The organism is Verminephrobacter eiseniae EF01-2 (assembly GCF_000015565.1).
In the GTDB taxonomy this organism is placed as follows: domain Bacteria; phylum Pseudomonadota; class Gammaproteobacteria; order Burkholderiales; family Burkholderiaceae_C; genus Acidovorax; species Acidovorax eiseniae.
The window spans coordinates 1,021,744-1,078,995 of record NC_008786.1 but is presented as its reverse complement, the minus strand read 5'-3'; the positions used below and the strand labels follow the sequence as shown (position 1 = coordinate 1,078,995).

General features: G+C 64.6%; 45 protein-coding genes, 3 tRNA genes, 3 rRNA genes and 1 pseudogene (2 of these 52 cut by a window edge). 38 read left to right on the top strand and 14 right to left on the bottom strand.

Going from position 1 to position 57,252, the window contains the following annotated elements:
- A protein-coding gene (gene rocF, locus VEIS_RS04750; protein ID WP_011808756.1) for an arginase crosses the window boundary here: on the bottom strand, positions 1 to 556 show its 5' portion. Its footprint begins 470 nt before the window's first position; the window shows 556 of its 1,026 coding nt (coding positions 1–556); the start codon lies at positions 554 to 556; its stop codon lies off the left edge, out of view.
- 206 nt (positions 557 to 762) lie between these two features.
- On the opposite strand from rocF, the gene holA reads away from it, so the two are divergent.
- The 3 genes from holA (at position 763) to VEIS_RS04735 (ending at position 4,292) form a co-directional block, all read left to right on the top strand.
- Positions 763 to 1,818 carry a DNA polymerase III subunit delta gene (holA, locus tag VEIS_RS04745; protein WP_011808755.1) on the top strand — a complete coding sequence of 352 codons (1,056 nt, stop codon included), beginning with the start codon at positions 763 to 765 and terminating at the stop codon, positions 1,816 to 1,818.
- A gap of 162 nt (positions 1,819 to 1,980) precedes the next feature.
- The gene (locus VEIS_RS04740; RefSeq protein WP_041950541.1) at positions 1,981 to 3,261 is read left to right on the top strand and encodes a glutamate-5-semialdehyde dehydrogenase; all 1,281 of its coding nucleotides are present in this window, start codon (positions 1,981 to 1,983) and stop codon (positions 3,259 to 3,261) included.
- Between the two features lie 218 nt (positions 3,262 to 3,479).
- Positions 3,480 to 4,292 carry a FadR/GntR family transcriptional regulator gene (locus VEIS_RS04735; RefSeq protein ID WP_011808753.1) on the top strand — a complete coding sequence of 271 codons (813 nt, stop codon included), beginning with the start codon at positions 3,480 to 3,482 and terminating at the stop codon, positions 4,290 to 4,292.
- A gap of 244 nt (positions 4,293 to 4,536) precedes the next feature.
- Here the strand turns inward: VEIS_RS04735 and VEIS_RS04730 are convergent, their stop codons facing one another.
- Positions 4,537 to 5,196: a TetR/AcrR family transcriptional regulator gene (locus VEIS_RS04730; protein ID WP_011808751.1), complete on the bottom strand. Its 660-nt coding sequence runs from the start codon at positions 5,194 to 5,196 to the stop codon at positions 4,537 to 4,539.
- Positions 5,197 to 5,434: 238 nt separating this feature from the next.
- Here VEIS_RS04730 and VEIS_RS28265 point away from each other — a divergent pair, with 238 nt between their 5' ends.
- From VEIS_RS28265 to VEIS_RS04715, 4 genes are all read left to right on the top strand, one after another.
- Positions 5,435 to 5,656, top strand: a complete 222-nt coding sequence (locus VEIS_RS28265; protein WP_157048397.1) for a hypothetical protein — start codon at positions 5,435 to 5,437, stop codon at positions 5,654 to 5,656.
- A complete protein-coding gene (locus tag VEIS_RS25490; protein WP_198137956.1) occupies positions 5,653 to 6,429 on the top strand; it encodes an FAD-binding oxidoreductase in 777 nt (258 codons plus the stop codon). The genes VEIS_RS28265 and VEIS_RS25490 overlap by 4 nt, the downstream gene beginning before the upstream one ends.
- Before the next feature lie 72 nt (positions 6,430 to 6,501).
- Positions 6,502 to 7,701, top strand: a complete 1,200-nt coding sequence (locus tag VEIS_RS04720) for an MFS transporter (RefSeq protein WP_011808749.1) — start codon at positions 6,502 to 6,504, stop codon at positions 7,699 to 7,701.
- Positions 7,702 to 7,742: 41 nt separating this feature from the next.
- Positions 7,743 to 8,489 (top strand): SDR family NAD(P)-dependent oxidoreductase, encoded by a 747-nt coding sequence (locus tag VEIS_RS04715; protein ID WP_011808748.1) that lies wholly within the window; start codon positions 7,743 to 7,745, stop codon positions 8,487 to 8,489.
- Positions 8,490 to 9,062: 573 nt separating this feature from the next.
- Here VEIS_RS04715 and mutM read toward each other — a convergent pair.
- Complete coding sequence (mutM, locus tag VEIS_RS04710; protein ID WP_011808746.1) at positions 9,063 to 9,884, bottom strand: bifunctional DNA-formamidopyrimidine glycosylase/DNA-(apurinic or apyrimidinic site) lyase; 822 nt, start codon at positions 9,882 to 9,884, stop codon at positions 9,063 to 9,065.
- Between the two features lie 29 nt (positions 9,885 to 9,913).
- Between mutM and VEIS_RS04705 the strand changes: the two genes are divergently transcribed.
- The 7 genes from VEIS_RS04705 (at position 9,914) to pth (ending at position 15,822) form a co-directional block, all read left to right on the top strand.
- Positions 9,914 to 11,701, top strand: a complete 1,788-nt coding sequence (locus VEIS_RS04705; protein WP_011808745.1) for a tetratricopeptide repeat protein — start codon at positions 9,914 to 9,916, stop codon at positions 11,699 to 11,701.
- Positions 11,701 to 12,225 carry a lipoprotein insertase outer membrane protein LolB gene (locus VEIS_RS04700; protein WP_011808744.1) on the top strand — a complete coding sequence of 175 codons (525 nt, stop codon included), beginning with the start codon at positions 11,701 to 11,703 and terminating at the stop codon, positions 12,223 to 12,225. The genes VEIS_RS04705 and VEIS_RS04700 overlap by 1 nt, the downstream gene beginning before the upstream one ends.
- 28 nt (positions 12,226 to 12,253) lie before the next feature.
- Positions 12,254 to 13,156, top strand: a complete 903-nt coding sequence (gene ispE / locus VEIS_RS04695; RefSeq protein WP_011808743.1) for a 4-(cytidine 5'-diphospho)-2-C-methyl-D-erythritol kinase — start codon at positions 12,254 to 12,256, stop codon at positions 13,154 to 13,156.
- A 30-nt stretch (positions 13,157 to 13,186) separates the two neighbouring features.
- Positions 13,187 to 13,263, top strand: a tRNA-Gln gene (locus VEIS_RS04690).
- A 61-nt stretch (positions 13,264 to 13,324) separates the two neighbouring features.
- Positions 13,325 to 14,299, top strand: coding sequence for a ribose-phosphate pyrophosphokinase (locus VEIS_RS04685; RefSeq protein ID WP_011808742.1), 975 nt, complete (start codon positions 13,325 to 13,327; stop codon positions 14,297 to 14,299).
- Between the two features lie 99 nt (positions 14,300 to 14,398).
- The gene (locus tag VEIS_RS04680) at positions 14,399 to 15,106 is read left to right on the top strand and encodes a 50S ribosomal protein L25/general stress protein Ctc (protein ID WP_011808741.1); all 708 of its coding nucleotides are present in this window, start codon (positions 14,399 to 14,401) and stop codon (positions 15,104 to 15,106) included.
- A 107-nt stretch (positions 15,107 to 15,213) separates the two neighbouring features.
- The gene (pth, locus tag VEIS_RS04675) at positions 15,214 to 15,822 is read left to right on the top strand and encodes an aminoacyl-tRNA hydrolase (RefSeq protein ID WP_041949809.1); all 609 of its coding nucleotides are present in this window, start codon (positions 15,214 to 15,216) and stop codon (positions 15,820 to 15,822) included.
- Positions 15,823 to 16,085: 263 nt separating this feature from the next.
- Here pth and VEIS_RS04670 read toward each other — a convergent pair whose 3' ends face one another.
- From VEIS_RS04670 to VEIS_RS04650, 5 genes are read right to left on the bottom strand one after another with little or no spacing between them, the layout of a single operon-like run.
- Positions 16,086 to 17,099: a LacI family DNA-binding transcriptional regulator gene (locus tag VEIS_RS04670; protein ID WP_011808739.1), complete on the bottom strand. Its 1,014-nt coding sequence runs from the start codon at positions 17,097 to 17,099 to the stop codon at positions 16,086 to 16,088.
- Positions 17,096 to 18,250, bottom strand: a complete 1,155-nt coding sequence (locus tag VEIS_RS04665) for an ABC transporter ATP-binding protein (protein ID WP_011808738.1) — start codon at positions 18,248 to 18,250, stop codon at positions 17,096 to 17,098. The genes VEIS_RS04670 and VEIS_RS04665 overlap by 4 nt, the downstream gene beginning before the upstream one ends.
- Before the next feature lie 5 nt (positions 18,251 to 18,255).
- Complete coding sequence (locus VEIS_RS04660) at positions 18,256 to 19,101, bottom strand: carbohydrate ABC transporter permease (RefSeq protein ID WP_011808737.1); 846 nt, start codon at positions 19,099 to 19,101, stop codon at positions 18,256 to 18,258.
- 1 nt (position 19,102) lies between these two features.
- Positions 19,103 to 20,032: a carbohydrate ABC transporter permease gene (locus VEIS_RS04655; protein ID WP_011808736.1), complete on the bottom strand. Its 930-nt coding sequence runs from the start codon at positions 20,030 to 20,032 to the stop codon at positions 19,103 to 19,105.
- Between the two features lie 3 nt (positions 20,033 to 20,035).
- Complete coding sequence (locus VEIS_RS04650; protein WP_011808735.1) at positions 20,036 to 21,304, bottom strand: extracellular solute-binding protein; 1,269 nt, start codon at positions 21,302 to 21,304, stop codon at positions 20,036 to 20,038.
- Positions 21,305 to 21,537: 233 nt separating this feature from the next.
- Here VEIS_RS04650 and VEIS_RS04645 point away from each other — a divergent pair, with 233 nt between their 5' ends.
- From VEIS_RS04645 to VEIS_RS04595, 11 genes are all read left to right on the top strand, one after another.
- The gene (locus VEIS_RS04645) at positions 21,538 to 23,019 is read left to right on the top strand and encodes a glycoside hydrolase family 5 protein (protein WP_011808734.1); all 1,482 of its coding nucleotides are present in this window, start codon (positions 21,538 to 21,540) and stop codon (positions 23,017 to 23,019) included.
- 51 nt (positions 23,020 to 23,070) lie between these two features.
- On the top strand, positions 23,071 to 25,479 hold the full coding sequence (locus VEIS_RS04640; protein ID WP_011808733.1) for a glycoside hydrolase family 3 N-terminal domain-containing protein: 2,409 nt from the start codon (positions 23,071 to 23,073) through the stop codon (positions 25,477 to 25,479).
- A gap of 41 nt (positions 25,480 to 25,520) precedes the next feature.
- On the top strand, positions 25,521 to 26,276 hold the full coding sequence (locus tag VEIS_RS04635; protein WP_011808732.1) for an SDR family NAD(P)-dependent oxidoreductase: 756 nt from the start codon (positions 25,521 to 25,523) through the stop codon (positions 26,274 to 26,276).
- Between the two features lie 62 nt (positions 26,277 to 26,338).
- The gene (locus VEIS_RS04630) at positions 26,339 to 28,117 is read left to right on the top strand and encodes an IlvD/Edd family dehydratase (RefSeq protein WP_011808731.1); all 1,779 of its coding nucleotides are present in this window, start codon (positions 26,339 to 26,341) and stop codon (positions 28,115 to 28,117) included.
- Positions 28,118 to 28,152: 35 nt separating this feature from the next.
- Positions 28,153 to 29,706, top strand: a complete 1,554-nt coding sequence (locus VEIS_RS04625) for an ABC transporter substrate-binding protein (protein WP_011808730.1) — start codon at positions 28,153 to 28,155, stop codon at positions 29,704 to 29,706.
- Positions 29,707 to 29,722: 16 nt separating this feature from the next.
- Complete coding sequence (locus tag VEIS_RS04620; RefSeq protein ID WP_011808729.1) at positions 29,723 to 30,664, top strand: ABC transporter permease; 942 nt, start codon at positions 29,723 to 29,725, stop codon at positions 30,662 to 30,664.
- The gene (locus VEIS_RS04615) at positions 30,657 to 31,502 is read left to right on the top strand and encodes an ABC transporter permease (protein WP_011808728.1); all 846 of its coding nucleotides are present in this window, start codon (positions 30,657 to 30,659) and stop codon (positions 31,500 to 31,502) included. The genes VEIS_RS04620 and VEIS_RS04615 overlap by 8 nt, the downstream gene beginning before the upstream one ends.
- A complete protein-coding gene (locus tag VEIS_RS04610) occupies positions 31,499 to 32,596 on the top strand; it encodes an ABC transporter ATP-binding protein (RefSeq protein ID WP_011808727.1) in 1,098 nt (365 codons plus the stop codon). Before VEIS_RS04615 ends, VEIS_RS04610 begins: the two co-directional genes overlap by 4 nt.
- Complete coding sequence (locus tag VEIS_RS04605; RefSeq protein ID WP_011808726.1) at positions 32,593 to 33,555, top strand: ABC transporter ATP-binding protein; 963 nt, start codon at positions 32,593 to 32,595, stop codon at positions 33,553 to 33,555. Before VEIS_RS04610 ends, VEIS_RS04605 begins: the two co-directional genes overlap by 4 nt.
- The gene (locus tag VEIS_RS04600; RefSeq protein WP_011808725.1) at positions 33,552 to 35,108 is read left to right on the top strand and encodes a sulfatase-like hydrolase/transferase; all 1,557 of its coding nucleotides are present in this window, start codon (positions 33,552 to 33,554) and stop codon (positions 35,106 to 35,108) included. Before VEIS_RS04605 ends, VEIS_RS04600 begins: the two co-directional genes overlap by 4 nt.
- Before the next feature lie 517 nt (positions 35,109 to 35,625).
- Entirely contained in the window at positions 35,626 to 36,801 is a 1,176-nt protein-coding gene (locus VEIS_RS04595) for an MFS transporter (protein ID WP_041949808.1), read from the top strand.
- Between the two features lie 235 nt (positions 36,802 to 37,036).
- Here VEIS_RS04595 and VEIS_RS28260 read toward each other — a convergent pair whose 3' ends face one another.
- A complete protein-coding gene (locus VEIS_RS28260) occupies positions 37,037 to 37,204 on the bottom strand; it encodes a hypothetical protein (protein ID WP_157048396.1) in 168 nt (55 codons plus the stop codon).
- A 104-nt stretch (positions 37,205 to 37,308) separates the two neighbouring features.
- On the opposite strand from VEIS_RS28260, the gene VEIS_RS04590 reads away from it, so the two are divergent.
- Genes VEIS_RS04590 through VEIS_RS04575 form a run of 4 tightly spaced genes read left to right on the top strand, consistent with a single transcriptional unit; the run spans position 37,309 to position 42,728 of the window.
- Entirely contained in the window at positions 37,309 to 38,472 is a 1,164-nt protein-coding gene (locus VEIS_RS04590; protein ID WP_011808723.1) for an EscU/YscU/HrcU family type III secretion system export apparatus switch protein, read from the top strand.
- The gene (gene flhA, locus VEIS_RS04585; RefSeq protein WP_011808722.1) at positions 38,469 to 40,562 is read left to right on the top strand and encodes a flagellar biosynthesis protein FlhA; all 2,094 of its coding nucleotides are present in this window, start codon (positions 38,469 to 38,471) and stop codon (positions 40,560 to 40,562) included. The genes VEIS_RS04590 and flhA overlap by 4 nt, the downstream gene beginning before the upstream one ends.
- Positions 40,559 to 41,998, top strand: coding sequence for a flagellar biosynthesis protein FlhF (flhF, locus tag VEIS_RS04580; RefSeq protein ID WP_011808721.1), 1,440 nt, complete (start codon positions 40,559 to 40,561; stop codon positions 41,996 to 41,998). The genes flhA and flhF overlap by 4 nt, the downstream gene beginning before the upstream one ends.
- A 4-nt stretch (positions 41,999 to 42,002) precedes the next feature.
- A complete protein-coding gene (locus VEIS_RS04575) occupies positions 42,003 to 42,728 on the top strand; it encodes an RNA polymerase sigma factor FliA (protein WP_011808720.1) in 726 nt (241 codons plus the stop codon).
- 58 nt (positions 42,729 to 42,786) lie between these two features.
- On the opposite strand, the gene VEIS_RS04570 is transcribed toward VEIS_RS04575, so the two are convergent.
- On the bottom strand, positions 42,787 to 44,169 hold the full coding sequence (locus tag VEIS_RS04570; protein ID WP_011808719.1) for a glycerate kinase type-2 family protein: 1,383 nt from the start codon (positions 44,167 to 44,169) through the stop codon (positions 42,787 to 42,789).
- Positions 44,170 to 44,250: 81 nt separating this feature from the next.
- Here VEIS_RS04570 and VEIS_RS04565 point away from each other — a divergent pair, with 81 nt between their 5' ends.
- The 9 genes and pseudogenes from VEIS_RS04565 (at position 44,251) to rrf (ending at position 53,793) form a co-directional block, all read left to right on the top strand.
- Positions 44,251 to 45,438 carry a benzoate/H(+) symporter BenE family transporter gene (locus tag VEIS_RS04565; protein WP_011808718.1) on the top strand — a complete coding sequence of 396 codons (1,188 nt, stop codon included), beginning with the start codon at positions 44,251 to 44,253 and terminating at the stop codon, positions 45,436 to 45,438.
- A gap of 26 nt (positions 45,439 to 45,464) precedes the next feature.
- Positions 45,465 to 46,421, top strand: coding sequence for a glutathione synthase (gene gshB / locus VEIS_RS04560; RefSeq protein WP_011808717.1), 957 nt, complete (start codon positions 45,465 to 45,467; stop codon positions 46,419 to 46,421).
- A gap of 225 nt (positions 46,422 to 46,646) precedes the next feature.
- A complete protein-coding gene (locus VEIS_RS04555; RefSeq protein ID WP_011808716.1) occupies positions 46,647 to 47,561 on the top strand; it encodes an EamA family transporter in 915 nt (304 codons plus the stop codon).
- Positions 47,562 to 47,778: 217 nt separating this feature from the next.
- Positions 47,779 to 48,167: pseudogene (locus VEIS_RS29565) on the top strand (ATP-grasp domain-containing protein); the annotation flags it as partial.
- A 419-nt stretch (positions 48,168 to 48,586) separates the two neighbouring features.
- Positions 48,587 to 50,120 (top strand): 16S ribosomal RNA (locus VEIS_RS04545).
- 86 nt (positions 50,121 to 50,206) lie between these two features.
- Positions 50,207 to 50,283, top strand: a tRNA-Ile gene (locus tag VEIS_RS04540).
- A 36-nt stretch (positions 50,284 to 50,319) separates the two neighbouring features.
- Positions 50,320 to 50,395: transfer RNA gene (locus tag VEIS_RS04535), tRNA-Ala, on the top strand.
- A 281-nt stretch (positions 50,396 to 50,676) separates the two neighbouring features.
- Positions 50,677 to 53,563, top strand: a 23S ribosomal RNA gene (locus VEIS_RS04530).
- A 117-nt stretch (positions 53,564 to 53,680) separates the two neighbouring features.
- Positions 53,681 to 53,793: ribosomal RNA gene (rrf, locus tag VEIS_RS04525) — 5S ribosomal RNA — on the top strand.
- Together the 16S, 23S and 5S rRNA genes with 2 tRNA genes alongside form the textbook arrangement of a ribosomal RNA operon.
- Before the next feature lie 102 nt (positions 53,794 to 53,895).
- Here rrf and VEIS_RS04520 read toward each other — a convergent pair.
- The 4 genes in view from VEIS_RS04520 to VEIS_RS04505 are tightly spaced (at most 57 nt apart) and all read right to left on the bottom strand, a layout consistent with a single transcriptional unit that may run on beyond the window.
- On the bottom strand, positions 53,896 to 54,582 hold the full coding sequence (locus VEIS_RS04520) for an ABC-type transport auxiliary lipoprotein family protein (protein WP_011808715.1): 687 nt from the start codon (positions 54,580 to 54,582) through the stop codon (positions 53,896 to 53,898).
- Positions 54,583 to 54,597: 15 nt separating this feature from the next.
- Positions 54,598 to 55,563: an MlaD family protein gene (locus tag VEIS_RS04515; protein ID WP_011808714.1), complete on the bottom strand. Its 966-nt coding sequence runs from the start codon at positions 55,561 to 55,563 to the stop codon at positions 54,598 to 54,600.
- Positions 55,563 to 56,393 (bottom strand): ABC transporter ATP-binding protein, encoded by an 831-nt coding sequence (locus VEIS_RS04510; RefSeq protein WP_049773815.1) that lies wholly within the window; start codon positions 56,391 to 56,393, stop codon positions 55,563 to 55,565. Before VEIS_RS04510 ends, VEIS_RS04515 begins: the two co-directional genes overlap by 1 nt.
- 57 nt (positions 56,394 to 56,450) lie before the next feature.
- Positions 56,451 to 57,252, bottom strand: partial view of an MlaE family ABC transporter permease gene (locus tag VEIS_RS04505; RefSeq protein WP_011808712.1) — the 3' portion only. Its footprint extends 323 nt past the window's final position; the window shows 802 of its 1,125 coding nt (coding positions 324–1,125); its start codon lies beyond the right edge, outside the window; it ends in the stop codon at positions 56,451 to 56,453.

The following is a 57,252-nucleotide window of genomic DNA, read 5'->3' as shown; positions in this document are numbered from 1 at the left end:
CGCCGGGCATGCCGCCGGCCAACTGCGTCAGCGGCCCAGGCCCCAAGCCGCACAGGCAGGCCATCGGCATGCCATGCAGATTGCCGCTGGGCGTCAGGGCGCTGGTGTTGAAGTCGGCATGGGCGTCGAGCCACAGCACACGCAGCGGCTGGCCCCGCGCGGCGCAATGGCGCGCCACGGCGCTGATGCTGCCCAGCCCCAGGCAATGGTCACCGCCGAGCAAGATCGGCAGATGACCCAGACGCAACTCGGCCGATACCGCATCGAACACGCGCTGATTCCACTGCACCACCTCGGGCAGATGGCGATAGCCCTGCACCGGCGCTTGCCAAGGATTGGCCGGGCCGCTCAGATTGCCCCGGTCGAACGATTGCAGGCCATGCCCTTGCAGCGCCGCCTGCAGCCCGGCCACGCGCAGAGCCTCCGGCCCCATGGATGCGCCGCGCACCCCGGCCCCGATATCGGTGGGGGCGCCGATCAGCGCTATCGGGCGATGGGCGGGGCGGGGGATGGGGCCGGCCGTGGCGGGGTGGGGAGATGGTGCGTTGGCGTGCATGGCGTGGTGACGATCAGTCAGGCGGTGGTCAGTCGGTGCCCGGGCCAAATTGTGCGCGGGCCGGGCTGCCCTGCAAAGCGGGAAATCGGCGCAAACCACATGGCAAACATGGCAAGCCGCCCCCAACCACCCCAACCATCCCGCGGACCGGCTCCGGGCGCCCGGCGCGATCGGCCCGTGCAGCGCAAGGCGATAAACTGCGCCGCATGCAAATCGCGCTGGCCCAACTGTCCGAGCATCTTCAACGGGGTCTGGCGCCGCTGTATGCGCTGCATGGCGACGAACCGCTGCTGCAACAAGAGGCGGTGGACGCCATCCGCGCTGCGGCCCGGGCACGGGGCTATACCGAGCGCAGCGCATTCACTGTGGCCGGCGCCCATTTCGACTGGAGCGCAGTGCTGGCCGCCGGTGGCTCATCGAGCCTGTTTGCCGAGCGGCAGATCGTCGAAATCCGCATCCCCACGGGCAAGCCCGGCAAGGACGGCAGCGCGGCCTTGCAGCGGCTGGCCGCATCGGCCCAAGGCAACGACAACACCCTGACACTGGTGCTGCTGCCGCGCCTGGACAAAGCCATGCGCGCCGGGGACTGGTTTGCCGCGCTCCAGGCCCATGGCAGCACCATACAGATCGACCCCGTGGAACGCAGCGCGCTGCCGCAATGGCTGGCCCAGCGCCTGGCCGCCCAGGGCCAGCGCGTGCTGGCGGGCGAGGAGGGCCAGCGCACGCTGCGGTTCTTTGCCGATCGTGTCGAAGGCAACCTGCTGGCCGCCCACCAAGAGATCCAGAAACTGGCCCTGCTGCACCCGGCCGGCGAATTGACGCAGGCCCAGGTCGAAGCCGCCGTGCTCGATGTCGCGCGCTACGACGTGTTCAAACTGTCCGAATCGGTGCTGGCCGGGCAGACCGCCCGCGTGCAGCGCATGCTCGATGGCCTGCAAGCCGCAGGCGAGAACGAAGTGCTGGTGCACTGGGCGCTGGCCGAAGACATCCGTGCGCTCAAGCGCGTGAAAGACGCGATGAACGCCGGCCGCCCGCTGCCGCTGGCGCTGCGCGAAAACCGCATCTGGGGTCCCCGGGAGCGCCTGTTCGAGCGCATCCTGCCCCAGGCCAGCGATGCGGCACTGGCCCGGCTATTGCAATCGGCGCACATCGTGGACGGCATCGTCAAGGGCCTGCGCTGGCCTGACTGGCCCGCCGATAGTTGGCAGGCATTGCAGCGACTGGCGCTGCAACTGAGCCGGCTGACATCGACCGCGCACTGACGGGCTTTGGGCCGCGCTGGTGATGCCCAATGGGGTCAATGGGGTTAATGGGGTCAATGGGGTCAATGGGGTCAATAGGCCACGGAGGCTTGATTTCACTTCGCCACGAGCTAGAAAAACAATAGCACAATGAATCTGCGGCACAATCGCCCGATGAGTCCGATGAACCTGGCTGAACTGACCGAATACACGCGCCATCTCGGCACCCGGGCCAAAACCGCATCTGCGCTGATGGCCAAAGCGCCAGCGGCCAGTAAGAGCCAGGCGCTCAAGGCGCTGGCGCGGCGGCTGCGCGACAACACCCCGGCGCTGCAAATCGACAACGCCCGCGACTTGGAGCGCGCCCGTGCTGCCGGTCTGGCCGCGCCCATGGTCGAGCGCCTGCAACTGAGTCCGCAGACCTTGGAAACCTGCGCCCAGGGCTGCGAGCAATTGGCGGCCATGCCCGACATCATCGGTGCGATCCAGGGCTTGCAGCAGCAACCCAGCGGCATCCGCGTAGGCCGGATGCGGGTGCCGATCGGCGTGTTCTGCATGGTCTACGAAAGCCGCCCGAACGTGACCATCGAAGCCGCCAGCCTGTCGATCAAGAGCGGCAACGCCTGCATCCTGCGCGGCGGCTCTGAAGCCATGGCCTCGAACCAGGCGCTGACAGCACTGGTGCAGCAGGCGCTGGCCGAGGCCGGCCTGCCGCAAGACGCGGTGCAACTGGTGCAGACCACCGACCGCGCCGCCGTGGGCCAGCTCATCGCCATGCCCGAATGCGTCGACCTGATCATCCCGCGCGGCGGCAAGGGCCTGATCGAGCGCATCAGCCGCGAAGCCCGGGTGCCGGTCATCAAGCACCTGGACGGCAACTGCCACATCTATGTCGACGCCCCCTGCGACATCGCCATGGCCGTGCAAGTCGCCGACAACGCCAAAACCCACAAGTACAGCCCCTGCAACGCCAGCGAAAGCCTGCTCGTGGCCAGGCCGGTGGCCGCCGAATTCCTGCCGAAAATCGGCGCCATATATGCCACCAAGGGCGTGGAAATGCGCGCCTGCCCCGAGGCGCTGGCGATTTTGGGCGCAGTGACGGGCGCCAAGCTGCTGCCCGCCACCGAGCAAGACTGGTCCGAGGAATACCTGGCCCCCATCATCAGCGTGAAAGTGCTCGACGGCGTGGACGCCGCCATTGCCCATATCAACCGCTATTCGAGCCACCACACCGACGCCATCCTGACCATGCACCACGCGCATGCCCAACGCTTCCTGCGCGAGGTGGATTCGGCCAGCGTGCTGGTCAATGCCAGCACCCGCTTTGCCGATGGTTTCGAGTACGGACTGGGCGCAGAAATCGGCATCAGCACCGACAAACTGCATGCGCGCGGCCCGGTGGGCATCGAAGGGCTGACCTCGCTCAAGTATGTGGTGCTGGGCGAAGGCGAAATTCGCCACTGAGGGCGGCGGATGCCCGGCTTTCACGGCCGGCGGACAGCTCCGAGCCCCAATGGGCATGGGGTACACTCGCCAAGTGCATGACTCACCTCATTCCATTTCCCAATCGTTCATGAAAGCAAAGGCGGAGCGCAGACAGTACCAATGTACGGCAAGCGACGCCGGCAAAGTGCACGGATGATTTGTAAATGGAATCACTCCCATCGGGTTTCGAATTGCCAATGAAATCGAATCACCCCGGCAGGCAGGATGATGAAAACACCGGGGCCAGCCCGGAGAAAATCGACGGAACCGAAGAGCCTCGACTGCGCTGGCATTTTCACCCGATCGCCAATGCCCGCGCTCACGAAGATGTCGTTGAGCAGATCATTTTCTCGATCTTGTCGGGTGCTTATTCTGCCGATGACCGCCTGCCCAGCGTCGAGCAGTTGGCACAAGCGATGAATGTCAGCAAGCCGGTCATTGGCGAGGCGCTCAAGGTCCTGATCAAGGCCAAAATCGTCCGGGTGCAGCGGGGTCGCTCCGGGGGACTGTTCGTGCTGACGAATAATGTGCCGGACGGTGTGCTGGCGCTGACCGCGCAATTGCGCCATGTGAGTCTGAGCGAAATCATCGAAGCGCGCCATCCGGTCGAACTGCAACTGGCGCTTTTGGCCGCCGAGCGGGCGACGCAAGCCGATTTTGCCGCCCTGCGCTCATGCATCGACCAACTGCGCGGGCATCGCCATAGCGATCTGTCGATCCGCATCCGTTACGACCACATGTTCCACTACACGCTGGGACGCATTGCGCGCAGTAGCGCGCTGGCGCTGTTTCAGCACCAGATTCTGGAGCAGATTTTTCTGCGCATGCCGGATTATTTTCTATACGAAGAAAACCCGGATACCGTCATCACCCTGCACGAGGGTACATTGGCCGCGATCCGCAGCCGCAGTCCCGAGAAAATCAGGGCAGCCATCGCCGAGCATATGAGCGCCTTGGAAAATGTGGTGACTTCATCCGGGGGCCGGCCCCGATCGTTGAATAAGCCCTGATACCGAATGGCCTGGGCCGCAACGATCACCGGGCAGCAGCCAGCGCAGCCGCCAAAAGCACATCGGCACCAGCGGCGATATCCTGATTGACTGATCTTCGGCAAATTCCAGTTCGTTATGGCTCAGACCGGCTCGGCCGTCGGCGGTGCGCAAGCCGTCATGGCCGCGCTCTCGAAGGCAAACGAGAACGTCGGTGCGGTTGACTGCGAAGTCAACTGCGCCGTAGGCGGAGCCAGCAGCCAAATCATGGCCTGGCGAGACCAGGTGCGGCGGCGATCTGCGCCGATGTCCCGGTTTGCTGGCTGGCCGGCCGACCCTGAGGCAATGCCGCCAGCGCGGGGGCGATCAATCGCTTGAGCGATGCCCGAGACGCCCCGTCGCGGGCTTGGAACGAGATGCTCTGCGTGATCCCCAGAAAGTACTGGGCGAGCACACCGACATCGGTTTCGCTTGGCAACTCGCCTTCATCGACACCTCTCTGTATGCGCGCGCGAATCATCGCCAAGGTGTCGGTGCGGGTCTTCTTGAGGTACGTCCAGACTTCCTCGTTCCCTGGCAGATGGTTCACGGCACCCAGGACGAGCAGGCACCCTCCCGATGGATTGGAGGTGGCCGTGCCAACGGTCGCTTCCAGCATGGAGCGCAGGCCATCACGGACGGACGCTGCACCGTTGAGCGCCTTGGCCGACTTCGAACCCACGACCCTGATGTACAGCTCCACGGCCTCGTAGAAAGCCTCTTTCTTGCTGCCGAAAGCGGCGTAAAAGCTCGGAGGACTGATACCCATGGCCATGGTCAGGTCGACCAACTGCGCCCCTTCGAACCCCTTGCGCCAGAACACATCCATTGCGCGCTCCAGCGCAGCCTGGCGGTCAAAACTCAGAGGGCGACCTCTTTGTGCCATACGGACTCATCGTGCAGAGTGGCTTTTTCCATAGTCAATCTAACATAAATCTGATTGACAGTATTCCTCATCGTTGTTAGGATTTCTGTAGTTGAAATTCTAGAAATACCGGAAACGCCCTGCCAAGGGTCGATGCGTCGCCCTGATCTCGTCGCCATGCGACGGGATGGATCGGCCGCCTTGGTTCCTCTGCTACCGCAGCTGTCAGTCAAACGAATGATCATTGGAAGGATGAGCCATGCAATTCATCGAGCGGCGCGGCAGGCGCCCGTTTTTTTCTCTGCGAGCAATTCGTGGTGCGGTCCAGATAGACATGGATTCACAAGGCCAGATCGCAGATGCGAGCCATGCCTATCTTTCCGGTACCACATCAAAGCGACCGGAGCCGAGCCAGGTAGTCAGTCAACCTGTCGGCATGGGTTCGCTTCAATCGCTGGGTACAGACAGAAGATGTCCATGACGAATCAGCGAGAAGAACCGGCTGGCCTCTCCGCCTCGATGCTGTCTCTGGACGAAGTTCGCCAAGTGGTTGGCGACAGCAACATCACCCGGGCAGATGTCGATGCCGGACAGCAAGGCGAGAACGTCCGGAGAAACGTCAGCCTGTTCAGGCCGAGGGATGTGCGTGCCGTCATTCGCCCAGGATCGGTTCAGGAAATCCAGGCGATCGTCCGGATCTTCCATGGCAACAATCCACCTGCGGGCCTGCATGCCATCAGCACCGGAAGAAATTGGGGGCTCGGTTCGGCAGAACCGGCGACAGACGACGTAGTCACTGTGGACCTCGGTCGCATGAACTCGGTTCGGCGAGTGGACTGCGATGCTGGATACGCAGTGATCGAGCCAGGCGTAACCCAACTGTGTCTGGCCGAGGCGCTCGACGGAACCAACCGAATGCTCAATGTGACTGCGTCATCCGGTCATACGAGTGTGATTGGAAACGCGCTTGAACGAGGCGTCGGTCTTCGACGCCAGCGAACCGAGGACCTTCTCGGTTTGGAAATCGTCCTTCCGGACGGAGAACTCGCCCGCGTAGGGTGGTGGCCTGAACAGACCAAGCGCACTGCCGCAAATCCGTATGGGCTAGGCCCCTCACTGCTGCATCTGTTTACCCAATCCAATCTGGGGATAGTGGCTGCCGCTGTCGTCTCGCTTCTTCCTCGCCCCGAGTCTCAGCGAGTTCTGAGACTGAAGTTTCCATGCGCACGGCGATGTCGACGAGCTGTTTTTTGAACACCACATTGCTCCTGCAACCGAAATCGTCTGCCAGGGGTCTTGCCCGGCCAATCCAGAGGAGCAACTGATATGAGCGATACCAAAACAATCGATCGACATCTGGTGGACCATGCCCCCACCTTGCCTCTGGCGATATATATCCTCGGGTTCGGCATCTTCGCGATGGTGACGAGCGAGTTTCAGGTCAGCGGCATGCTCACCGTCATGGCGGCGGATCTCGGTGTGCCGATTCCGCACATCGGCTATCTGGTATCCATGTATGCCTGTGCCATGGCTTTCGGCGGCCCGCTGCTGGCTGTGGCACTGCTCAGGAAGCCACCGAAAACGGCCTTGCTGACCCTCTATGTGATCTTCATCTGTGGCGAAGCGCTGGGGGCGCTGTCCCAGTCCTATTCGATGTTGGCTGCGGCCAGAATGGTGACAGGGGCTGTATCCGGCGCATTCTTTGGAACGGCGCTCGCCATCTGTGTGCAACTGGTCCAGGAACGTCAACGCGGCTGGGCGATGTCCATCGTGTTGGCGGGCATCATGATTGGCACCGTGCTGGGGCTGCCGATGGCCAACTTGATAGGGGCGCATCTTGGGTGGAGAGAGAGCTTTTGGGCAACAGCCGGCCTCACGGCAATGGCGGCACTCCTGAGCGTGGCTGCCATTCCTTCTTTGTCCGCCCAGATATCGGTCAGTTTGCGCGGAGAACTCTCGGCGCTGAAAAACCCGCGACTCTGGCTCGCATTCTCGACCAGCCTGCTGATCATCGGGGCGACGTTCGCGGCTTTTACCTACTTCATCCCCATACTGAAGGAAGTTTCGGGGTATGGCGATAATGCTGTCGCGGGGCTTCTCTGTGCCTATGGGGTTGCCACCGTGGTGGGCAATCTGGTGGTCGGAAAACTTGCAGATCGCCACACCCTGTCCATCCTCGCCATTGGCCTCTGTCTGCTGGCCGTTTTTCTGGCGATGTTCGGCATTTTTGCAGGCAGCAAGCCGTTCGCAGCCATTTCGCTCGTCGGCATCGGTCTGGTGGGGGTGACCATGAATCCTGCCATGGTGACGCGGGTCATGAGAGCCGCAAACGGGCGACCTCTCGTCAACACCGTGCACACCTCCGTGATCACGCTGGGCATCATGACCGGCGCATTTTTGGGCGGACTCTTTATCAGCGCCGGATATGGATTGCGTGCTCCATTGTGGGTTGGATTCGTGATGGCGCTTGCCGGTCTGCTATCGCTCGTTCCTGAACTGCGGTTGCGAAAACCCGCGCCAGATTGAAGGGTCGTGGCGCCTTTGATCGATCTGATTTTGGAGGATGTATGAGCAACTTGTCCGGAAAAACGGCGTTGGTGACTGGTGCAAGCAGAGGCATCGGCGCCGCTATTGCGCGTCGACTCGCTGCTGATGGGGCCAACGTGGCCATCACGTACAAGGAAGGCGCGCAAGCCGCAAAGGCGGTCGTGGTGGACATCGAAAGACTTGGAAGAAAAGCGGCCGCGTTCAAAGCCGATGCCGCCGACCCTGTCGCCATCCAGCGCGCCATCGATAGCGTGGTCGGCAGTTTCGGCTGCATCGACATTCTGGTGAACAACGCTGGCTTCATGGATGTCAGCGGCACACCACTCGAAAAGACTTCTCTGGAAATTACTGATCAGACGATCTTCGTGAACGTGCGCGCTCCATTTCTGTTCGCCAAAGGAGTGGCGCCGCATCTCTCGGACGGTGGCCGCATCATCAACATCGGGAGTTGCCTGGAAAAACGAGTGCCCGCCGCCGGCCTGACGCTTTATGCAATGACCAAAGCCGCCATGACGGGACTCACCAAAGGACTGGCGCGAGACCTGGCGGGTCGGGGAATAACAGTCAACCAGATTGCTCCCGGGCCTATCGACACAGACATGAATCCAGCCGATGGACCTAACGCAGACTTCATCCGCTCCCTTACTTCGATCGGGAGGTTTGGCAAGACAGTGGAGATCGCAAGCATCGTTGCTTTTCTGGCTTCCTCGGAAACCGCGTTCATCACGGGCGCAGACATCGCTGTGGATGGCGGCACCAACATCTGACCCTGCCTGTTTACACTGAAAGCAATTTCCAGAAGTTGTGGTGCACGTCGGTAATGCCTTTATTTCAGGGAGGTTTTGCCATGAAGACCCACTGGCCTCGCAGCACACCAGCGCCGCCAGGGCGTCGGCCCCCGGTGCCGGTGCGCAGGGTCGGGCCAGCAGTATCTGGCTTGACGGGAATCGTCACGCCCATGCTGCTGTTCCGGGAATGCCTGGTGGGCCTGGCGACGCAAGCGTGGAACCGGCTGGCTCCCAGTCGCAGCAGCGGGAAGGCATGACCTGTCTATCCATGCGGTTTTGATGTCATTCAAAGTCGGGACCGATGCCGATTTTCACGCGGCAGTGGATGCATTGGCTGCCCGGATCGGTTCGGCATGAACCGCCATCGTTGCCGTCTTGTGTATCTTGTGTAAGACGCACCCGGACCAGCACGACACGGCCTGCATTTACTGCGCACCGAATGCTTCAGCTCGCTGGGCGTTTCGACTTCCAACAGATGGCCGCCACACCTTGCTCGATGGAAAAACAATGTCGCTCCATCGCGCACATTCAGTCCGTTTCAAGCAATGCCGGTCAGGCCCGCTGGCACAGCGGGCAAAAGTAACTGCTCCTTTGTCCTTGGCGCAGCAGCCGTATGGCGCTGCCGCAATGGTGGCAGGGAGCGCCGTCGCGGCCATACACATGGATATGGGCGCTGCTCTGGAAATGACCCGCCATTCCATCGGCATTGGAAAAATTGCGCAGCGTGCTGCCGCCCATTTGCACGGCCCGCGTCAGCACAGTGCGTATCGCCTCGTGCAATCGGCGCACCCGCTCGGCGCCCACGCGCGAAGCCACTGCCGTGGGGCGGATGCCCGCCAGAAAAAGAACTTCCGAGGCGTAGATGTTGCCCACGCCTACCACCAGACGCCCGGCCAGCAGCAGTGGCTTGATCGGCATCCGGCTCTTTTTCAGTCCGGACTGAAAAGTGGCCAATGAAAAAGAGTCCGACAAGGGCTCCATTCCCAAAGCCCCGAGCAGTTTCAGCGCCACCGGGGCCTGCTCGTCGGGCGCATAAACGACTGCACCAAACCGGCGTGGGTCGTGCAGCCGCAGGGTTCCGCGGTCGGTCACCAGGTCGAAGTGATCGTGTACCCCTGCGGGCGGCAGCCCATGGCTGAAACGCAAGCTCCCCGACATGCCCAGATGCAACAACAAAAGCCCGCCGCTGGTGTCCGCCAACAGGTACTTGCCGCGTCTGCGCAGGCCCAGCACCTGCTGGCCCACCAGGGACATGGGATCACAGCCCAGGGGCCAGCGCAACGGTTTGCCCAGAGCGACGGCCTGGATGCGCGCACCGGCGATCGCATCGGCAAAGCTGCGGCGCGTCACTTCCACTTCGGGCAATTCAGGCATATACAAAATCAGGCAAGGGATTCACAGGCATGGATTATCATGGCCCAATGGCGCTACCTCAGAGCATTCGATTGGCCGCATTGGCTTGCGCGATGACGGTCGTTGCCTGCCCGGCGTTGGCGCAACCGACCGACGACGAAAGCCGTCCCGCGACCGAGGCGCCGCCGGTGGCATCCAGCCCGGCCCTGGACGCCAAGCTGTTCTACGAGATCTTCCTGGGTGAATTGACCACCCGCATGGGTGACCCGGGCGCAGGCTATGCGCTGATGCTGGAGGCCGCGCGCCGAAGCGCTGACGGCCAGCTCTACCAGCGGGCTGCGGACATTGCGTTGCAGTCCCGCTCTGGCGAGCATGCGCTGGCTGCGGCCAGGGCCTGGAAGCAGGCTTTGCCGCAGTCGCGCGAGGCCAATCGCTACATGTTGCAAATTTTGGTCGCACTGAACCGGATCAGGGAGACGCCCGAGCTGCTGCGCCAGGAGTTGGCGCAATCGTCGGCCCGCGACAAACTGGCCACGCTGTCTGCCCTGCCCCGGATGTACGAGCGTGCCAGCGACAAGGCCTTGGTCGCCAAGGTGGCAGAGCAAGCGCTGGCGGATGAACTCGGCAACCCCGCCACAGGTTCCGTGGCCTGGGTGTCGCTGGGACGCTTGCGTCTGGCGGCCGGCGACAAAAGCGGGGCGCTGGATGCGGCGCACAAGGCGCAAGCACTGGATAACGCCAGCGAAGGCGCCGTGCAATTGGCGCTGGAGTTGATGCAAGAGAACATTGCGCAAGCCGAGCCGATCGTGCTCCGGGCGCTGGCCAAGCAGGCCGTCCCCAGGTTGCCTGAATGGCGTATGGCCTATGCCCGTGTCCTTGCAGGCTTGCAGCGCAATCAGGATGCCAGAGGTCTGCTCGAAGCGGTCACACAAGAAAAACCGGCGCTCGCACCGGCGTGGCTGCTGATGGCCTCGTTGCAGTTTCAGGACAACCGTCTGCCGGAGGCTGAAACCTCGTTGCAGCGTTTTCTGGAACTGTCTGCGACGGACACCGACGAGCAAGTGCGGCAAAAAAGCCGCACCCAGGCCTATTTGCTGTACGCGCAAATCGCAGAGAAAAAAAATGACTTTGCGGCTGCACAGACCTGGCTCGGACGCATAGACGACCCGCAGGGGGTTTTCGGCGCCCAAATTCGCCGCGCCTCGCTGTTGGCACGCCAGGGCCAGCTCGCGCAAGCGCGGGCGCTGTTGCGCAGCCTGCCGGGCAGTTCGGCCGATGACCAGCGCATGAAGCTGCTGGCCGAAGTGCAGTTGTTGCGCGAGCAGCGCCTGTACCGGCAGGCGTACCAAGTGCAGGGCGAACTGGTGGCATTGTTCCCGCAGGAGGCAGAGTTGGTCTACGACCAGGCTCTGCTGGCCGAAAAGGCGGGCCAGCCCGATCTGATGGAGCAATTGCTCAGGCAGGTGATTGCGCGCCAACCGCAATACCACCATGCCTATAACGCCCTGGGTTATTCGCTGGCCGATCGTGGCACGCGGCTTGTCGAGGCCAAACAGTTGATTTTGAAGGCGCTGGAACTGGCGGCGGGCGATCCTTTCATCATGGACAGCCTCGGTTGGGTGGAGTTTCGCCTGGGCAACAAGGCCGATGCCAAGCGGTATCTGGAAGCCGCTTACAAGACACGGCCCGATGTCGAGATCGCAGCCCATCTGGGCGAGGTGCTGTGGAGCCTGGGCGACAAGGACGCTGCGTCCAGGGTCTGGAAAGAAGGGCAGCGCAGCAACCCTGACAACGACACCCTGAAGGAAACACTGCAGCGCCTCGGAGTCGCGCCCTGATGCGTAGCGCCATCGCACTGATGCGCAGTGCCATTGTTGTCCTGCCCCTGCTGCTGTGGCTCGTGGGTTGCGCCCCGCCGGCACCCGGCGCCAGGGCGCAAGAAGATGCGTGGAGCGGGCGCATCGCGTTGCAGGTTCAGGCCCAAGCACAGGCACAAGGTGAAGGGCAAGGGCAAGCGGCGCAAGCGTTTTCTGCAATGTTCGAGTTGCATGGCAATGCCGACAGCGGCGGCTTGGTGCTGCTCAACCCGTTGGGCCAGCGCCTTGCACAACTGGACTGGAAGGACGGCCATGCACAGTTGCACAGCGGACAGGAAACACGTAGCTCGGACTCCCTCGATGCGCTGCTGCAAGACCTGACCGGTGCCGGCACCATCCCGGTGGCTGCACTTTTCAGTTGGCTCAAGGGCATTCAGGCCACGGCCACAGGCTGGCAGGCAGACCTTTCGGGCATCGCTGACGGACGCATCAGCGCGCGCCGCGATGACCCTGCCGCCACTTTACGCATCGCGCTGACCCGCTGACCTGGCGCCCCTGCCCTGCGTTCCTGCGATGCAAGCCCTGTATGACCTGCCGGCCCCGGCAAAGCTGAACCTCTTTTTGCACATCATCGGACGGCGCGCCGACGGGTATCACCTGATCGAGTCGGTCTTCATGCTGATCGACTGGTGCGATACCCTGCATTTCGAGTGTCGTGCCGACGGAGCAATTTCGCGCCAAGACCTGGGCGCCCCGCTGCCCGCTGCCGACCTGAGCATACGGGCCGCCCATGCGCTGCGGGCGGCCACCGGCTGCAGGCAAGGCGCGCATATCGGGCTGCTCAAACGCCTTCCCGCGCAAGCGGGCATCGGCGGTGGCTCGTCGGATGCCGCGACCACCTTGCTGGCACTGAACCGGCTATGGGGTCTGGGCCTGTCGCTGTCGGCGCTGGAAAAGATCGGCGTGACGCTCGGTGCAGATGTTCCGTTTTTTGTACGCGGGCGCAACGCCCGGGTGGCGGGCATCGGCGAGATCATCACGCCGCTGGCGCATGGACAACTGCCGCCGGCATGTTTTGCGGTCGTCAAGCCCGCTGCCGGTCTGGAGACGAAGGCCATTTTTTCCTCGCCCCTTCTGAAGCGCGCTTCGGGCAGTGCTACAATCTCCGGCTTTGCTGCAGCCGATTTCGGCCGGGATGGCGACTGCTACCAGGATGCCGATTTCTGCCGAAATGACCTGCAGCCCGTTGCCCAGGCATTGTGCCCCGAGGTCACCCAAGCCATCGAATGGCTCAGAGCGCGCGGGTTGCAAGGCCGGATGACAGGCTCGGGCAGTGCGGTGTTTGCACAGATACCACAGGCGCCCGACTTGGGTCACGTTGGTGACTTGGGGGCAGCCCCCGAAGGCTGGCAGGTCAGGGTCTGTGAGAATCTGATGCTCCATCCTCTTGCAGGGTGGGCAGCAGACGAGGATTGAGGTGGGCTGCTTTCCGCAGTCGACCTGTGCAGGGGAGTCGCCAAGCTGGTTAAGGCACCGGATTTTGATTCCGGCATGCGAAGGTTCGAATCCTTCTTCCCCTGCCAAGTGGCGCACCATTTTTTTCCGCAGACGGGACGGGCTTTTTTTCAGACTGCTGGGACGCTCATGCAAGCCAATCACCCCGACTTCATGGTTTTTACCGGCAATGCCAATCCCGGCATGGCAGTCGAAATAGCCCAACACTTGGGCACCTGCCTCGGTGCAGCCGATGTGGGGCGTTTCTCCGACGGTGAAGTGACCGTTGAAATCAAGCAGAACGTGCGCGCGCGGGATGTTTTCGTCGTGCAATCCACCTGCGCGCCGACCAACGAAAACCTGATGGAACTGCTGATCATGGTCGACGCGCTCAAGCGCGCATCGGCCGAGCGCATCAGCGCCGTGATCCCCTACTTCGGCTACGCCCGCCAGGACCGCCGGCCGCGCTCGACGCGGGTGCCGATCAGCGCCAAGGTGGTGGCCAACATGCTGCAGGCCGTGGGCGTCGCCCGCGTGCTGACCATGGACCTGCATGCCGACCAGATCCAGGGTTTTTTCGACATCCCGGTGGACAACATCTACGCCTCGCCGGTTTTGCTCGGTGATCTGCGCCAGAAGAATTACGAAGACCTGATCGTGGTCTCCCCCGACGTGGGCGGCGTGGTGCGCGCCCGGGCCTTGGCCAAGCAGCTCAACTGCGATCTGGCGATCATCGACAAGCGCCGCCCCAAGGCCAATGTGTCCGAAGTCATGCATGTGATCGGCGAGACCGAAGGCCGCAACTGCGTGGTCATGGACGACATGATCGACACCGCCGGCACGCTGGTGAAGGCCGCCGAGGTGCTCAAGGAGCGCGGAGCCAGAAAGGTCTACGCCTATTGCACGCATCCGATTTTTTCCGGCCCTGCCATCGAGCGCATCGCCCAGGGCACGGCCCTCGATGAAGTGGTGGTGACCAATACCATCCCCTTGAGCGACAACGCCCGGGGATGCACCAAGATTCGCCAACTCTCCGTGGCCCCGCTGATCGCAGAGACGATACAGCGCATTGCCAAGGGAAATTCGGTGATGAGTTTGTTTTCGGACCAGGACAGTTTGTTCTGACCGGTTCGGAAGCATTGCGTGGGCCTGCCGCCGCAATGGCGGGTCTTTTCAAATCAGGGGGCAGGCTGGTCGCGGCCACCCCTCTTTCAGGAGCCAATCATGAACTTCGTCGCTTTTGAGCGCGCCAAGCAGGGTACGGGTGCGAGCCGCCGTCTGCGCAATTCGGGCAAGACGCCCGGCATCGTGTATGGTGGTTCGGCCGAGCCCCAAATGATCGAGCTCGACCACAACGCGCTGTGGCATGCCCTCAAGAAGGAGGCTTTCCACTCCAGCGTGCTCGACATGGAGGTGGCCGGCAAGACCGACAAGGTCTTGCTGCGCGACGTGCAATACCACCCCTTCAAGCAGTGCGTGCTGCACATCGACTTCCAGCGCGTCGACGACAAGACCAGGCTGCACATGAAGGTGCCGCTGCACTACAGCGGCTCGGAAGAGTCCAACGCCGTCAAGGTCGACAAGTGCATGGTCAACCTGATCGTCAACGAACTGGACGTGACCTGCATGCCTTCGGACCTGCCGGAGTTCATCGCCGTCGATCTGTCGAAGTTGGAAAAGGGCACCTCCCTGCACCTGAAGGACATCAAACTGCCCCGGGGCGTAACGCCCGTGATCCGCGGTGGTCAGCACAACCCGGCCCTGGTGTCGGTGGTGCCGCCAGTGGTGGTGCTCGAGGCCCCTGTTGCCGACGCCGCTCCAGCGCCCGTAGCCGAGGCCAAGGGCAAAGGCAAGGCGGCCAAGCCCGCAGCCACGGCCAAACCTGCCGCCGCCGCCGCCAAACCCGCAGCAAAACCCAAGGCGAAAAAGTAATCCAGTGCACGCGGCGCCCTGCCCACCGCTCCTTCGGGCCACATGGCGACCGCCCCTGCGGGCCGTTGCCATGTCCCGGGCCCCAAGCCCACACGACCATTGCGCAGATGATCAAGCTGTTTGCCGGCCTGGGCAACCCGGGGCCAGACTACGCGGCCACCCGCCACAATGCCGGTTTCTGGTGGATCGATGCGCTGGCGCGTGAACTCAAGACCACGCTGCTGCCAGAGCGCAGCCACCAGGCCCTGCTGGCCCGCACGACGGTGCATGGCCAAAGCGTTTGGCTGTTGCAGCCGCAGACTTTCATGAACCACTCGGGCCAGTCGGTGGCTTCGCTGGCGCGCTTTTTCAAGCTCCAGCCCGAGGAAATCCTGGTGGTGCACGACGAACTCGACATTGCCCCCGGCCAGGTCAAGCTCAAGCGCGGCGGCGGCCATGCCGGGCACAACGGCCTGCGCGACATCCACGGGCAGTTGGGCAGCCCCGACTACTGGCGCCTGCGCATAGGCATAGGCCACCCCGGGGTCAGGAGCGAGGTCATCAACTGGGTGCTGAAAAAACCCTCACCCGAGCAGCGCGCGCTGATCGAGGACAGCATCGCCCATTCGCTCAGGGCCTGGCCGGCGCTGCTGGTCGGCGAGATGGACAAGGCCAGCTTGCTGATCCACACCACCCGACCCCCACGCCCGAAGCCGGCCCGCCCGGTGCCGGACTGACGGCGCCGCCGCCGCAAACCCGCCCAGGTGTCGTGACCCGGGCATGTCATGCTTTCCGGGCGCTGAAAGGGTCTGCACGGCAACGCGATGCGGGGCGCCGGGCTGTCAGGCCGGCTGCGCGGGGGGGGGGGGGGGGGTGACTTTTGCACTACTTTTTGGAGTGTCGGCAAAATGCAGCCCCCAGAAAAAGCCCTCTCCGCCCCATGCAAACGACAAGCACCGCACCCACCACAGGGCCTGATCCGCCGCCACGGCCGCGGCCATCAGCGCTGCGGCGGCGCCGTGGATTGCCGCACTATCAGTTCCGTCGGCAGGGTGACCCGCGCGCTGTCCGGGGCCAGTCCGGCAATCTGCGACAGCAAGGTGCTGACTGCCGCACGTCCTATCCCTTCCATCGGCTGGCGCACGGTGGTCAGTGCCGGGTGTACGTGCAATGCCGCAGGCACATCGTCGAAGCCGACGACCGACATGTCTTGCGCAATCTTCAGCCCCTGCTCTTGCAGCACGGCCATCACGCCGAACGCGCTCAGGTCATTGGCGGCAAAGATGGCCGTGGGCCGCTTCTTGAGCGCGAGCAGCGCCAGCGCTGCGGCGCGCCCCCCTTCGAGGCTGTAGCGCCCGGGCACGACCAGCGCCGGGTCGCGCACCAGCCCATGCACGGCGACCGCTTCGTGATAGGCCCGCAACCGTTCCCCGGCCGAGCCGAGTTGTTCCGATCCGGCGATGAACGCAATGCGCTTGTGCCCCAGCTCGGCCAGGTGTTTCATCGCTGACCGGGCGCCCCCGTAGTCGTCTGCCGTTACGCACGGCAGTTGTGCGTGATCGAGCGGGCTGTCGACCATGGCCACCGGAAATCGCCCGCGCGCCAGCGCCTCGACGAAGCCGGGTTGATAGGGCGGCAGCGCCACCACGCCGTCGGTGAACTGTTGCAGCAGTTGCAGCACGTTGCTCGATGGCTGCTTTTCACGTTCGGGATGCGAGTAGATCAACACCTCGTTGCCGGCGGCCGCTGCGGCGCGCACGACACTGTTGACCACACCGATGATGAAGGGGATGTCCAACTGCAAGGCGATCACCCCGATCACGCCGCTTTGTCCCGAGGACAGCTTTTGTGCCACCCGGTTGGTGACATAGCCTTTTTCGGACGCCACCTTCAGGATGGCCGCCCGGGTGCGCTGCGCTATGCCGGGCTGGTTGTTCAGCGCGCGCGAGGCGGTCATCGTCGAGACGCCGGCCGCTGCGGCAAGGTCGGCCAGGGTGGGTGTGGTTCGGCTCACGGGGTACTCGCAAAAATCGGTGCCGGTTGTGCAAGCGCGCAGCCGGCGGCGTCGAACAGGTGGCAATGGGTCGAGACGATGCTGAAAGTCCCATTGTCGCCGGGCCGGACATGGCTGTGGCCGATGACCTTGGCAATCAGGCTCTCGCCGTTGCCGGCACCGTCCAGATGGACATAGCTGTGTTCGCCGAAATGCTCCACCAGCCGAACCCGCCTGGTGATCGTCGCAGCGTCGCCCATGCGGCCGGTCAGCAGGTGTTCGGGCCGGATGCCGAGCGTTACGCGGCTTGCCACTGCGGGCATTGCGCTGCGCTCACTGAGTTCGATGCGTTCGCCATCGACCCCTGCGTCGAGTTGCAGCACGACGCAACCGTCCCGGCAGGCGAGCACGGTCGCCGGCAGCAAGTTCATCTTGGGCGCGCCGATGAAGCCCGCGACAAACAGGTCGCGCGGACGGTGGTAGAGCTCCATCGGCGAGCCGATCTGGGCGACGCTGCCGTTGTCGAGCATGTCCTGCCCGGAGCGCAGCAGCACGATCTTGTCGGCCAGTGCCATGGCCTCGGTTTGGTCGTGCGTCACATAGATGGCGCTGGCATGGCCGAACTCGCGGTGCAGCCGGGCGATTTCGGCGCGCATGTGCACCCGCAATGCGGCGTCGAGGTTGGACAGCGGCTCGTCGAACAGGAACACATCCGGTTTGCGCACGATCGCGCGGCCGATGGCGACCCGTTGTCGTTGGCCGCCAGACAAGGCCCTGGGCAGGCGATCGAGCAGATGGCCGATTTGCAGGATCTGCGCGGCGTCCTGCACGCGGCGTTCGATCTCCCGCTTGTCGAGCCGGGCCTGGCGCAGGCCGAACGCCATGTTCTCGTACAGCGTCATGTGCGGATACAGCGCGTAGTTCTGAAACACCATCGCCACCTGGCGCTGTGCTGGTGGCACATCGTTCATGCGGATGCCACCGATGTGCAAATCGCCTGCGGTGATCGATTCCAGGCCCGCAACCATGCGCAGCAGCGTCGATTTGCCGCAGCCCGAGGGGCCCAGGAAGACGCAAAATTCGCCTGCGCCGATCTCCAGGTCCACGCCGCGTATGGCCTGAACCCCGCCGTCATAGGTTTTGTGCACTGCTTCAAGGGTCACTTGGGTCATGTCGATCAGCCTTTCAGGGAGCCGGCCATCATTGCCTTGACGATGCGCTCCTGGCCGAAGGCATAGACCACGATCAGCGGCAGCGAGGTGAGCGTGACCACGGCCAGCATCGCCGGGAGGTTGGACGAGAATTCGCCCTGGTAATCCCACAGTGCCAGCGGCAAGGTGCGATTGCCCGGCGATGAGGTCAGCACATTGGCGAAGATGAATTCGTTCCACAGGTGCATGCCGTTGTAGATCGCCACCGTCGCAATGCCGGGCCCGGACAGCGGCAGGAAGATGCGCAAAAAGATGGTCCATGGGCCGCAGCCATCGAGTTGCGCGGCCTCTTGCAGTTCACGCGGAATCTGGCGCATGAATTCGGTCAGGATGAACACCGACACCGGCAAACTCGTGGCCACGTAGGGACCGATCAGCGCAAACGGCGTGTCGTACAGACCCAGGTCGCGCGTCAGCAGATAGATCGGCACCAGCGTGATGTGCAGCGGCACGATCATCGCGGCGACGATCAGCCCGAACAATGCCTTGTCGAAGCGGAACTTCAGCCGCACCAGCGCATAGGCCGCCAGCGCGGCGATGAGCACGATCAGCACCACCGAGGTGCCGACGACGAAGGCACTGTTGCGCAAATAGGTGAAGAACCCGCCTTGCAGGACGCTGGCGTAGTGGCTCCAGTCCAGGTGGCTCGGCAAGGCCCACACCGGCTTGTCGAAGCTGTCCTGCTGTGACTTCAGGCTGGTGAAGACAACGAAGGCCAGGGGCAGCAGCGTGAGCGCGAGCCAGCCGAGCGCGAGGGTCCAGACGATCCCCCTGGTCCAGGGTTTGGAGCGGGTCGTGCCGGCGCCGCGCATGTCACACCCGGGTCTCGAAACGCTTGGTCAAGCGCATGCCGAATGCGGCAATCAGGGCCACGACCAGAAACATGGCCGAGGCCACCGTGCTGCCGTAGCCCAGTTGGAACGACGAGAACACCGTTCGGTACATATAGGTCGCCATCAGTTCGGAAGCGCCTTCGGGGCCTCCGCCGGTCATCACATAAATCAGGTCGAAGTAGCGCAGCGAGCCGATCACCGCGAGCATGGCGGCCGTGCGCACCGTGCCCTGCAGGTGCGGCAATTTGATCTTCCAGAAGATGGTTGCGTCGCTCGCGCCGTCGAGCCGGGCGGCCTCGCGCAGTTCAGGCGGGAACGAGGCCAGGGCGGCCAGGAACAAGATCATGTAGAAGGGGATGTTTTGCCAACAGACGACGGCCGTCACCGTGAGCAGCGCGAAACGGCGGTCGCCGAGCCAGTCCTGCGCCAGCGCCGTGGCGCCGATGGCGTTCAGCGCGGTGTTGATCGGCCCGAAGTGCGGGTCGAAGATGTTCTTGAAGATCACGCCCAGCGCGACACTGGAGAACAGCAACGGCAAGAAGTACAGGATCTTCAGCGTGCGCGAGCCACGGCCGGCCTTGTCGAGCAGCAACGCCAGCGCCAGCGCGATCGGCAGTTGCACCAGCACCGACATCAGTGCCAGCAGCAGGTTGTTGCCCAGTGCGCGCCAGAACTGCGCGTCGCGCAGCAGCGCCGACCAATTGTCCAGACCGACATCGACACGGCCCTTGCCCAGCCCGTTCCATTCGACCAGCGACAAGCGCAAGCTCTCGATCAGCGGGTAGAGCAGGAACACGGCCAAAAGCGCCAGCGCTGGCGCCAAAAACAGCGCTGGCGCCAGCCATTCGGGCGCATGGCGCCGCCGGCCGGTCCATGGCGCAGCCGCCGTCGGCGTAGCCTGCCGGTTCATGGCCTACTTGAGGATTTGCGCGGCCAGCGCTTGCATCTTTTGCGCTGCTTCTTCGGGCGTGATCGACAGCCCGAACAGGGCCTGCACCGTGTCCTTGTGCAGTTCGGCCAACTGCGGCGGCAGTTCCTGGTCGTACCACAGTTGCACGGCCGGCGCGTCGGCCACCAGTTGCATCACCCGCTGCATCGGGGCATCGGCGATCGTCAGTTCCTTGACCGGCACCAGGCGCTTGTCTGCCAGGCGCGCCTTGACCGAGGCCTCGTCGAGCATCGTCGTGATCAACTGGTAGGCCGCCTCGGGCGTCTTGCAGGCCGTCGATATGCTGTAGAAGTTTTGCCCCACGGAGCCGACGACATTGCCCGCCTGCCCCTTGCCGCCCGGCACGCCGGGGAACGGGAAGAAGTCCACCTTTTTGGCGAATTCCGGGTTTTCGTTCTTGATGTTCGATGATTCCCAGGTTCCCATCAGTTCCATGGCGGCCTTGCCCGAGTACAGCAATCTGCGCGCTGCGCCAATGTCGTAGTCCAGGCCGTTGAAGCCCTGCGCGAAGGCGCCGGCCTTGACCAGTTCTTGCAGATATTTGCCGGCCTCGACGAAGGCCGGGTCGGCAAAGCTGCCACCCGGCGCGCGGGCAATGGCTTTGCGGAACACCTCCGGTCCGCCAATGCGGTCGACGAGGTACATGTAGTACATCGAACCGGGCCACTTGGCCTTGTTGGCCAGGGCAAACGGGGCCACGTCGTTGGCCTTGAGCGTCTCGACGAGCTTCATCAGTTCGGGCCAGGTCTTGGGCGGCGCGAGCCCGAACTTGGCGAAGATCTCGGTGTTGTAGTAAATCACGGCTGCGGTGGTGTTCTCCCCCGGCAGGCCGTAGGTTTTGCCCTGCCAGGTGATGGCGTCGAAGGCGCTGGGCAGGAAGCGCTCACGAAACGCGGGATCTTTGGCCAGGTAAGGACCGAGGTCGACGACTTGACCGGCCTTGATGTACTCGCGCAGCACCCCGCCGCCCCAACTCGTGAACACGCATGGCGGCTCATTGGCCCCCATCGCGATCTTCAGCTTGGTCTTGTAGGCGTCGTTGGGGATTTGCGTGCGCTGCACCTTGAAGCCGGGGTTGGCCTTCTCGAAGCGCGCCTGCGCCTCCTGTATCAGCTTGGAGCCCCCGGGCTGGGTCTGAATGTCCCATTCGGTAATCACCTTGGGCTCTTGGGCGAGCGCTGCCGTCGCCAGCCCGAAGGCCAGCGCTGCGCTGCAAAGTGGTGCGGGATTCATCGGCAGTCTCCTGGATGCGTTGTTCTTTTATCGTTATCGATAACGTCTCTTTTACCAATAGGTGTAAACCCGATTCGATACAGAGCGTGTCCGCGACCCGGAGGCCCATCTCCGACCCCGGCGCATCGACCCTGTTTGCGTGACCTGGGGTAAGTACTGTATGGTTGTTGGAACGTTATCGATAACGTTCGTGTATCGGAGACATTCCGGAGACATTCCCGAAAGGCCGCCCCATGGATTTCTTACGCACCGAAGGCAAGAACATCGTCGACGCACGAGGCAGCGTGGTTCGCCTGGCGGGCACCTGCGCCGGCGGCTGGATGAACCTGGAGGACTTCATCAACGGCCATTCGGGCGCAGAACATACCTTGCGCCATCAGATGGCCGAAGTCCTGGGCGCCGCCCGGGCCGAGTTCTTCTTCGAGCGCCTGCTCGAGCATTTCTTCAACGAAAGCGATATCGCGTACATCCGAAGCCTGGGTGCGACAGTGGTCCGGTTGCCGCTGAACTACCGCCACTTCGAGGACGACGACAAGCCTTACGCCTACAAGGAAGCGGGGTTCGAGCGCCTGGGCCGGGTGCTCGACTGGTGCGACAAGCATGGCCTGTACGCCATCCTTGATTTGCACGCGGTGCAAGGCTGGCAAAACGTCCATTGGCATTCCGACAACGCATCGGGCATCAGCCTGTTCTGGCATGACGCCCATTACCAGGACCGCTTCGTCGCGCTGTGGTGCGAAATCGCCCGGCGCTACCGGCACCGGGCCGTGGTCGCCGGCTACAACCTGATCAACGAACCCTGCGTCGGCAACCAACGCGGCGACCTGCCCTGGAACATCCACGGCAACTACCGGCCCGAGTGGCCGTTGCTCAATGCCGTGTACCGGCGCACCGTGCAAGCCATCCGCCAGATCGACGCCAGGCACATCATCTTTCTCGAAGGCGATTGCTATTCCCGGCAGTTCGCAGGGCTGGACGCTCCGTTTGCCGAGAACCTGGTCTACAGCAGCCACAACTACACGGCGGCCGGCTTCGGGCCGGGCAAGTACCCGGGTGTCATCGATCTGCCCGGCCCCAGGACTGCCGGGCCTGAAACCTGGGACCTGGCGCGGCAGGAGCAGGCTTTCCTGGAGCACGAAGGCACGGTGTTCACCGACCGGCACCAGGTGCCGCTGTGGATCGGCGAGTTCGGTTCGGTCTACAACGGTGCGGCGCACGAGGTGCCAGACCGCCTGCGCGCGATGGACGAGCAGTTGGGCCTGTTCGAGCGCCACCGCGCCCACTGGACCACCTGGACTTACAAGGATGTCGGCGTGATGGGCTTGGTGACGCTGGACCCGGCATCGGAGTACATGCAGCGCGTTGGCCACTTCATCGGCAAGAAACTGCTGCTCGGAACCGACCACTGGATGCAATGGATGCCGCCGACGCCGATCGGGCAGGCCGTCGGGCAACTGGCCGAGCAGGTCTGCGGGGTGATCGATGACGACGGCATCGACCGCCGCTACGGCCGGGCCTGTTTCAGCCAGTCGGCACTGTGCTTTTTTACCGGCGCAATGCTGCAAAGAAGCTATGTGAGCCTGTTTCAGGCGCTGACGGAAAACGACATCGACCGGACTCTTGCGTCCTTTTCGTTGCCGCAATGCCGCGTGAATCAGCCGCTGGAGGGCTTGATCCGCAAGTACGCGCCGTCCGCACGACGCGCAGATCGATGAACCCCGCCCCCCTTTTCAACCCGTCAACCCGCGAACCCGCCCATCACCACCATGGAAACAGCATTTTCACCAGCCCCCTACAAGGACCCTGCGCAGCCCATCGAGGCCCGTGTGCGCGACCTGCTCGAGCGCATGAGCCTGGACGAGAAGATCGCGCAGATGCACGCCTTCTGGCTGATCCTCTCGGAGGACGGACAGCACCATGTGCGCCCGAGCGTGGGGTTCATCGACGGCACCGATCAGCCATCGTTTCAGCGGCGCCTGGCCAACGGGGTCGGGCAGGTCACGCGGCCGCTGGGCACGCACAGCGTCGAGGCCGGCAGCGGACTGCGCGCGCTGAACAAGTTGCAACGCTTTTTGCGCAATGAGACGCGGCTGGGCATCCCGGCGCTGTCGCACGAAGAATGCCTGGTGGGCTTGATGACCCGGGATGCCACGGCTTTTCCTTCGACGCTGGCGCTCAGCGCCAGTTGGAACCCCGAACTCATCGAGTCCGTCGCGCAGCAGATAGGCCAGGAATGCCGGCAGCTTGGCTGCCATCAGGGCCTGGCGCCGGTGCTCGATGTGTCGCGCGACGTGCGCTGGGGCCGCACCGAGGAGACCTTTGGCGAAGACCCGTATCTGGTCGGCGTGCTGGCCACGCGCTATGTGCGGGGATTGCAAGGCCCGCAGCGCGACCTGCTGGCAACGCTCAAGCACTATGCCGGCCACTCGTTCAGCGAAGGGGCGCGCAACCACGCGCCGGTGCATCTGGGCTGGCGCGAGCTCAATGACGTTTTTTTGCTGCCGTTCGAGATGGCGGTCAAGCAGGCGAATGCCGGCTCGGTGATGCCGGCCTACCACGACATCGATGGCGAGCCTTGCCATGCGTCCAGGCATCTGCTGACCGAAGTGCTGCGCCATCGATGGGGCTTTGACGGGCTGGTGGTGGCCGACTATGTCGGCGTCAGCTTGCTGTACCGGCACCACCGGGTGGCGGCGGACGCGGCCGATGCTGCGGCGCTGTCCTTCAATGCCGGGCTGGATGTCGAGCTGCCGGCGGACGACTGCGCCATGCAACTGCGGCTCGCGCTCGAGCGCGGGGCCATCACGCTGGCCAAGATCGACGAGATCGTCGCCCGTGTGCTGAAGGAAAAATTCCGCCTCGGCCTGTTCGAGCAGACCTTCGAGGATCGCGCCGAACCGCCGAGGCTGCGCAGCCCCGAATGCGTGGCGACCGCGCTCGAAGCGGCGCGCCAGTCGCTCGTGGTGCTGGACAACCGCAGCGGCATCTTGCCGCTGGCGCCGGCGGCGCGCCAGCGCATCGCGGTGATCGGCCCGACGGCGGCCGACCCCATGGGCCAGCTCAGCGGCTACAGCTACCACGCCCATTCCATTGCCCCTGACGAAGTGCAAGACACCAGCCATATCGTCACCCCGCTGCAAGGCATTCAGGCACTGTTCGGCGCGAGCCTGGTCCGCTACGAGCAAGGTTGCCAAATTTTGGAGCAACGCAGCGCGGGAACACCGGTGTTCCCCGGGGATGTGGACGACGCCGGCAAGCTGCCGCGCCAGGCTTCGCCGGTATCGCGCCGCACCGACCGCATCCCTGCCGCCGCGCAGGCCGCGCGCAGCGCCGACCTGGCCATCGTCTGCGTTGGCGATCTGGCCGGCCTGTTTCAAAGAGGAACCATTGCCGAGGGCTCCGACACCGACAGCCTGAGCCTGCCCGGGGTGCAGCAGCAGTTGCTCGAAGCCGTCGTTGCCACCGGCACCCCCACCATCGTGGTGCTGTCCGGAGGGCGCCCGTACAACCTCGGTGGTCTGGAAGACAAGCTGGCGGCGTTCGTCATGGCTTTTGCCGGCGGCCAGGAAGGCGGCCGCGCGCTGGCCGAAGTCTTGGCAGGAAGGGTAGAACCCTCGGGCCGGTTGACGCTGTCCACGCCGGTCAACGTGGGCGCGATGCCCTACTACTACAACCACAAGCTCAAAAGCGGTGGCACGCCGATCGCGCTGCATTTCGGCAGCCCTTATCCGTTCGGGCATGGGCTGAGCTATACCCGCTTCGAATACCGGCGCTTGGCCGTCGCCACGCCCGAGGTGCCGATCGAAGACGGCCAGGTGGAGCTCAGCTTCGAGCTGGCCAACGTCGGCGAGCGCAGCGGCATCGAGGTGGTGCAGTTGTACGTGCGGGACTGCCAGGCCAGCCTGGTGCGCCCGGTGCGCGAGCTCAAAGCCTTCCGGCGCGTGGCGCTGGAGCCCGGGCACAGCGCGCGCGTCACTTTCCGCGTGCCGGTCGACATGCTCGGCTTCACCGGCATGACCGGCCAGCGTATCGTCGAACCCGGCCTGTTCGATCTGGCGCTCGGCGCATCGAGCGCCGATATCCGCCTGCGCGCGCAGGTGCAAGTGTGTGGCCCATTGCGCACCTTGGGCCGCGACTGGCGCATGGAAAGTCACAGCGAGGTCCAGCCCCTCTAAACTGTCTCTGGTAGCCACCGGCATCTTCATGGAGTGCACCAATGAGTTCAGCGATTTATCCCAGTTTGGCCGGCAAACGTGTGCTGGTGACCGGCGGCGGTTCCGGCATCGGCAGCGCGATCGTCGAAGACTTCGTGCGCCAGCAAGCCCGCGTCTGGTTCATCGACATCATCGAGGACGAATCGCGCACGCTGGCGCAGCGCCTTGGCGCCGGCCAAGCGCAGTTCCGGCACTGCGACCTGACCGACATCCAGGCCCTGTCCGCCTGCATCCGGGATATCGCGGCGCAGGCCGGGGGTCTGGACATACTGGTCAACAACGCGGCCAACGACGAGCGGCACCGGATCGAGGACATCACGCCGGCCTACTGGGACCAGCGCATCGCCGTGAACCTGCGCCACCTGCTGTTTTGCAGCCAGGCGGCGCTGCCGGCGCTCAAGGCCGCAGGCGGCGGCGCCATCATCAACCTGGGATCGATCTCCTGGCATCTGGCGCTGCCCGAGTTGGTGCTGTATGAAACCGCCAAGGCCGGCATCGAAGGCATGACGCGCGCGCTGGCGCGCGACCTGGGCCGGCACGACATCCGGGTGAACTGCGTCGTGCCCGGGGCGGTGCGCACGCCACGGCAGATGCGGCTGTGGCACAAGCCCGAAGAAGAAGCGCGCATGCTGGAGCAGCAATGCCTCAAGCAGCGCGTAGACCCCGAACATGTGGCCGCGATGGTGTCATTCCTGGCCTCGGACGACGCCCGCATGTGCACGGCGCACAACTACTTTGTCGATGCGGGGTGGCGCTGACGACCGCCCGGCGCATTGCCATCCCGTCCCGCGAAGTCGTCCCACGAAGCCGAAAGCCCATCATGACTGAAAAACGCCCCCCCCAACCCTTTCGCTCCAGCGCCTGGTTCGCCGACACCGACCGCCTGGACATGACGGCGGTCTACCTGGAACGCTTCATGAACTATGGCCTGACGCCGGCCGAGTTGCGCTCTGGCCGTCCCATCGTCGGCATCGCCCAGTCCGGCAGCGACCTGGCGCCGTGCAACCGCATCCACCTGGCGCTCGCGCAGCGCGTCAGGGAGGGCATTCGCGACGCCGGCGGCATCGCGATCGAGTTCCCGGTGCATCCGATCTTCGAGAACTGCCGGCGACCCACGGCCGCGATCGACCGCAATCTGGCGTACCTGGGGCTGGTCGAAATCCTGCACGGCTACCCCATCGATGCCGTGGTGCTGACCACCGGCTGCGACAAAACCACGCCGGCCGCCGTCATGGCCGCTTGCACGGTCGATCTGCCGGCCATCGTCCTGTCCGGCGGGCCGATGCTCGACGGCTGGATGAATGGCGAGCGCGTAGGCTCCGGGATGGTGATCTGGCGCGGCCGGCGCCAGTTGGCCGCCGGCACGATCGATGCCGAGCAGTACCTCGATGCCGCCCTCGCCTCGGCGCCCTCGGCCGGACATTGCAACACCATGGGCACGGCCTCGACGATGAACGCGCTCGCCGAAGTGCTCGGGCTTTCGCTGCCGGGCTGCGCGGCGATACCGGCGCCGTACCGCGAACGCGGGCAGATGGCCTATGACACCGGGCGGCGCATCGTGGAGATGGCCTACGAGGACCTGCGCCCATCGAAGATTCTGGGCCGGCCCTCTTTCCTGAATGCGATTGCCGCCGTGTCCGCGCTCGGCGGCTCGTCGAACGCGCAGCCGCACCTGCACGCGATGGCGCGCCACGCCGGCTTCGAATTGGGCGCGCAAGATTGGCAGCAGGCCCTGGACATCCCGCTGCTGCTGAACATGCAGCCCGCCGGCAAGTACCTCGGCGAGAGCTTTCACCGCGCCGGCGGAGTGCCGGCCGTGCTCGGCGAGTTGCTGCGCGCCGGCCGCATCGACGGCACTTGCGCCACCGTCACCGGCCAGACCTTGGCGCAGAACATCGCAGGCCGCAGCAGCCGCGACCGCGACGTGATTGCCGCCTACGACCAGCCGCTGATGGAGCGCGCGGGCTTTCTGGTGCTGAGCGGGAACCTGTTCGACTTCGCGATCATGAAGACCTGCGTCATCTCCGATGAATTCAGGGCGCGCTACCTGAGCCAGCCGGGTCAGGAAGGGATCTTCGAATGCCGCGCAGTGGTCTTCGACGGGCCTGACGACTACCATGCGCGCATCAACGATCCGGCGCTGGAGATCGACGAGCATTGCATCCTGGTGATGCGCGGTGCCGGGCCCCTGGGCTTTCCGGGGTCGGCCGAAGTGGTGAACATGCAGCCGCCGGACGCTTTGCTGCGGCGCGGCATCACCACACTGGCGACCCTGGGCGATGGCCGCCAGTCGGGAACCTCCGACAGCCCGTCGATCCTCAATGCCTCGCCGGAGGCCGCTGCCGGCGGCGGGCTGGCCTGGCTGCGCACCGGCGACCGCGTGCGCATCGACATGTCCCGTGGCCGCTGCGACATGCTGGTGCCCGAGGCCGAGATAGCGCAGCGCAAGCAGGCCGGAGTGCCGCCGGTGCCGCCGAGCCAGACGCCATGGCAGGAGCTTTATCGCGCCACGGTGGGCCAACTGGCCAGCGGTGCCTGCATGGAGCCTGCGCTGAAGTACCGGGGCGTGGCCGCCGCGCAGCCCCGGCACAACCACTGAAAACCACTGCAACCCGGACGCAGGAGACAAACCCCATGCGCACGCAACGACTCCTGGGCGCGGGTTTTTGCGCGCTGACCTTGGCGCAGTCCCTGGCCGCCCCTGCGCCTGCCGCCCCTGCGCCTGCCGCCCCTGCCCCGACGCCACAGGCCGGCGGCACGTTGAACGTCGGCCTGTACGCCCAGCCGGCCACGCTCGATCCGGCCGGCCGCAGCGGCGATGCCGGCTCGCAGGCCGTCCTCTACGCGGTGTACGACCCGCTGATCGACATCCAGCGCGACGGCAGCTACCACAGCGCGCTCGCCACCAGCGTCGAGCGCTCGCCGGACAGCCGCCGCTGGACGGTCACGCTGCGCCAGGGGGTGCGCTTTCATGACGGCACGCCCTTCAATGCCCAGGCCGTGGCTGCGCACTTCAAACGCCTGGCCGATCCCGACACGCGCTGCACCTGCCTGCCGACGGTGCAGGCGATCACGGCCATCGAGACGCCGGCCTCCGACACCGTGGTGTTCCGGTTGGCCAGTGGCTGGGCCTCGTTTCCGGCGCAGGTTCTGGGGGCCAGCTTTGCCTTCATCCCCTCGCCGACGGCGGTCGCCGCCGCGGGCGCCGACTACGGCATCCGGCCGGTGGGCACCGGTCCGTTCAAACTGGTGCAATTCACGCGCGGCGACCGCATCGTCGTCGAGCGCAATGCGGCCTACTGGCGCGCGGGCCTGCCCCATCTGGAGCGCATCGTCTTCAGACCGCTGCCCGACGAGCAAACCCGCTTGCAAAGCCTGCGCGCTGGCGACATCGATCTGATGCAGACCATCAATCCCCTGCAGGCCGAGCAGGCGCGCGCCGCCGGCTTGCAGGCGCGCATCAACATCGGGCTGGGCTCGCAGATGGTGGTGCTGGACCATTCCCGCGCACCGTTCAGCGACCCGCGCGTGCGGCGCGCGTTGGCCTTGGCCGTGAACCGCGAGGCTTTCGTCAAACTGATGACCAACGGCATTTGCCGGCCCGGCCAAGGCCCGCTGGGCGAAGGCTCCCCGTATGACGGCCAAGCCCCCTGGCCGGGATACGACCCGAAGACGGCCCGTGAACTGCTGGCGGCCTACGGCAAGCCGGTGGCGTTCGAGCTGCTGACGCTGGCCAGCCCGGAGGGCCGCAAGCAGGCCGAAATCCTGCAACGGATGTGGCGCGCAGTCGGCGTGCAGGCGCGGCTTGCGCCGCTGGATCTGCCGCAGCTCATCGACCGCGTGCTGGTCAAGAAAAACTTCGAGGCCGCGACCTGGGTGGCGCAGGAGTACCCCGATCCCGATGGCTTGTTCGAGGGCTTCCATTCGCGCGGCCGCTTCAATTACATGAGGTACGCCAACCCGCAGCTCGACGCGCTGCTCGAACTGGCCCGGGTCAATGCCGACCCGAAAGTGCGCCTGGAAAGCTACCAGCAGGCCAACCGGATTTTGGCCGAGGACGCGCCGGTCATCTTTTTGATGCGCAAGATCGGCGCCATCATCCACAAGCCTTCGGTGCGCAACGTGCCGCCTGCGCAATGGGCCGGCGTGCAGATCTTCCGCGCCACCGAAATCTGGCTGCAAAAATAAGCACCAGGCGCTGGCGATGAACGCCTGGGTCCGCCACCTGCTGCGGCTGCCGCCCGTGCTGTTGGGCACGACCGTGCTGACCTTCGTGCTCATCAACCTGCTGCCGGGCGATCCGGTGCCGGCCATGCTCGGCGAGCAGGCCGCGCCGGCCCAGATCGCGGCGCTGCGCGAGCAGTTGGGGCTGGAGCGGCCCGTGCTGCTGCGCTACTTCGATTGGCTCGGGTCGGCGCTGACCGGCGACCTGGCGCGCTCGCTGATGACCCGGGAGTCGGTGGCCGAGGCCGTGCTGCAACGCTTGCCGGTCTCGCTGGAACTGATGCTGCTGGCGCAGGCCACAGCGCTGCTGGTCGGCCTGCCGCTCGGGGTGCTGGCCGCCTGGCGCCGCGACGGCGCGCTCGATCGCCTGATCAGCGCCGGCGCCTACGGCCTGCTGTCGACGCCGGTATTCATCCTGGCCATGGTGCTGATCTATGTCGTCGCGGTGCGGCTCGGCTGGCTGCCGGCCACCGGCTACACCGCGATCGGCACCGACCTGGGCGCCAACCTGCGCAGCATGGTGCTGCCGGCCCTGGTGCTGGCCGCCGCGCCGACGGCGATTTACGCCCGTCTGGTGCGCAGCGACATGATCGCCACGCTGCAGGAAGACTTCATCCTGCTGGCCAAGGCCCAGGGTCACAGCGTGGCCCATATCCTGTTGCGCCAGGCACTGCGGCCATCGCTGCTGCCGATGATCACCGTGTTCGGCATCAACACCGGCGTGCTGATGGGCGGCGCGGTGATCATCGAGCACCTGTTCGCGCTGCCCGGCATGGGCAGCCTGATGGTCGAGGCCATCCTCAGCCGCGACTACCCGCTGCTGCAAGGCGTGGTGCTGTGCATTGCCGTCGCCTTTTGCCTCGTCAACCTGCTGGTCGACATGGCCTACCTGCTGCTCGACCCGAGGATGCGCCATGGCTAGGCCGGCGCTCCGGCCAGGCGCCGCCGCGCGCGCTGCCTGGCTGCTGCTGGCCCTCGCATGGCTCGGCGGGCTTGTCGCTGCGGCGCTGCTGGCCCCCTGGCTCGGGCTGCCGGATCCGGCCGGCGCTGCCGACTTCGCCGAACTGTCCGTGCCGCCCTCGCCGGCGCACTGGCTCGGCACCGACGATGTCGGACGCGACCTGTTGTCGCGCGTCATCTGGGGCACGCGCATCTCGCTGACCGTGGGGCTGGGCGCCACGCTGATCGGGCTGCTGGCCGGCGGCGCGCTGGGCCTGACGGCGGGCTATCTGCGCGGCCGCTACGAGCAGGCCGTGCTCTGGCTGCTCGACGTGATCCTTTCCTTCCCGCCGCTGGTGGCGGCATTGACGATCAGCGCCGTGCTCGGCCCGAGCCTGGCCAACGTCACCCTGGCCATTGCCTTCATCAAGGTCCCGGCCTTTGCCCGCGTGACCCGCGCCGCCACGCTGCTGCATGCGCAGCGCGAGTTCGTGCTGGCGGCCCACTCGCTGGGCGCATCGCACGGCGATGTGCTGCTGCGCGAGTTGCTGCCGAACGTGCTGCTCGCGATCCTTGGCTACGCGCTGACGAACGTGGCGGTGGCCATCGCCACCGAAGGCGCTCTGGCGTTCCTGGGCTTGAGCGTGCCGCCGCCCGCAGCCAGTTGGGGCGCGTTGATCGCGCAAGGGCGGCCCGTGCTCGCCGAGGCGCCGCATGTGGCGCTGATCCCGGCGCTGGTGATGTTCGTCACCGTCCTCACGCTCAACCTCATCGGCGACGCCTGGCACAGACGCTTCGATACCCGGGGAGCGGTGCTGTGAGCGCCGCCCGGCCGCCCGAAGGCGCTCACACCGCAGCCGCAGGCGAAGGTATCCCATCGAACGCCGCCCGGCCGCCCGAAGGCGCTCCAGCGAGCGCGCTGCTCGAAGTGCGCGACCTGGCGCTCTGGCTGCGCAGCGGCGACATGCCGGCGCCGCTGCTCGATGGCATCAGCTTTGACATCGCCGCCGGCCAGATGCTGGGCCTGGTCGGCGAGTCCGGCTGCGGCAAAACAGTGCTGTCGCGCACGCTGCTCGGGCTGCACCGGCCGGGCAGCGTGGCGCGGGTCGCAGGATCGATCCGCTTTGCCGGGCGCGAACTGGGCACTCTGGCCGAACGCGACTGGCGGGCGCTGCGCGGCGTCGGCATCGCGATGGTGTTTCAAGACCCGATGACCGCGCTCAACCCGGTGCTGACGGTAGGCACGCAGATCGGGTATGCGCTGACCTGCCGGCTGGGCCTGTCGCGCGCCCAGGCGCGGCGCCGCACGCTCGAACTGCTCGAGCAGGTCGGCATGCCGGACCCGGCGCGGCGCGCGCACCAGTACCCGGTGCAGTTGTCCGGCGGCCTGCGCCAGCGCGTGGTCATCGCGCTGGCGCTCAGTGGCAACCCGCAACTGCTGATCGCCGACGAGCCGACCACGGCGCTCGACGTCACCGTGCAGGCGCAGGTGCTCGATCTGCTCGACGGCCTGCGCCGCGAACGCCGCATGGCGGTGCTGCTGATCAGCCACAACCTGGCCGTGGTGGCCGCCCATGCCGACCGCGTCGCGGTGATGTATGCCGGCCGCATCGCCGAAATCGGGCCCAGCGCAGCCCTGTTCGCCGCGCCGCGCATGCGCTACAGCGCTGCGCTGCTGCGCGCATTGCCGCGTTTGCACGACGATCGCCAAGCCCGGCTGCAAAGCATCGACGGCAGGCCGCCGGACTGGCGCGCGCTCCCGGCCGGCTGCCGCTTTGCGCCGCGCTGCCCCCAGGCCGACGCCCGCTGCGCCGCCGAACCGCCGCCGCTGTCCGGCGATTTGCAAACCCCGCACCGCTTCGCCTGCTGGCATCCCGCGCCAGCCGGGCCGGCGCTGCCGCAGGCTGCGCGATGAAGGCCGCCGCATTGCTGCAAGCCAAGGACGTGCAGGTCGACTTCACCGTGCGCGGGCGGCGCCTGCAGGCCGTCGCCGGCGTCACGCTGTGCCTGGCCCCTGCAGAAGCACTGGGCCTGGTCGGCGAGTCCGGCTGCGGCAAATCCACCTTTGGCCGCGCGCTGGTGCGCCTGGTGCAGCCCACGGCCGGCACCGTCTGTTTCGACGGCATCGATGTCACGCGGCTGGACATGGCGCGCCTGCGCATATTGCGGCGCCGTATGCCGATCGTGTTCCAGGACCCGATCTCTTCGCTCAACCCGCGGCGCAGCATAGGCCAGACCATCGCCGAGCCGATGCGCTACGCCGGCCTGCGCGACCCCGCTGCGCAGGCGCGCCAAACGCAGGCGTTGCTCGAGCGCGTCGGGCTCGATCCCGCGTTGGCGGCGCGCCAGCCACACCAACTGTCAGGCGGCCAGTGCCAGCGGGTGTCGATCGCGCGGGCGCTGGCCGCCGGGCCGCAATTGCTGATCTGCGACGAAGCCGTGTCGGCGCTCGATGTCTCGGTGCAGGCACAGATCGTCAACCTGCTGCAAGACCTGCGGCGCGCCCGCGCTCTGGCGCTGCTGTTCATCTCGCACGACCTGGCCGTCGTGCGCCGCATCGCCGACCGGGTGGCGGTGATGTACCTGGGCCGGCTGTGCGAGGTGGCCGATGTGGAGCGCTTTTTCGCCGCGCCCGCCCACCCCTACAGCCAGGCGCTGCTGTCTGCGGTGCCAGACATGGACGGCAAGCGCCAACCTGCGCGCATCACGCTGCACGGCGAACTGCCGTCGCCGCTGGCGCCCCCGAGCGGCTGCCGTTTTCGTACCCGCTGCCCGCGTGCGCAAGCACGCTGCGCGGCCGAGGCGCCGCTGCTGCGCGAGATCGCGCCCGGCAGCAGCGTTGCGTGCCACTTTCCGGACGAGCCTGCACCATGAACCAGCACCCGGCTGCATCGCTGACCCGGCCGCGCAACGCCGTGGTCATTTTGCTCGACAGCCTGAACCGCCACCTGCTGGGCGCCTATGGCGCCACCGAGTTCGAGACCCCGCAGATCGACCGCTTTTGCGCCAGCGCCCTGCGCTTTGACCGGCACTATGCCGGCTCGCTGCCGTGCATGCCGGCGCGCCACGATATCTTGTGCGGTGCGCTGGACTTTCTCTGGCGTCCCTGGGGATCGATCGAAGTCTGGGAGGACGCGATCACCTACTGGCTGCGCAACGCCGGCGTCGTCACCCAACTGATCTCGGACCACCCGCACCTGTTCGAGAGCGGCGGCGAAAACTACCACGCCGACTTTCAGGGCTGGGACTATCTGCGCGGCCACGAAAGCGACCCGTGGAAAACGGCGCAAAGCGAGTGCGCCATCGGCGCCCCGCTGCACCAGGTGCTGCCCGGCCCCTTCCCGCACGAGTACGACACCAATCGCACCTGGTTCAAGCGCGAAGAAGACTTTCCCGGCCCGCAGACCATGGCCAGCGCCGCGCGCTGGATCGACGAGAACGCCGGACGGCATCAGCGTTTCTTCCTGATGATCGACGAGTTCGATCCGCACGAACCCTTCGACACGCCACAGCCCTGGGCCTGCCGGTACCGGCAGGCCCAGGGGGCCGATGAGCACCAGCCGCTGCTGGTATGGCCGCCCTACGCGGTGGATGCGATCGAGCGCGGCGTGCTCACGGCCGCCCAGGCGCAGGAACTGCGCAACAACTACGGCGCCAAGCTGTCGATGATCGACCATTGGCTGGGCCGGGTGCTCGACGCGATCGAGCGCAATCGGCTGGCCGCCGACACCGCCGTGATCCTGTGCACCGACCACGGCCACTACCTCGGCGAGCGCGACATCTTCGGCAAACCGGGCGTGCCGCTGTACCAGCCGATGGCCCATATCCCGCTGATGATCCGCTGGCCCGGCATGGCGCCGGGCCGCCGCGACATGCTGACAACGAGCGTGGACATCCACGCCACCATTGCCGACATCTTCGGCGTGTCGGCCGCGCACCGCACGCATGGGCGCTCGCTGCTGCCCGCCATCGCCGACCCGGGCCAGCAGGTGCGCGAGCATTTGCTGGCCGGCGTCTGGGGCCGCGAGGTGCATTACATCGACCGCAGCCACAAATACGTTCGCGCCCCGGCGCAGGCCAACGCGCCGCTATCGATGTGGTCCAACCGCTGGTCGACGATGCCGCAGCACCATGTGCCGGGCCGGCGTCTGCTGCCGCCCGACCGCCGCGCGCGCATCGACTTCATGCCCGGCAGCCAGGTGCCGGTGCTGCGCCAGCCCTTCGTCGAGGGCGACCTGCTGCCGCTATGGGCGCGGAACCTGCGGTTCAGCGGCAACCACCTGTGGAACCTCGACGCCGACCCCCGCGAGCAGACCGATCTGGCCGGCAGCGCGCTGGAGGCCGAGTACGCGCACAAATTGCACGCCGCGCTGCGGGCCATCGAGGCGCCGGATGACCAGGCCATCCGGCTCGGGCTTGGGGTTTGATACGGCCCCAAGCAGCACCGGCACCGGCGGGCAGGCACGAGCCATTGCCGTGCTGGCGCACCGCAGCAGATGGCTGCCCGGAATTCCCGGGGCTTTTCTCGCGCCATCTCGCGCCATCTCGCGGCACCCGGTTCCGACAGTGCCCAGACAGCGCCCATCGTCGCGTAGTCCTGGCCCTGGTCGGTGTGCGCCTGACCTTTGGCCCACACAACAGCGCATCGAGCAGTCGAATCCGCCGAGCCAGTATCTGCCGAGCCAGTCCATGGGTGGCGGCAGCGGCGGCCTTGGGCTGGTCCGTGCGAACACCTATTCCGCGCAAGCAAGCGCCCGGTGCCGATGGATGACTGCATGACTGCGCGCACACCGCGTTGGACGAGGCTCGGCCCGGCGGCATTTTCAGCGGCGATGCACAATGCCGGAGCCAGGCCGTCGAACCTCGATGCGGCCCCGCCCCCGGGCCGCACCGGCTGGCACGGCGCCCGACCCTCCATTGCCAGCCCCCAAGCACTGTCCCGTCATGAACAAAAACCTGTGGCTGCTGGCTTTGTGCCAAGGCTTTTACCTGACCAACAGCATCGTCTTCATTGCCGTCAACGGCTTGGTGGGGCTGGCGCTGGCGCCCTTTGGCTGGATGGCCACGCTGCCGGTGATGGGCTATGTGGTTGGCGGCGCATTGTCGACCGCGCTGGTGGCGCGCAGCCAGAGGCAATGGGGGCGCAAGCGGGCATTCCAGATCGGGCTGGCCGTGGCGGCGGCATCGGCAGCGCTGTGCGCCTGGGCCGCTTTCAGCGCCAACTTCTGGCTGCTGTGCACGGCCACCGTGGTGGCGGGTTATTACGTCGCCAACAGCTCGCTGTACCGCTTTGCCGCCGCCGAACTGGCCGCCACCGCCTACCGCGAAAAAGCCGTGTCGCTGGTGTTGGCCGGCGGTCTGCTGGGTGCGGTGATCGGCCCCAACCTGGCCAACGCCACACGCACGCTGTTTCCGGTGCCGTTTGCCGGCTGCTACATCGCATTGATAGGCGTGGCGCTGTTGTCGATGCTGTGCATGAACGCGATCCGCTTCGAGGCCCCGCCCGTGGTGCTCGATGCCGCCGGGCAGCCCGCCCGGGGCCGGCCACTGGCCGAACTGATGCGCCAGCCCGCCTTTGTCGTCGCCATCCTGGGGGCGGCACTGGGTTATGGCGTGATGAACCTGCTGATGACGGCGACCCCGCTGGCCATGAAGATTTGCAGCTTTGATTTCAACGCCACCGCGCAGGTGCTGCAATGGCATGTGATCGGCATGTTTGCGCCCGGCTTTGTCACCGGCCACCTGATCAAGCGCTTTGGCGTGCTGTCCATCATGGGCGCGGGCGTGCTGCTCAATGCCGGCTGCGTGGCCATTGCGCTGGCGGGGGTGGCGCTGCAGCACTTCGGCATTGCGCTGTTCCTGCTTGGAATGGGCTGGAACTTCCTGTTCACCGGCGCCACCACCTTGGCGATGACGGCCTACCGCCCCGAAGAAAAAGACCGTGCCCAGGCGATCGTCAATTTCTGCGTGTTTGCCACGCTGGCGCTGAGCTCGTTTTCCTCCGGTGTGCTGGTCACCACGCAGGGCTGGACCTTGCTCAACGCCGGATCGCTGGCGCCGATCGCAGTCACCGGAATGGCACTGGCCTGGCTGGCGGCCAAGCGGCGGGCGATTGCGTGACACCGGCGATTCGGGCGCCATCGGAGCAGGTGTGGAATTGAGCGTCCCCGAGCCTGTGCGCCGTGAATATGTATGCACGCTGGTTTCATGGGTCGCGGGCGGCTTTCTGGCGCGAACCGGGGGACGGTGGGCCTGGGGGTAAAAACCAACGGGCCGGACATGCAACGCATGGATCGACTTTGCGGCGGGCGTCAGGTTTTGTCGTGAGCTGCTGGCGCAGGGGGCTAGTGTCGCGTCACGGATCAGATGTCGTAGGCTGCGCGCAGCCATCGGAGCGCAGCGCAAGGCGCATTGCGCCGCCAATACCGAGCGTATTGGCAAGCGATGCAACGCCGCGATGCGCTTCGATGGCCAGCGCAGACCGACAGATGATCGGTGACGCGACACTAGTGTATGACGCCATGGCCTCGGCGGCATGGAAAAGAAGGGCCTGCGCCCTCCTTATCCTCCTTTGGATTGGCGCGCCGCTCACCACAATGGCCAGACATACAGCGTCATGCCGCCGCCATGCCATCCAGCCAGGAAAAAAGCCTGCCCGCGTCCGGGCGCAAGCTGCAAAAAGCACGCGCAGACGGCCAGGGTGCGCGCTCGCGCGAGCTCTTGCATCTGGCCATTTTGGGTGCGGGGAGCGCCGGCATGTGGCTGCTGGCGCCGCAGTGGCTCGATCGCATGCAGTTGGCGCTGAGCCGGCAGTTGGCGTTTGACGCTGCCGCCATCGCGGCGCCCGGCACCATGCTCGACCGGCTGCGGGATATGGTGCTGCCGGGCCTGGTGGCGGGCACCGGGTTTGCCGTTCTCACCGGCGTTGCGGCGCTGGTCGGCGCACTGGGCGCCGGCGGCTGGATCCTGAGCACCCGGCCGATACAGCCCCGGTTCAGTCGGCTCGATCCGGTCGCCGGTCTGACCCATCTTTTCTCCCGTCAGCAGATGGCCAATGTGCTCAAGATGGTGTTGATGACGGGGGTGCTGGGCGTGGTGGCCTGGCAATTTCTCGCCGGCAGCATGGCCACGGTGGCGATGCTGGTGCTGCAACCCTCGCCGCGCGCGCTGGGCCTGCTGGTCGACTGGCTGGGCGCGGGCCTGGGTTGGCTGCTGTTGGTGCTGTTGCTGGCGGCGCTGGTCGATGTGCCGATGCAGGCCTGGTTCTTCAAGGCGCGTCTGAGGATGTCGCACCAGGAAGTCCGGCAGGAGCACCAGGAGTCGGACGGCAATCCCCACACCAAGGGCCGCATCCGCCAGCGCCAGCGCGACCTGGCCGAGCGGGCCAGCGTCGGCGCCGTGCCCCGGGCCGACTTTGTGGTGATGAACCCGGCCCACTATGCGGTGGCGCTCAGGTATGACGAAAAGACCATGGGCGCGCCGCAGGTCATCGCGCGCGGCACCGATCTGCTGGCCTTCAGGATCCGCGATCTGGCCCGCGAGCATGGCGTCCCGGTGTTGCAGTCGCCCCGGCTGGCGCGTGCGCTCTACGCCCATGCCGCGCTCGATCAGGCGATTCCGGCCCCGCTGTACGCGGCCGTGGCCCAGGTGCTGGCCCATGTCTATCGCCTCAAGGCCGCCTTGCGGGGCGAGGGCCTGATGCCCGGGCATCTGGCCGAGCCGGATGTTCCGCCGGAGCTCGATCCGCTGAACCCGCCCCGGCACACTCCCGCGCCAGGGGTTGCCGTATGAGCCGCATCACCGAATCGCTGCTGCGATGGCAGCACTGGGCGCGCGCCAACACCGGCGCCCTGGCCGGCTTGACGGCGCCGCTGCTGGTGGTCGCGATCCTGGCGCTGATGGTGCTGCCCATTCCGGCCTGGATGCTCGATGCGTTTTTCACGCTGAACATCGCCGTGGCGCTGATGGTGATGATGGTGGCGGCGTATATGCTGCGCCCGCTGGATTTCGCGGCTTTTCCGTCGGTGCTGCTGCTGACTACGCTGATGCGTTTGTCGCTGAATGTGGCCTCGACCCGCGTGGTGCTGCTCGAAGGCCATACCGGCCCGGGGGCTGCGGGGGCGGTGATCGAGGCTTTCGGGCATTTTTTGATTGGCGGCCACTTTACCGTGGGGCTGATCGTGTTCGCCATCCTGGTGGTGATCAATTTCGTGGTCGTGACCAAGGGGGCCGAGCGAATCGCCGAAGTCTCGGCCCGGTTCACGCTGGACGCGATGCCCGGCAAGCAGATGGCCGTCGACGCCGATCTCAATACCGGCCTGATCGATGACAAGGAGGCCAAGCGCCGGCGCGCCGAAGTGGCCGAGGAGGCGAACTTTTTCGGCGCGATGGATGGCGCCTCCAAGTTCGTGCGCGGCGATGCCGTGGCCGGCATATTGATCTTGCTGATCAATATCGTCGGGGGCTTCGCCATTGGCGTGCTGGAGCATGGCCTGTCGGCCCGGCAGGCCGCCGACAGCTACATTTTGCTGGCCATCGGCGATGCGCTGGTGGCGCAGATTCCCGGTCTGTTGATTTCGATGGCCGCTGCGATGGTGATCGCGCGCGTCGGCAAGGACCATGACATGGGCCGCCAGATCGTCCAGCAGTTGTTCATGTCGCCGCGCGTGCTGGGGGTGAGCGCAGGCGTTTTGCTGCTGCTCGGTGTGATCCCCGGCATGCCGCACATGGTCTTTCTGATCCTGGGCGGGCTGCTGGGCTACGGCGCCTGGCTGATGCACCAGCGCCAGAAGGTGCCGCCGGACTATGCGGCGCCGCCTCCGGCCAGCGATGGCGAGGCCAGTTGGGACGACCTGCAGCCGGTGGACCTGCTGGGCCTGGAACTGGGCTACCGCCTGATCAGCCTGGTCGACAAGAGCCGCCAGGGCGACCTGCTCACGCGCATCAAGGGCGTGCGCCGCAAGTTTGCGCAGGAAGTGGGTTTCCTGCCGCCGGCCGTGCATGTGCGCGACAACCTGGAGCTCAAGCCCGGCGGCTACCGCATCACGCTGCGCGACGTGATCGTGGGCGAAGGCGAGGCTTTCCCCGGCCTGTTCCTGGCGATCAACCCCGGCGGCATCAGCACCCCGCTGATCGGCACGCCCACCACCGACCCGGCCTTTGGCCTGCCCGCGCATTGGATCGATGCGCAGCACAGGGAAGCCGCGCAAATGGCCGGTTTTACCGTGGTGGACTGCGCCACCGTGATGGCCACCCATTTGTCGCACTTGATGCAGGTGCAGGCGGCCCGGCTGCTCAGCCGCACGGAGACCCAGCAGTTGGTCGAGCATGTGGCCAAGCTGGCACCGCGGCTCATCGAGGAAGTGGTGCCGAAAATGGTCCCGATCGCCGCGTTCCAGAAAGTGCTTGCGCTGCTGCTGCAAGAGGCGGTGCATATCCGTGACATCCGCACCATCGTCGAGACCCTGGCCGAACATGCCGGCAGCGTCTCCGACCCGGTCGAGTTGGCCCGGCGCGTGCGCATTGCGCTCGCGCCGGCCATCGTGCAGCAGATCTACGGCCCGGCCCGCGAGCTCGATGTCATCGCCATCGAACCCGGCCTGGAGCGTCTGTTGGTCCAGGCCCTGGGCAATGCCAACGGCACCGGCCCGGCGCTGGACCCCGGCGTGGCCGATCTGCTCACGCACAAGGCGGCCGAGGTGGCCCTGCAGCAAGAGGAAAAGGGCCTGCCCGCCTGCCTGCTGGTGCCCGACCAGATCCGCAGCGCCATCGCCCGCCTGCTGCGCCGTGCCGCGCCCCGGTTGCAGGTGCTCGCGCACAGTGAGATTCCGGAGACCCACAGCATCCGCATCGGGCCTATCCTGCAAGGGGCAGCCGCATGAACATCCAACGCTTTCACGCATCCACCTCCCGGGAGGCCCTGGCGAAAGCGCGCATGGCCTTCGGCGACGGCACCCTGATCTTGTCCAACCGTCCCACGGCCCAGGGCGTCGAAGTGCTGGCCACGGCCGAAAGCCTGCTGTCGGCGCTCGATGCCACTGCGGCCAGCCCCCCACCCCCTCCACCGGCCCCACCCGCCCCACCCGCCCCACCCCGCCCAGGTCGCCCGGAGCGCAATCCGGTGGCGCAAGACACCGAACAACTGGCGATGAGCACCCTGTCGTTTCAGGATTACGTGCGCGAGCGCATGTTGCGCCGCCGCCATGAGGCCGCACTGCAGAGTCCCGCGCCAGCGCCCCCGGCAACGCCGACCCCGTCAGGACAGCGCCGCGAACCGGCGCCTACGCCGATACCGGCGGCGTCCGGGCCCATGCCCGCGCCGGCGTTCGAACCGATGCCGGCGTCCGCCGTGGCACACCCCAACCCGCCCGGCGTGGCGCAGCAACTGCATGCGATGCAGGCGCTGATCGAAGACCGCCTGGACACGCTGGCCTGGCTGGGGCAGGCGCGCCAGCACCCGATACAGTCGCAGCTGATGCTCAAGCTGATCCGCGCCGCCTACTCGCCCACGCTGGCCCGCGCACTGCTCGAACGCATGCCGCCCGACCTGTCGGCCGCCGCCTCGGTGCGCTGGCTGCTGCAGGCGCTGGCACACAACCTGCGCACCGATCTGGCCGCACCCCCGCTGTACGAGCAAGGCGGCATCTACGCGCTGCTCGGAGCCACCGGCGTGGGCAAGACCACCACCATCGCCAAACTGGCCGCGCTGTGCGCCCGCAGCCACGGCGCCGACAGCGTGGGCCTGATCACGATGGACGGCTACCGCCCGGGCGCGCATGAGCAGTTGCGCAGCCATGGCCGCATGCTGGGCATCGTCGCCCATCTGGCCCATGACCGCGCCGCGCTGCACGACCTGCTGGGCCTGTTTTGCGGCAAGAAGCTGGTGCTGATCGACACCCCCGGTCTGCCCCCCCGCGACCCCCGCAAACGCGAACTGACCGATCTGCGCGATCTGCCCCAGGTCAACCGCTTGCTGGTGCTCAACGCCGGCTGCCACGGGGATACGCTCGACGAGATGCTCGGCGCCTACGAGAGCGGCGCTGGCGCTGGCCCGCCGCAGGCGCTGCAAGCCATCCTGTCCAAACTGGACGAAGCGGCCAAGCCAGGCCCGGCGATCGATGCGCTGATCCGCCACCGGGTGCTGCTGCGCGGCCTGACCCAGGGCCAGCGCGTTCCCGAAGACTGGCAGCGCGCCGATGCGCAGCAACTGGTCAGCGCATCGATGCGGGCCCCGGCCCCATCGGCCTTCGACCCCAAGGCCAGCGAGTTGAACTTCTTCTTCTCGCCAACGCCTGCGCATGGTGTCTGGCACCACTGATCCGATGTACACCGCCAAAGGCCAGCTCGACCGCGATGCGCTGCTGCGCCAGCATGTCCCGCTGGTGCGCAAGATCGCGCACCACATGATCGCCAAACTGCCCGCCAATGTGGAGCTCGATGACCTGATACAGGTCGGCATGATGGGCCTGGCCGACGCCCTGTCGCGCTACCAGGTGGCCCAGGGCGTGCAATTCGAGACCTTTGCCAGCCAGCGCATCCGCGGCGCCATGCTCGACCAATTGCGCGAGGGCGACTGGATGTCGCGCAGTGCGCGCAAGAGCCAAAAAGAGATCGAGCAGGCCGTGCACAGGCTGGAGCAAAGACTGGGCCGCAGCCCGCTGGAGTCGGAGATCGCCAGCGAGATGGGCCTGCACCTGGCCAGCTACCAGAGCCTGCTGGGCAAGGTTCGCGGCACCCAACTGGTGTACCTGGAGGACATGGGACAGGGCCGTGACGAGCGCGAAGCGGAAGACGGATTTCTGGAGCGCCACATCGTCGACAGCGCCGCCGACCCGGTCGAACTGCTGCGCGACCAGCGCCTCAAGACCTCGCTGGTGGCCGCCATCCAAAGCCTGCCAGAGCGCGAGCAGCACATCATGGGCATGTACTACGAGCACGACATGAACCTCAAGGAAATCGCCGCCGTGCTCGGCATCACCGAATCGCGGGTGTGCCAACTGCACAGCCAGTCGATAGTCCGGCTGCGGGCCAAGATGCGCGCGCATTAGACGCTGTACGCAAACCGCCCCGAGCCGCCCCGAGCGCTTGATACCCATGCGTTTGTGGCTACAAAATAAGTAGCGCACGGAAGTCATTCACATTGGTGTACGTGGGGCCGGTCAGCAGCAGGTCGTCGAGCTTGGCAAAAAACCCCCAGGCGTCGTTGCGCGCCAGATGCTCGGCGCAGCGCAGACCCTGGGCCTCGGCCCTGGCCAGGGTGTTGGGGTCGACAAAAACCCCGGCGTTGTCTTCACTGCCATCGATACCGTCGGTATCGGCCGCCAAGGCCCACACGCCGCCCTGGCCTTGCAGCGCCTGCGCCAAGCCCAGGCAAAACTCCCCGGCCCTGCCGCCCCGCCCCGCCGGCACGCCGGGCGCGCGCGGGCGCACCGTGACGGAGGTCTCGCCCCCCGACAAAATCACGCAGGGCCTGGCAAACGGCTGCCCGCGCCGCGCCACCGAGCGCGCCAAGGCCGCATGCACCCGGCCCACCTCGCGCGCCTCGCCCTCGATCTCGTCGGACAACAGATGGGCCGCCAGCCCTGCCGCGCGCGCCGCTTCGGCCGCCGCCGCCAGCGCTTGCCAGGGCGTGGCGATCAAGTGCACGGCATGGCCCGCAAAACGGGGGTCGCCGGGCTTGGGCGTTTCCAGCATCCCGGCCTGCAATGCAGCCCCGATGCCGGCGGGCAGATCGATGCCGTAGCGCACCAGAAGCGCCAGCGTCTCGGCACAACTGCTGGCATCGGGCACGGTCGGGCCGCTGGCGATGACCGAGACATCGTCGCCCGGCACATCGCTGATGCCCAGCGTCACCACCCGCGCGGGCAGACAGGCCGCCGCCAGCCGTCCGCCCTTGATGCGCGACAAATGCTTGCGCACACAGTTCATCGCGCCAATAGGGGCCCCGCTGTCCAGCAGCGCGCGGTTGATGCGCTGCTTGTCCGCCAGCGTCAAACCGTCGCAGGGCAAGCTCAGCAATGCCGAGCCCCCGCCGGAGATCAGGCACAGCACCAAGTCATCTGCGGTCAGTCCCCGGGTCAGATCGAGAATGCGCTGCGCCGCCGCCAAGCCCGCCGCATCGGGCACCGGGTGCGCGGCCTGGACCACGTCGATGCGCTGCGGCAGGCCCGCAGGCCGGGGCGGGACATGCCCATAGCGCGTGATCACCAGACCGGACAAGGGCGCATCGGCAGGCCACAGCGCCTCCAGCGCCTGCGCCATCGCGCCGCCGGCCTTGCCCGCCCCCAGCACCAGGGTGCGCCCCTTGGGCGGCGGCGGCAGCCATGCGCGCATGCCATGCAAGGGTTGCGCGCTGCGCACGGCGGCATCGAACAGGGCGCGCAGGAAGGCGCGCGGTCGGCAGCGGAAATCCGGCAACGCGGTGGCGGACGACGCGCCGGACGATGTGGCGTCCGGCGCTGCGGCCGGGGCAGACAGGCTGGGGTGCATGGCGTCATTGTGCTGCAATGCCCGCCCGGGGCTGGCGCCCTGCGCAGAGCGCTCCAGCAGGCACGATGCCAGAATCGGGCCATGCAGTTTTTCAAAGACCTGAGCCTCTCGACCGCCGTCGCCGGGTTCGTTGCGGTGTTGGTGGGCTTTACCAGTTCGGTGGCCATCGTGTTCCAGGCCGCGCAGGCGTTTGGTGCCACGCCGGCCCAGATCAGTTCCTGGGTGTGGGCGCTGGGCCTGGGCTCGGGACTGTGCTCGCTGGTGCCTTCGCTGATACTGCGCCAGCCCGTCATGGTGGCCTGGTCGACACCGGGCGCCGCCGTGCTGGCAACGGCCGGGCTGGCGGGGGGCTTCGACATGGCGCAAGCCGTTGGCGCCTTCATGGCGAGCGCGGTGCTCATTACGCTGGCGGGCATCACCGGCTGGTTCGAGCGCGTGATGAACCGCATCCCGATGGAAATCGCCACCGCGCTGCTGGCCGGCGTGCTGGCCCGGTTCGGCCTGCAAGCGTTTGTCGCCGCCCAGACGGCGCTGCCGCTGGTGCTCCTGATGCTGCTGGTGTATCTGCTCAGCCGCCGGCTGGCTGCGCGCTATGCCGTGGTCATCACGCTGGCCGTGGCCGTGGTGTATGCGGCCTCCCAAGGCCGGATGGCCTGGTCGGCCGTGACGCTGGAACTGGCGCAGCCGATCTTCACCGCACCCCGGTTCAGTGTCGCCGCCATCGTCAGCCTGGCGATCCCGCTGTTTGTCGTCACCATGGCCTCGCAGAACCTGCCCGGCGTGGCGGTGATCCGTGCCACCGGCTACGACCTGCCCGTATCCCGGCTCATCACGCTCACCGGGTTGGCCACCTTGGCGCTGGCGCCCTTCGGGGCCTTTGCGCTGAACTTCAGTGCCATCACGGCAGCCATGTGCATGGGCGCCGAAGCGCATCGGGACCGCAGCCGGCGCTACACGGCCGCCGTATCGTGCGGCGCGCTCTATGTGATGATCGGGCTCTTTGGTGCGGTGATCACCGGACTGCTGACCGCGTTTCCCAAAGAACTGGTGGTGGCCATCGCCGGCTTGGCGCTGCTGGGAACCATAGCCAACGGCCTGGCAACCGCATTGCGCGATGAGACCCACCGCGAAGCGGCACTCATCACCTTTCTGGTGACACTCAGCGGGGTGGTCATCGTCGGCGTGGGGTCTGCATTCTGGGGCGTGGTCTGCGGCAGCATTGCGCTGTTTGTGCAACAGTACAGGCGTTCGCAGGCCGAAGACACTTGAGTCGCACACCCTTCTGATCTGACACCATGGAACTGCTCTTCATTGCCGACCCTCTGCACAGCTTCAAGATCTACAAGGACACCACGTTCGCGATGATGCGCGAAGCGCAGCGGCGTGGCCACACCCTGACAGTGAGCGAACCGCAGCACATCATGTGGCAACGCGGCAGCAAAGTAAGCGCCCGGGTGCAGGACATCCGCCTGACCGGCGACCCAACCCACTGGTACGACGCCCCGGCGCAGCATAGCGCCTGGCTGGCAGACTTTGATGCGGTGCTCATGCGCAAAGACCCGCCCTTCGACAGCGAGTACTTCTACGCCACCCACCTGCTGGAACAGGCCGAACGTGAAGGAGCCAGGGTATTCAACAAACCCCGGGCCTTGCGCGACCACCCGGAAAAGCTGGCGATCATGGAATTTCCCCAGTTCATAGGCCCCACGCTGGTGACGCGCGATGCGGGGGACATCCAGCGTTTTCATGCACAGCACCAAGACATCATTCTCAAGCCACTCGATGGCATGGGCGGCATGGGCATCTTCCGCGTAGGGCCGGATGGCCTGAACCTGGGCAGCATTACCGAAACCTTGAATCGCCACGGCGCCCGGAGCGTGATGGTGCAAAAGTTCTTGCCAGAAATCGTCGAAGGGGACAAACGCGTACTCATCATTGGCGGCAAACCGGTACCCTTTTGCCTGGCGCGCATTCCCCAAGGCCGTGAAGTGCGGGGCAACCTGGCCACAGGCGGAAAAGGCGTCGCCCGCCCCTTGTCAGCACGGGACCGGGAAATCGCAGCCGCGCTGGGCCCGGTGCTGCAACAGCGAGGTCTGTTGCTGGCGGGGGTGGATGTGATCGGTGACTGCGTGACCGAAATCAATGTCACCAGCCCGACCTGCTTTCAGGAAATACAAGAACAGACAGGGTGCGACGTTGCGAGCCTGTTCATCGATGCCCTGGAGGCGGCGGTGGCGACGCATAGCGGCTGAATTTTCCGGATGTGCCGGGCGATCTTCCCCTGCCTGAGCACACCATGCAAGACGACACTTGGCGATCGGATCGATTTGACTCTTTTGTTTGTGATGGAGTCGATCCAGAAAGTGGGAAGCACGTCATTCCGGAAAGAGCGGAATGGGAAACAGATATTGGATAATCTGATCGAAAGAAAATGATGTCAACTCGATTCATCTCGTCATTCGTGGAACCAGTAATTCATGAAAAAGGTTGATCTACTGCTGGGCATATTTGTTACCGGGATATGGGGAGCTAATTTTTCTGTAATAAAACTTGGATTGGGGGCTTTGGATCCTTTTTTGCTGACATCACTTCGGTTTACGTTCTGTTTTCTGCCACTTATTTTCTTTGTCAAGAAACCGGATGTCCGATTGTCCATCATCGCGCTGTATGGGCTTCTGTTCGGCGTTGGCTTATGGGGCATCGTCAATTTGGGGATATATCTGGGTCTCTCCGCCGGTATCGCGTCCTTGATTCTGCAGTTCAGCGCCTTCTTTACGATCATTTTTGCGACTTTCATTTTTGGCGAAAGAATTTCCAAATCCCAGATTGCCGGTATGAGCGTGGCATTTGCAGGACTCATCTCCATACTTGCCGTTACTGACGGAAGCGTATCGACGATGGGGGCGGCGTTGGTCATTTTTGGCGCCATATGCTGGAGCGGTTGTAATATCATTGTCAGAAAAAATAAGCCAGCCAATATGCTGGCCTTCATCGTTTGGTCGAGTTTGTTCTCTGCGATGCCCCTGTTTTTGATTACTTTCTTGGTGAAAGGCCTCGAGCCATTTCATGGACTACTTCAGGCATTGAACGGCATGGCGGTATTCTCCATTATGTTTCAGTCGTATATAACCACGATATTTGGATATTGGATCTGGAACTCGCTGATGAAAAAATATCCCGCGTCTTCTGTTGCGCCACTATCACTTTTCGTTCCGGTTTCCGGCTTGATTACATCATGGCTCGTATTCGATGAACGGATTGCGTTCGGAAAGATCATTGCTGCGATTCTGATTTTGTCCGGAATGGCAATTTTTATTTATGCAAAATCAATTGAGCAATATTTTGGCGACCGCATTGCGCGACGAGACCCACCGCGAAGTGGCGCTCCCTGAGCTGACACCATGGAACTGCTCTTCATTGCCGGCCCTCTGCACAGCTTCAGGATCTACGGGGACACCATATTCGCGATGACGTGCGCAGCGTAGCGGCATGGCCACACCCTGACAGTGAGCGAACCGCAGCACATCATGCGGCAACGCGGCAGCAAAGTAAGCGCCCGGGTGCAGGACATCCGCCTGACCGGCGACCCAACCCACTGATCGCCACGACGCCCGGAGCGTGGTGGTGCAAAAGTTCTCGCCAGAAATCGTCGAAGGGGGCAAACGCGTACTCATCATTGGCGGCAAACCGGTACCCTTTTGCCTGGCACGCATTCCCCAAGGCCGTGAAGTGCGGGGCAACCTGGCCACAGGCGGAAAAGGCGTCGCCCGCCCATTGTCATCACGGGACCGGGAAATCGCAGCCGCGCTGGGCCTGGTGCTGCAACGGCGCGGGCTGTTGCTGGCGGGGTTGGATGTGTGATCGGCGACTGCGTGACCGGAATCAATGTCACCAGCCCGACCTGCTTTCAGGAGATACAAGAACAGACGGAAGAACAGACGGGGTGCGACGTTGCGGGCCTGTTCATCGATGCTGGAGGCGGCGGTGGCGACGCATAGCGGCTGAATTCTTCGGCTGTGCCGGGCGATCTTCCCCTGCCTGAGCACAAGCCATGCTACAGTTGCCGCCCCTGCCAGAAGCCCGGGCAAGCCGGGCCGGCGCGTGATCGAGTGCCAGGAAAGGGCCGAGGAGAGGGGAGTCTGGAAAAAAAGTGGGAGGCGGGCTGGTTTTCGCAAGAAAGCTGTGCTAAAGTAGCGGGCTTGGCTGATCGTAGCCGGTGGCGAGCGGGGATGAAGTAGCGATCTTTAACAAAACACAGCCGATAAGCGTGGGCGTTCGAAGGCGAGTGCTGAGTCCTGGGCGGGAGCAAGCCTGGGGCAGTGCTGTGACAGACGAACGCTCGGAAAGAGCCGGAAAGCCCTGGGCGGAACAAGCCTGGGGAATTCGGCAAGAAAACCGAGCTCAAGCAAAAGAGATCGAACTGAAGAGTTTGATCCTGGCTCAGATTGAACGCTGGCGGCATGCCTTACACATGCAAGTCGAACGGTAGCAGGCCTTAGGGCGCTGACGAGTGGCGAACGGGTGAGTAAGACATCGGAACGTGCCCGATCGAGGGGGATAACGGAGCGAAAGCTCTGCTAATACCGCATAAGATCCGAGGATGAAAGCAGGGGACCGAAAGGCCTTGCGCGGACGGAGCGGCCGATGGCAGATTAGGTAGTTGGTGGGATAAAAGCCTACCAAGCCGACGATCTGTAGCTGGTCTGAGAGGACGACCAGCCACACTGGGACTGAGACACGGCCCAGACTCCTACGGGAGGCAGCAGTGGGGAATTTTGGACAATGGGCGCAAGCCTGATCCAGCCATGCCGCGTGCAGGATGAAGGCCCTCGGGTTGTAAACTGCTTTTGTACGGAACGAAAAGGCCCTGGTGAACAACCGGGGTTGCTGACGGTACCGTAAGAATAAGCACCGGCTAACTACGTGCCAGCAGCCGCGGTAATACGTAGGGTGCGAGCGTTAATCGGAATTACTGGGCGTAAAGCGTGCGCAGGCGGACATGCAAGACAGATGTGAAATCCCCGGGCTCAACCTGGGAACTGCATATGTGACTGCATGACTGGAGTACGGCAGAGGGGGATGGAATTCCGCGTGTAGCAGTGAAATGCGTAGATATGCGGAGGAACACCGATGGCGAAGGCAATCCCCTGGGCCAGTACTGACGCTCATGCACGAAAGCGTGGGGAGCAAACAGGATTAGATACCCTGGTAGTCCACGCCCTAAACGATGTCAACTGGTTGTTGGGTCTTGACTGACTCAGTAACGAAGCCAACGCGTGAAGTTGACCGCCTGGGGAGTACGGCCGCAAGGTTGAAACTCAAAGGAATTGACGGGGACCCGCACAAGCGGTGGATGATGTGGTTTAATTCGACGCAACGCGAAAAACCTTACCCACCTTTGACATGTACGGAAAGCTGCAGAGATGCAGAAGTGCTCGAAAGAGAACCGTAACACAGGTGCTGCATGGCTGTCGTCAGCTCGTGTCGTGAGATGTTGGGTTAAGTCCCGCAACGAGCGCAACCCTTGTCATCAGTTGCCGCATTGAGTTGGGCACTCTGATGAGACTGCCGGTGACAAACCGGAGGAAGGTGGGGATGACGTCAAGTCCTCATGGCCCTTATAGGTGGGGCTACACACGTCATACAATGGCCGGTACAGAGGGCAAGCCAACCCGCGAGGGGGAGCCAATCCCAAAAAGCCGGTCGTAGTCCGGATCGCAGTCTGCAACTCGACTGCGTGAAGTCGGAATCGCTAGTAATCGCGGATCAGAACGCCGCGGTGAATACGTTCCCGGGTCTTGTACACACCGCCCGTCACACCATGGGAGCGGGTTCTGCCAGAAGTAGTTAGCCTAACCGCAAGGAGGGCGACTACCACGGCAGGGTTCGTGACTGGGGTGAAGTCGTAACAAGGTAGCCGTATCGGAAGGTGCGGCTGGATCACCTCCTTTCTGGAAAAAGACAGCAGACAAAAGCAGCAAACGAAATCGAACGCCCACACTTATCGGTTGTTGGAACGGGTTGGCGCGAGCCGACGGGGTCTGTAGCTCAGTTGGTCAGAGCACCGTCTTGATAAGGCGGGGGTCGTTGGTTCGAGCCCAACCAGACCCACCAGAGGCCAGACACCAGAGCCAGACAACAGGCAGGCCCGGGGGATTAGCTCAGCTGGGAGAGCACCTGCTTTGCAAGCAGGGGGTCGTCGGTTCGATCCCGTCATCCTCCACCACACCGACAACACCAAAGCGGCCTTGAGTCCGAAACGAGGGACAGAGAAACCTCGGGAAAGACAAAAGACCCCTTCGTTGTTGATCGACATCGAGAGATCGAACGGCTGTTCATTAAAAATTCATAGAGTCGAATCAGCGTCGCCGGCAAAGGCTGCGGGCCCGACCAAGGGCCGAGCAGCGCTGGCTGGCGACAGGGAAATCCGATTGCGTCAAAACGGATATTCAAACAGCGCTTGAAGAACTGAACACAGATGACTTGCGAAAGACATCAAAGTTATGGGGTCAAGTGACTAAGAGCATGTGGTGGATGCCTTGGCGATTACAGGCGACGAAAGACGTGAAGGCCTGCGAAAAGCTCCGGGGAGCTGGCGAACGAGCATTGATCCGGAGATATCTGAATGGGGAAACCCACCTCGCAAGAGGTATCGCGCGCTCAATACATAGGCGCGCGAGGCGAACCGGGCGAACTGAAACATCTCAGTAGCCCGAGGAAAAGACATCAACCGAGATTCCGAAAGTAGTGGCGAGCGAAATCGGAACAGCCATCCAGAGATAGCATGACGGTTAGCAAAACGGGCTGGAAAGCCCGGCCATAGAAGGTGAAAGCCCTGTATGCGAAAACCGGAATGTGGTACCGAGCTGGAGAAAAGTAGGGCGGGACACGAGAAATCCTGTCTGAAGACGGGGGGACCATCCTCCAAGGCTAAATACTCGTAATCGACCGATAGTGAACCAGTACCGTGAGGGAAAGGCGAAAAGAACCCCGGGAGGGGAGTGAAACAGATCCTGAAACCGCATGCTTACAAAAAGTAGGAGCCCGCAAGGGTGACTGCGTACCTTTTGTATAATGGGTCAGCGACTTACATTCAGTGGCAAGGTTAACCGAATAGGGAAGCCGAAGAGAAATCGAGTCCGAACAGGGCGAGAAAGTCGCTGGGTGTAGACCCGAAACCAAGTGATCTATCCATGGCCAGGATGAAGGTGCCGTAACAGGTACTGGAGGTCCGAACCCACTGGTGTTGCAAAACCAGGGGATGAGCTGTGGATAGGGGTGAAAGGCTAATCAAACTTGGAAATAGCTGGTTCTCTCCGAAAACTATTTAGGTAGTGCCTCAAGTATTACCTGCGGGGGTAGAGCACTGTCTAGGCTAGGGGGTCATGGCGACTTACCAAACCTATGCAAACTCCGAATACCGCAGAGTACAGCTTGGGAGACAGAGCACCGGGTGCTAACGTCCGGACTCAAGAGGGAAACAACCCAGACCGCCAGCTAAGGTCCCTAAAATTGGCTAAGTGGGAAACGAAGTGGGAAGGCAAAAACAGTCAGGATGTTGGCTTAGAAGCAGCCATCATTTAAAGAAAGCGTAATAGCTCACTGATCGAGTCGTCCTGCGCGGAAGATGTAACGGGGCTCAAGCCAGTTACCGAAGCTGCGGATTTGCCAGGCCCCGCGCCTGGCAAGTGGTAGGAGAGCGTTCTGTAGGCCAGTGAAGGTGTCCGGCAACGGATGCTGGAGGTATCAGAAGTGCGAATGCTGACATGAGTAGCGTTAAAGGGGGTGAAAAGCCCCCTCGCCGTAAGCGCAAGGTTTTCTACGCAACGTTCATCGGCGTAGAGTGAGTCGGCCCCTAAGGCGAGGCAGAAATGCGTAGCTGATGGGAAACAGGTCAATATTCCTGTACCGATGTGCAGTGCGATGTGGGAACGAAGAAGGTTAGCTCAGCCAACGGTTGGAAGAGTTGGTTCAAGCCCGTAGTCATGCCCGGCAGGCAAATCCACCGGGTGCAGATGAGAGGTGATAACGAGTCTGCTCGCAGACGAAGTGAGTGATACCCGGCTTCCAGGAAAAGCCACTAAGCTTCAGCTGCACACGACCGTACCGCAAACCGACACAGGTGCGCGAGATGAGTATTCTAAGGCGCTTGAGAGAACTCAGGAGAAGGAACTCGGCAAATTGATACCGTAACTTCGGGAGAAGGTATGCCCCAAGTAGGTGAACTCGAACAGAGGGAGCCGATCGGGGTTGCAAAAAAACGGTGGCTGCGACTGTTTAATAAAAACACAGCACTCTGCAAACACGAAAGTGGACGTATAGGGTGTGACGCCTGCCCGGTGCTGGAAGATTAAATGATGGGGTGCAAGCTCTTGATTGAAGTCCCAGTAAACGGCGGCCGTAACTATAACGGTCCTAAGGTAGCGAAATTCCTTGTCGGGTAAGTTCCGACCTGCACGAATGGCGTAACGATGGCCACACTGTCTCCTCCTGAGACTCAGCGAAGTTGAAATGTTTGTGATGATGCAATCTCCCCGCGGAAAGACGGAAAGACCCCATGAACCTTTACTGCAGCTTTGTATTGGACTTTGAACAGGTCTGTGTAGGATAGGTGGGAGGCTTTGAAGTGAGGTCGCCAGACTTCATGGAGCCAACGTTGAAATACCACCCTGGCATGTTTGAGGTTCTAACCCGGGTCCATCATCTGGATCGGGAACAGTGCATGGTAGGCAGTTTGACTGGGGCGGTCTCCTCCCAAAGCGTAACGGAGGAGCTCGAAGGTACGCTAGTTACGGTCGGACATCGTGACGATAGTGCAATGGCATAAGCGTGCTTGACTGCGAGACGGACATGTCGAGCAGATGCGAAAGCAGGACATAGTGATCCGGTGGTTCTGTATGGAAGGGCCATCGCTCAACGGATAAAAGGTACTCTGGGGATAACAGGCTGATACCGCCCAAGAGTTCATATCGACGGCGGTGTTTGGCACCTCGATGTCGGCTCATCTCATCCTGGGGCTGTAGCCGGTCCCAAGGGTATGGCTGTTCGCCATTTAAAGAGGTACGTGAGCTGGGTTTAAAACGTCGTGAGACAGTTTGGTCCCTATCTTCCGTGGGCGCTGCAGATTTGAGAAAGCCTGCTCCTAGTACGAGAGGACCGGAGTGGACACACCTCTGGTGTATCGGTTGTCACGCCAGTGGCATCGCCGAGTAGCTATGTGTGGAAGAGATAACCGCTGAAAGCATCTAAGCGGGAAACTCGTTTCAAGATGAGATCTGCCGGGGCCTTGAGCCCCCTCAAGAGCCGTTCCAGACCAGAACGTTGATAGGCAGGGTGTGTACCCGCAGCAATGCGTTGAGCTTACCTGTACTAATTGCTCGTGCGGCTTGACCCCATAACTTTGTTGTCCCGCAACCTACGCAATCGAACTTCCCAGCTGACCCCCCGACCCTATGAATGCCGGCGCGCCTGTACCACCCCATCCCCTCAGGCCCGCCACCACCCAGTTACGCCTGATGACCATAGCAAGTTGGCCCCACTCCTTCCCATCCCGAACAGGACAGTGAAACGACTTCGCGCCGATGATAGTGCGGCTCCCCGTGTGAAAGTAGGTCATCGTCAGGCTCCCTTCTACCTCCCCCACCAACCAACCCCCCAGTCCTGATCCACTGGGGGGTTTTTTGCGTTTGTTTGGGCAGCGTAATTCACAACCGCAATCGGATCTGATCAGTGCGGCGTGGACTCCACCTGCTCCACCCATTCGGCCAACTCGCTGGCCAACTGTGTCGAGGCTTCGGCCAGCGCAGCCACCCCGCCGGCGGCATCGGTTGAGCGGGCAGGCTTTTGCATGATGAACACCCGCTGCCCGCGCAGTGATTCGCCCGTCGGGGTGCGCTCGACCATGGTGGCGCGCAGGCGCACGACGCCGGCGCTTTGTGTCGGGCTGTTGAACAGGTGGCTGAACTCCTCCAGTTCCACGCGCAGCAGCAGATGGCCGCTGCGGGTGGCGCCCCGGCTCTGGGCAGCGCCGTCGTCGGCCTTGAGGACGGCGCGGCGCCGGCCGATCTGCTCGCGCAGTTGCTGCTGCAGCAATTGGGCGGGCGGCTGGCTCCAGCGGGCATGGCTGTAGGGGTGCAGTTGTCGGGCGTCGGCATAGGCCAGGCGGTAGAGCACTGCGCTGCTGCCATCGGGCAGGCCCGGCGCCTCTACATCGGCCAGGACCAACGCCGGCAGCGCTGCACGGCGCCCGGCCGGTGCCGGTGCCACGCTGGCGGGACCAAAGTCGTACAGCATGGGGCGGGTTGGCACTGCGGGCAGCGCCGCGCAGCCGGTCAGCAGCATGGCGCCCAGCAGCCCCAGGCCATGAATGGCTATGGCGCCAGAACCAGATGCCTTGCTTTTGATGGTGTTCATGGGCTTTCTTCAGGATCAGGGTGCGGTAAAGCCGGTTTCGCCGGGGCCGGGCGGGATGCGGCCCGGGCCGTAGAGGAGCAGTTGCGGGTTGTCGGCGACGCCGCTTGCTGTGCGGTTGATCTGGCGCGCTGCGCGTGCAATATCGTCTGCGGCGCGGTTCAGGCGCGGCAGCGTGGTGCTGCCAAACTGCTCGGCCGCATGAGTCAAGGCCCGGGTGCCGTGGCTGATCTGGTCGATGGCACCGTCTTCGGCGTTCAGGCGCTGGCTGGTTCTGCCGATGTCGCTGGCCAGGGCCGATACGCTGGCGCTGGCCTGTTGCAGCGACTGCAAGGTTTTGCGGGCGTCGTCGGCCAGTGGCGGCAGTGCAGCCAGGGCCGAGTCCAGACGCTGGGCAACGCTGGCGTCGAGCCGCCGGGTGAGGGTGTCGATATGGCTGGCAACTTGGCTGAAATGGCCCAGGGCTTCGGTCAGCAACTGCTGGTTGCCATCGCCCAGCAGTTGGTTGATGCGGCGCGTGGCTTCGTCGGCCTGTGCCAGGATGGTGGGGGCCTGCTCGGCCAGCCTGCCGAATGGCGAGGGTTTGAGCGGCAAGCGCGGTAAGCCGCCGGGGCCGGGGGGCAGCGCGGGGTAAGGTGTGGCGGCATCGTCGAGCAGCACATGGGCCAGGCCCGTCACGCCCTGATAGCCGAGCACGGCATAGGTGGTGGGGCTGATGGGCGCTTGTTCGTTGACGGCAATGCGGATCAGCACATTGCCGTTGACCTGCGGATCAAAGCCGATGCGCGTGACTTTGCCGACGGCCACGCCCTTGTAGCGCACATTGGCTTGGGGCTGCAGGCCGCTCACGCCGTCCCGGGTGGAGAGTTCGTACTCCTCGTAGTAGGCGTTGTCGCGCGTGAGCCAGAGGCTCAGGCCCGCCAGCATGGCGGCGACCAGCAGCACGAACAAGCCTGCGGCGAGGGCATGGGATTTGTTTTCCATCAGTGGTGTTCCTGGTCTGGTGCGGGCGCAGCGGCCGGCATCGGGGCCGTGATCGGTGCGGGGGCCATGGCGCGCTGGCCGCGTTCGCCCATGAAGAAATGCGTGATGAACGGGTGCTTGAAATGCGCAACCTGGCGCGGCGTGCCGCTGACGATGAGCTTCTTGTCGGCCAGCACGGCCACGCGGGTGCTGAGTGCGAACAGGGTGTCCAGATCATGCGTGACCATGACCACGGTCAAGCCCAGCGCCGCATGCAGTTCGCGCAGCAGGGCGCAGAAGTCGTCGGCACTGCTGGGGTCCAGGCCGGCGGTGGGCTCGTCGAGCAGCAGCAGTGGCGGGTCCATGATCAGTGCCCGCGCCAGCGCCACACGCTTGACCATGCCGCCCGACAAATCGGCCGGCATGCGGCTGGCGTGCCCGGGCTGGAGCCCCACCATTTGCAGCTTGACCAAGGCCGCGTCGCGCACCAGGTCAGCCGGCAGCGTGCCCTGCTCGCGCAACGCAAAAGCCACGTTGTCGAGCACATTGAAGGCCGAAAACAGCGCGCCATGCTGGAACAGCATGCCCACGCGGCTGGCGGCGCCCGCGCGTCCCATCTGCGCTGCCGGGTGGCCGAGCACGGTGACCTGGCCGCGTGTGGGCCGGGCCAGACCCAGGATCTGGCGCAGCAGCACTGTTTTGCCGCTGCCCGAGCCGCCCACCAGCGCGAGCATTTCGCCGCGCTGCACGGTCAGTTGCAGGTCTTGGTGCACGGTGAAGGCTTCGGCGCCCTTGCCGAACAGGGTCCACAGGCCTTGCACATCGACCACGGGCGGCGCATCGGCGGCCATGGGGGCAGGTTCGGCAGGCTCGGCAGGTGCAGTGCGTGTCGTCACGGCCTGGCTACCTTAGATCCCGATGGTCTTGAAGGTCACGGCGAACAATGCGTCGACGACGATGACCATGGTGATGGCACTGACCACCGACGCCGTGGTGCCTTCGCCCAGGCTCTGGGTGTCGGGCCTGACGCGCAGGCCCCAGTGGCAGCCGATGAGCGCAATGCCTGCGCCAAACACCACCGACTTGGCCATGGCCAGCCCCAGGTTGCCCGGCCTGACGGCCGCGGGCAGTGCCTGCGCGAAGTACGCCGGCGATATGCCCATGGTCAGGTCTGCAGCCAGCATGCCGCCGGCCAACGCGGCCAGCGTGGTCCACAGGCTGAGCAGCGGCATGGCCAGCGCCAGTGCCAGCGTGCGCGGCAACACCAGCCGAAAGCCGTGCGCAATGCCCATGACGCGCATCGCATCGAGTTCTTCGGTGACGCGCATCACGCCGATCTGCGCCGTGATCGCCGAGCCCGAGCGCCCCGCCACCAGGATGGCGGCCAGCATCGGGCCGAGCTCGCGGATCAGCGAAATGCCCAGGATGTTGACGATGAACGACTCGGCGCCAAATTGCCGCAGTTGCAGCGACATCAGATAGGCCAGCACCACGCCGATCAGGAAACCCACCAGCGCGGTAATGGGCAGTGCGGTGGCGCCCATGCGGTACAGGTGGCCCGAGACATCGCGCCAAGGCCCGCGGCGCGGCGCACGGGCCAAGCGGGCCAGGTCGAGCACCAACTGGCCGAGCATTTCCAGAATATGGCGCGCATGCTCCACGCCATGCAGCACCAGCAGGCCCAGGTGGTCAACCTGGGCCGCCAGCCGC

Excerpts from the sequence above, each read along its gene's own strand:
- VEIS_RS04635 (WP_011808732.1), top strand. The coding sequence starts at position 25,521 with ATGAGTTCAGCGATTTATCCCAGTTTGGCCGGCAAACGTGTGCTGGTG.
- VEIS_RS04655 (WP_011808736.1), bottom strand. The coding sequence starts at position 20,032 with ATGAACCGGCAGGCTACGCCGACGGCGGCTGCGCCATGGACCGGCCGG.
- VEIS_RS04645 (WP_011808734.1), top strand. The coding sequence starts at position 21,538 with ATGGATTTCTTACGCACCGAAGGCAAGAACATCGTCGACGCACGAGGC.
- VEIS_RS04640 (WP_011808733.1), top strand. The coding sequence starts at position 23,071 with ATGGAAACAGCATTTTCACCAGCCCCCTACAAGGACCCTGCGCAGCCC.
- VEIS_RS04650 (WP_011808735.1), bottom strand. The coding sequence starts at position 21,304 with ATGAATCCCGCACCACTTTGCAGCGCAGCGCTGGCCTTCGGGCTGGCG.
- gshB (WP_011808717.1), top strand. The coding sequence starts at position 45,465 with ATGGAACTGCTCTTCATTGCCGACCCTCTGCACAGCTTCAAGATCTAC.
- VEIS_RS04590 (WP_011808723.1), top strand. The coding sequence starts at position 37,309 with ATGCCATCCAGCCAGGAAAAAAGCCTGCCCGCGTCCGGGCGCAAGCTG.
- VEIS_RS04740 (WP_041950541.1), top strand. The coding sequence starts at position 1,981 with ATGAACCTGGCTGAACTGACCGAATACACGCGCCATCTCGGCACCCGG.
- pth (WP_041949809.1), top strand. The coding sequence starts at position 15,214 with ATGATCAAGCTGTTTGCCGGCCTGGGCAACCCGGGGCCAGACTACGCG.
- VEIS_RS04620 (WP_011808729.1), top strand. The coding sequence starts at position 29,723 with ATGAACGCCTGGGTCCGCCACCTGCTGCGGCTGCCGCCCGTGCTGTTG.
- VEIS_RS25490 (WP_198137956.1), top strand. The coding sequence starts at position 5,653 with ATGACGAATCAGCGAGAAGAACCGGCTGGCCTCTCCGCCTCGATGCTG.
- VEIS_RS04510 (WP_049773815.1), bottom strand. The coding sequence starts at position 56,393 with ATGGCCGCCGATGCGCCGCCCGTGGTCGATGTGCAAGGCCTGTGGACC.
- VEIS_RS04565 (WP_011808718.1), top strand. The coding sequence starts at position 44,251 with ATGCAGTTTTTCAAAGACCTGAGCCTCTCGACCGCCGTCGCCGGGTTC.
- VEIS_RS04600 (WP_011808725.1), top strand. The coding sequence starts at position 33,552 with ATGAACCAGCACCCGGCTGCATCGCTGACCCGGCCGCGCAACGCCGTG.
- VEIS_RS04575 (WP_011808720.1), top strand. The coding sequence starts at position 42,003 with ATGTACACCGCCAAAGGCCAGCTCGACCGCGATGCGCTGCTGCGCCAG.
- VEIS_RS04515 (WP_011808714.1), bottom strand. The coding sequence starts at position 55,563 with ATGGAAAACAAATCCCATGCCCTCGCCGCAGGCTTGTTCGTGCTGCTG.
- flhA (WP_011808722.1), top strand. The coding sequence starts at position 38,469 with ATGAGCCGCATCACCGAATCGCTGCTGCGATGGCAGCACTGGGCGCGC.
- VEIS_RS04615 (WP_011808728.1), top strand. The coding sequence starts at position 30,657 with ATGGCTAGGCCGGCGCTCCGGCCAGGCGCCGCCGCGCGCGCTGCCTGG.
- VEIS_RS28260 (WP_157048396.1), bottom strand. The coding sequence starts at position 37,204 with ATGGCGTCATACACTAGTGTCGCGTCACCGATCATCTGTCGGTCTGCG.
- VEIS_RS28265 (WP_157048397.1), top strand. The coding sequence starts at position 5,435 with ATGCAATTCATCGAGCGGCGCGGCAGGCGCCCGTTTTTTTCTCTGCGA.
- mutM (WP_011808746.1), bottom strand. The coding sequence starts at position 9,884 with ATGCCTGAATTGCCCGAAGTGGAAGTGACGCGCCGCAGCTTTGCCGAT.
- holA (WP_011808755.1), top strand. The coding sequence starts at position 763 with ATGCAAATCGCGCTGGCCCAACTGTCCGAGCATCTTCAACGGGGTCTG.
- VEIS_RS04715 (WP_011808748.1), top strand. The coding sequence starts at position 7,743 with ATGAGCAACTTGTCCGGAAAAACGGCGTTGGTGACTGGTGCAAGCAGA.
- VEIS_RS04555 (WP_011808716.1), top strand. The coding sequence starts at position 46,647 with ATGAAAAAGGTTGATCTACTGCTGGGCATATTTGTTACCGGGATATGG.
- VEIS_RS04660 (WP_011808737.1), bottom strand. The coding sequence starts at position 19,101 with ATGCGCGGCGCCGGCACGACCCGCTCCAAACCCTGGACCAGGGGGATC.
- VEIS_RS04685 (WP_011808742.1), top strand. The coding sequence starts at position 13,325 with ATGCAAGCCAATCACCCCGACTTCATGGTTTTTACCGGCAATGCCAAT.
- VEIS_RS04595 (WP_041949808.1), top strand. The coding sequence starts at position 35,626 with ATGAACAAAAACCTGTGGCTGCTGGCTTTGTGCCAAGGCTTTTACCTG.
- VEIS_RS04625 (WP_011808730.1), top strand. The coding sequence starts at position 28,153 with ATGCGCACGCAACGACTCCTGGGCGCGGGTTTTTGCGCGCTGACCTTG.
- VEIS_RS04520 (WP_011808715.1), bottom strand. The coding sequence starts at position 54,582 with ATGAACACCATCAAAAGCAAGGCATCTGGTTCTGGCGCCATAGCCATT.
- VEIS_RS04630 (WP_011808731.1), top strand. The coding sequence starts at position 26,339 with ATGACTGAAAAACGCCCCCCCCAACCCTTTCGCTCCAGCGCCTGGTTC.
- VEIS_RS04605 (WP_011808726.1), top strand. The coding sequence starts at position 32,593 with ATGAAGGCCGCCGCATTGCTGCAAGCCAAGGACGTGCAGGTCGACTTC.
- VEIS_RS04680 (WP_011808741.1), top strand. The coding sequence starts at position 14,399 with ATGAACTTCGTCGCTTTTGAGCGCGCCAAGCAGGGTACGGGTGCGAGC.
- VEIS_RS04720 (WP_011808749.1), top strand. The coding sequence starts at position 6,502 with ATGAGCGATACCAAAACAATCGATCGACATCTGGTGGACCATGCCCCC.
- VEIS_RS04735 (WP_011808753.1), top strand. The coding sequence starts at position 3,480 with ATGAAATCGAATCACCCCGGCAGGCAGGATGATGAAAACACCGGGGCC.
- VEIS_RS04705 (WP_011808745.1), top strand. The coding sequence starts at position 9,914 with ATGGATTATCATGGCCCAATGGCGCTACCTCAGAGCATTCGATTGGCC.
- VEIS_RS04700 (WP_011808744.1), top strand. The coding sequence starts at position 11,701 with ATGCGTAGCGCCATCGCACTGATGCGCAGTGCCATTGTTGTCCTGCCC.
- VEIS_RS04665 (WP_011808738.1), bottom strand. The coding sequence starts at position 18,250 with ATGACCCAAGTGACCCTTGAAGCAGTGCACAAAACCTATGACGGCGGG.
- VEIS_RS04730 (WP_011808751.1), bottom strand. The coding sequence starts at position 5,196 with ATGGCACAAAGAGGTCGCCCTCTGAGTTTTGACCGCCAGGCTGCGCTG.
- flhF (WP_011808721.1), top strand. The coding sequence starts at position 40,559 with ATGAACATCCAACGCTTTCACGCATCCACCTCCCGGGAGGCCCTGGCG.
- ispE (WP_011808743.1), top strand. The coding sequence starts at position 12,254 with ATGCAAGCCCTGTATGACCTGCCGGCCCCGGCAAAGCTGAACCTCTTT.
- VEIS_RS04570 (WP_011808719.1), bottom strand. The coding sequence starts at position 44,169 with ATGCACCCCAGCCTGTCTGCCCCGGCCGCAGCGCCGGACGCCACATCG.